The sequence below is a fragment of the Streptomyces sp. S465 genome, from assembly GCF_026898115.1.
Classification (GTDB): Bacteria; Actinomycetota; Actinomycetes; order Streptomycetales; family Streptomycetaceae; genus Streptomyces; species Streptomyces luomodiensis.
In genome coordinates, this window is the sequence record NZ_CP114036.1 from 5,963,214 (window position 1) to 6,019,079 (window position 55,866).

The following is a 55,866-nucleotide window of genomic DNA, read 5'->3' on the forward strand; positions in this document are numbered from 1 at the left end:
ACCGCCGCCGCGCCCGGGTCCTCCGGGGCCGCCACCCGCCAGGTGCGCAGCCACATCCCGCCCTGGCCGGGGGCCTGGGCGAGTTCGAAGGCCGCCGCCCCGGCCAGCGTCTGCACCCGCTGCCAGCGCAGCTCCGAGGTGGTCTCGGTGAGCGCGAGCAGGCGCGCGGCCGGCTGCCAGTCCTGCTGCGCCTGGACCTCCTCCAGCGTGTCGATCAGCTGCTGGTCGGGGCCGGGCAGCCGGACGTCCAGCCGCTCGCGCGGTACGAAGCCGTACTCCTGCGGGTCCGAGGCGCGCACCGCCCCCTGCACGGCCTCGCGGCCCCCGCGCAGCCGCCGTACGGCGGGTACGACGATCAGCCCGCCGATCATGACGATGGCGATGAGGAAGATCAGAAGCTCCATGAGGTGTCCCCGTGTGAAGTCCCGTGACGGCTTGTGGTCCAGCCTATGCGCCCCGTCGGCCGCCTGAGCCCTGGACGGGCACGCCGGGCGTTACGCTCGGCCCCATGAGCCACCAGCACCCCCAGGGTCACCCCCAGAGTTTCGAGACGCTCGCCATCCACGCGGGCCAGGAGGCGGACCCGCTCACCGGCGCCGTCGTGCCCCCGATCTACCAGGTCTCCACCTACAAGCAGGACGGGGTGGGGGGCTTGCGGGGCGGTTACGAGTACAGCCGTTCCGCGAACCCCACCCGCACCGCCCTGGAGGAGAACCTGGCGGCGCTGGAGGGCGGCCGCCGCGGCCTCGCCTTCGCCTCCGGCCTGGCCGCCGAGGACTGCCTGCTGCGCACGCTCCTGGTCCCCGGCGACCACGTCGTCATCCCGGACGACGCGTACGGCGGTACGTTCCGCCTGTTCTCCAAGGTCGCGGAGCGCTGGGGCGTGGAGTGGTCGGTCGCCGACACCTCCGACCCGGCGGCGGTACGGGCCGCGCTCCGCCCCCGGACGAAGGTGATCTGGGTGGAGACCCCGAGCAATCCGCTGCTCGGCATCACCGACATCGCCGCCGTCGCCGACGTCGCCCGCACCGCGGGGGCCCGGCTGGTGGTGGACAACACCTTCGCCAGCCCCTACCTCCAGCAGCCGCTCGCGCTCGGCGCCGACATCGTGGTGCACTCCACCACCAAGTACATGGGCGGACATTCGGACGTCGTCGGCGGTGCGCTGGTGGTCTCCGACAGCGCTCTCGGGGACGAACTCGCCTTCCACCAGAACGCGATGGGCGCCATCGCCGGGCCCTTCGACGCCTGGCTGGTGATGCGCGGCATCAAGACCCTCGCCGTCCGCATGGACCGGCACAGCGCGAACGCCACGCGGATCGCGGAGATGCTCGCCGCGCACCCCAAGGTGACCCAGGTCTACTACCCGGGGCTGCCGGAGCACGCGGGGCACGAGACCGCGGCCAAGCAGATGCGGGCCTTCGGCGGCATGGTGTCCTTCCGGGTCGCGGGCGGCGAGCAGGCGGCGGTCGAGGTGTGCGACCGGGCGCGGCTGTTCACGCTCGGGGAGTCCCTCGGCGGCGTCGAGTCGCTGATCGAGCACCCGGGACGGATGACGCACGCCTCGGCGGCGGGCTCGGCCCTGGAGGTGCCGGCCGATCTCGTACGGCTGTCGGTCGGTATCGAGGCGATCGACGATCTGCTGATGGATCTGACCCAGGCGCTGGGCTGAGGTCTGGGCCGGCTGGGCTGTCTGGTGTGGTTGGGCTGCGTGGTCCGTCTGGGGTGTCTGGCTGGCCTGGGCCGCGTGGTTCGCTTGGGCGGCCTGGTCCGTCTGGTCCGTCTGGTGTGCTTGGTCCGTCTGGCTCGCTTGGGTCACCTGGGCCGTCTGGACGGCCCGCCCGGGTCGCCTGACTCGCTTGGCCTGCATCGCTTGCTTGGTCCGCCTGGTCCGCCTGGTTCGCCGTTCGCTTGGTCCGGGGGCGCCTGGGGGCGTTCCCCGGCCGTCGGGGGTTCACCGCCCCGCGACCATCCCTTGAGCGTTCACCAACCCTCGAGGGGAGGGGTGGTGTCGGTGGGTGGCGCGGTCCACGGTTCGGCGATCGCCGCCCAGACGCCGAAGGCGACGGCCGCGGCGAGCAGCAGCAGCCAGCCGACGGTGCGCAGTACCCGGTGGCGGCGGAGGAGCCGCCGCCCCCGTTCGGCGGCCCGGTCCGCCAGGTCCGGTGGCAGCGCCGGATGCGGGCCTTCCAGCATCCGGCGGACCTCGTTCTCCTTGCGGTCCGGAAGGCTCATGGCGCGGCCCCGGCCGCGCCGGTGGCCGTCCGGCGGCCGTTGGACGGGGGCATTCCGGCGGATGGCGGTGTTCCGCCGGGCGGCGACGTTCCGCCGGGCGGCGGCGTTCCGGTCGTGCCACGTCGGGGTGGAGCGCTGCGCATCGCCGCCATCGCGCGGGTGCAGATCGCCCGGACCCGTTCGGCCGGGAGGCCGAGCGCGGCCGCCGTCTGTTCCTCCGCGACCCCCTCGTACAGCCGCAGCACCAGCACCAGCCGCTCCTGTGGGGTGAGCCGGGCCAGGATGCCGCCGCGCGGGCGGCGGTAGCGGTGGCCTCGGTGGGCGAAGAGGGCGGCCAGCGCCTGGCGGGTGTGGTCGTACGGATCCTCGCCGCGCAGCCGGTCCCAGCGGGCGTACGTGCGCGCGAGCGCGATGGTCAGCAGGCGCTCGGCGGCTTCGGTGTCCCCCGTCTGGTGAGCAGTGTGGCCGCGTGCAGCAGCCGGCCCCCCGCGCCCGCGACGAATGTGTCGAACTCCCGGGCCCGGCGGTCCTCCCGTGCTGCCCGCCGCTCTCGTACCACGCCCTCCGCCTCCCGTTCTTTTAGGACACGGCAGGCACGGGCGCCCGGTCAAGAGGTCTGCTCACGGTCTGCCCCGGGCTCCCCTTGGACAGGTCCCCCTTCGGGCGGGGCGTCCTCAGGTGGCGGGCGTCGCCTGAGGCACCGCGGTGACCGCGGCGGCGAGGGAGATGTTGAAACGGGTCAGCAGATCGCAGAAGACATCGCGCTCCTCCGCCGTCCACTCCTCGGTCACGCGGGCCATCAAGTCGCGCCGGGAGGAGCGCACTTCCTCCAGCCGGGCCTTGCCGCGCGGGGACAGCTGAAGCACGACCGCGCGGCCGTCCTCCGGGTGCGAGGTGCGCTTGACCATGCCGGAGTCGACCAGCGGGGCGACCTGGCGGGTCACGGTGGACGAGTCGATGCCCATGCTCCCCGCGAGCGCCTTGACCCCCATGGGGCCTTCTTGGTCGAGCCGGTTGAGCAGCAAATACGCGGCTCGGTCCATGGAGTTGCGGGCCTGGCCGACGCCGCCGAGCCGGGTCTGTTCCGCACGGCGGGCGAAGACGGCGACCTGGTGTTGGAGGGTATCCAGTACGCCTGTGTCGAGTTGAGTCGTCATGTCCGAATGGGAGGGCATGGCCTGGGGCTCACTTCATGCGGTGGTCTGTGGGATGGGGCACAGAGTACGCGGCCCAGGGCCCGTCCGTATGGGTGCTGCAAAAACCTGATGGCCGGCGATCCACAACCTGCCGTTCTGGAGCGTTTCCCGGCACCGGCCCGGCCCCCGTCGGTCCGCCAGGGCGAGCTGCCAGACTGGGGACCATGGCTGCACGACTCGGCGACGAGGAGGGCCCCGGCTCCGGCTCCGGCCCGGCCTCGCACCCCACCGCCCCCACCCCCGCTTCTGCTCCCGTCCCCACCTCCGAAGGATCGTCGGAGGCGGCGTCCGAGGGATCCGCGACGGTCACCCTCGACGATGTCCGCAGGGCACAGAAGACGCTGTCGGGGGTCTCCCGGCTCACCGTGCTGGAAGGCAGCCGCTATCTGTCCGGTCTGGTCGGCTCGCCGGTCCATGTGAAATGCGAGAACCTCCAGCGCACCGGGTCGTTCAAGCTGCGCGGCGCCTACGTGCGGATCTCGGGGCTCAGCTCCGGGGAGCGGGCGGCCGGGGTGGTCGCGGCGAGCGCCGGGAACCATGCGCAGGGCGTCGCCCTCGCGGCCTCACTGCTCGGGGTGCGCTCGACGGTCCTCATGCCCGAGGGCGCACCGCTGCCGAAGATCGCGGCCACTCGGGAGTACGGCGCCGAGGTGCTGCTGCGCGGCCAGATCGTGGACGAGACGATGCGGGCGGCGCGGGAGTACGCCGAGCGCACCGGCGCGATCTTCATCCACCCCTTCGACCACCCGGACATCATCGCGGGGCAGGGCACGGTGGGGCTGGAGATCCTGGAGCAGTGCCCTGAGGTGCGCACCGTGGTGGTGGGCATCGGCGGGGGCGGGCTGGCGGCCGGGGTCGCGGTGGCGGTGAAGGCGCTGCGGCCGGATGTGCGGGTGGTGGGGGTGCAGGCGGAGGGCGCCGCGGCGTATCCGCCGTCGCTGGCGGCCGGGCGGCCCGTCACCCTCGACGCACCCGTGACGATGGCGGACGGCATCAGGGTGGGGCGGCCGGGTGATGTGCCGTTCCAGATCATCGAAGAGCTCGTCGACGAGGTCCGTACGGTCACCGAGGACGAGCTGTCCAGCGCGCTGCTGCTCTGTCTGGAGCGGGCGAAGCTGGTGGTGGAGCCGGCGGGGGCGAGTCCGGTGGCCGCGCTGCTGTCGGCGCCGGGGTCCTTCGAGGGGCCGGTGGTCGCGGTGCTCTCGGGCGGCAATGTCGATCCGCTGCTGATGCAGCGCGTCCTGCGCCACGGCATGGCCGCGGCGGGACGCTATCTGTCGCTGCGGCTGCGGCTCACCGACCGGCCGGGGGCGCTGGCCACGCTGCTGGGGGTGCTGTCGACGCTGGACGCCAATGTGCTCGACGTCGGCCATGTACGCACCAATCCGCGGCTCGGGCTGAGCGAGGCCGAGGTGGAGCTGCACCTGGAGACGAAGGGGCCGGAGCACTGCGCGGAGGTCCGGGAGGCGTTGCGCGGGGCCGGGTACACGGTGATGGCCTGACGTGGTCCGCACCTACCGCTCGGCGACCGCCTGAGAGGTCCTGGAGCCATGGACTCCTGGTCCTGGAGCCATGGACTCCTGGTCCTGGAGTCCTGGAAAGGGGCCCGCGGAGAGCGGTGAGGGGCCCCGGCCGGACGGCCGGGGCCCCTCACCGGGCGCTCAGCCCTGGTACGGCTTCGCCTCCAGGATCCGCACCGAGGCGGTGCGGCCGTTGGGCAGCTCGTACTCCGCGTCCTGGCCGACCTTCTTGCCGTTCACACCCGTGCCCAGCGGGGACTGCGGCGAGTAGGTCTCGATGTCCGAGCTCGCGTACTCACGCGAAGCGAGCAGGAAGGTCAGGGTGTCGTCCGGATCGCCGTCGAACGCGATCGTGACCACCATGCCGGGGGCGACGACGCCGGTGTCCGCGGGTGCCTCGCCGACCTTCGCGTGCTCCAGGAGCTGCGTCAGCTGACGCACTCGGAGCTCCTGCTTGCCCTGCTCCTCCTTGGCGGCGTGGTAACCCCCGTTCTCCCGGAGGTCACCCTCCTCCCGGGCAGCCTCGATCTTCTTCGCGATCTCGACACGTGCGGGACCCGACAGGTACTCCAGCTCGGCCTTGAGCTGGTCGTACGCCTCCTGGGTCAGCCAGGTGACGTTCTCGCTGGTCTGGGTCACAGGTGCTCCTCGTCGGTGCTGGGAATACAAATGAACGCCCTACTCAGAAGGGTGCGCCTTCAAAGCCGGGCGAAACCACGAGCCTAACAATTCCGGCAGGAAACGGGGAGGAGGGAACTGGGCGCGATGGGCAGGAACCCGTCAGTGCTGGTCAGATCGGGTCAGTCGACCGACACGTCCCGCTCGATCACTCGATCACCGGACGGGCTCGCAGCCGACCAGCTCGGCGCTGGTCGCGCGGGCCGTGGTGCGTACGGTCACGACCTTGACCAGGTCGTCCTGGTGCCGGCCGAAGGTGAAGTCCTTACGGCCCACCTCGGTGTGGTACTGGTCCAGGGTACGCACCGTGCAGACACCCGTGCTGTCCTTGTCCTTGGTGACTTCCAGCCGGACCTCGACGGCGTCGTCGGCGACCACCTTGAACGCGGTCATCCGGCCGCTGACGTCCTGACCGGCGATGTAGTCGTACCCGAACCAGGCGATCAGGGCCAGCAGCCCGGCCCCCAGCACCGCGCCCACGATCTTCAGCGTGCGGTCGGCACGTGCGTCCGCGGAGCGGCCGTAGCGCCCCTCGGGCAGACCTTCGCGCACCGCGGCCATGGGCGTTCCTCCTGCTGGGGGAGAGATCGGAATTATTCGTCCCCGGTTTAGGTCACTATAGAAGCCGTCTTCCGCGACGAATCACTGAGGATCGAACTTGACTGAGCAGCTGCGTTTGATGGCCGTGCACGCGCACCCCGATGACGAGTCGAGCAAGGGCGCGGCCACCATGGCCAAGTACGTGTCCGAGGGGGTGGAGGTGCTGGTCGCCACCTGCACAGGCGGAGAGCGCGGCTCCATCCTCAACCCCAAGCTCCAGGGTGACCCCTACATCGAGGAGAACATCCACGAGGTCCGGGCCAAGGAGATGGACGAGGCGCGCGAGATCCTCGGCGTTCAGCAGGAGTGGCTGGGCTTCGTGGACTCCGGACTGCCCGAGGGCGATCCGCTGCCGCCCCTGCCCGAGGGTTGCTTCGCGCTCCAGGACGTGGACGCGGCGGCGGAGCCCCTGGTGAGGCTGATCCGCTCGTTCAAGCCGCAGGTGATCACCACCTATGACGAGAACGGCGGCTATCCGCACCCCGACCACATCATGACCCACAAGATCACGATGGTGGCCTTCGAGGCGGCCGGCGACCCGGAGAAGTACCCCGAGGCGGGGGAGCCCTGGCAGCCGCTGAAGCTCTACTACAACCAGGGCTTCAACCGGTCACGCACCGTAGCGCTGCACGAGGCGCTGCTGGCCCGCGGTCTGGACTCGCCGTACGGGGAGTGGCTGGAGCGCTGGAAGGACTCCGGGCGGCCCGAGCGCACCCTGACCACCTATGTGCCCTGCGCCGACTTCTTCGAGATCCGCGACAAGGCGCTGATCGCGCACCGTACGCAGATCGACCCCGACGGCGGCTGGTTCCGGGTGCCCATGGACGTCCAGAAGGAGGTCTGGCCCACCGAGGAGTACGAGCTCGCCAAGTCGCTGGTGGACACCTCCCTCCCCGAGGACGACCTCTTCGCGGGCATCCGCAACAATTGAACGCATGATGAGCGCCACCAGCACCCTCGCCATGACGCACCTCGTCCCGCTCGCCAAGGACCTGGACGAGAACAAGGTGACCCCGGGCGTCCTCGGTTTCATCGTCTTCGCCGTGATCGGCGCGGCGGTGTGGCTGCTGATGAAGTCCATGAACAAGCACATGAAGCGGGTGGACTTCGAGGAGGCGCCGGAGCCCGGCAAGGCACCGGCGACGACCTCCGCCGAATCCCCCAAGGGCGCGGAGCGCACGGCCTGACCCCGGGCCCGGCCTGACCGGCGCGTCCGGCCCGATCGCTGGCCGGCCTGATCGGCGGATCGCCCGTCCGTGGCCTCGACCCGTCCGCGGGTCCAGCCTGACCCTGACCAGCGGGCCTCCGGGCGGGCGGAGCCACACGGCCCGGAGCCTGGTGTGGGTGGAACCACACGGCCCGGCCCGGCCGGCGTGGCCGCCACACCCCGGTTCTCTCCGCGCGCTCTTCGTGCCCAGGCGCGAGGGGCCGGTCCGGCAGGACGGCCATGACCGTGCGTGAGTGGCGGCTCGGCACCTTGCCGAGCCGCCACTCACGCCACCCCTCTCCGGCTCGACACCGCCCGTGCTCCAGCACCAGCGCGAACGCCTCCGCGACCCCTCCAGCCGGGTTTCCCCGCCGCTCCCCCTCCGGCATCTCCCGCAGCAGCGGTGCTGGACGATGTGACCGCACCCGGCGACCTGCGTGACCTGTGGCCCCCGGCGCGGGCCGGGAGCGCGGTCCCCGCTGAGCGGATATGACCGGTCGCGCGACCTGCTCGGCGGCCCCGCCGGTCAGCGCGTAAGGAAGCTGCTGACCTGGGCCGCGAACCTGCTGTACGCGGCCTTCACGGCAGCCCGACGGCTGCGCAACAGGTCGTGAGACGGCCGCGAAGGCCGTCCGGCCGACGGGTCACTCGTCGGTGACCTTGTCCATCAACGCGCCGTACGCCAGTTGCAACGCGTCCGCTCCGGCGAGGGCGGCGAGCGTCCCCATGGCGGTCCGTGTCGCACGCGGCCAGAGCAACTGGCCGGCGGTCAGGGTGAAGGCCACCCAGACGCTCATGCAGAAGGGGCAGGTCAACAGTTCCCCGATGGTCTCCTTGCCGTCTTCGGACGTGGCCTCCTCGCGTAGCTCGGCCGGGCCCTGGGGGCCGAGGTACCTGGTGAAGGGAGCACGCAGCGGGCTGGTCACCGAGGCCCTGCTCAGGAGTCTGCTGAGCCGGAACGTGGCCAAGGCCGTCAGCGCGACGTCCCAGGGTTCGGGCCGCTCGGGCAACTCCCTTCCGCTGCGCCGGATCGCTACGGCCCATGCGGCCGTATACCCGCCGAATCCCGCCATGGCCGCGAGGTAACCGCCCAGCGGCCGCTCGTGACCGACCGAGTACTCCCGTCCGGTACGGCGGAGAAGCTTGCCCAGACGCGGTCCAAAGCGGCTGTCGGCTGCGGTGCCCATCACAGGTGCCCTTTTCCTGTCCCGATCCGTGCCTCAATGGTTGGTGGCGCACTCGTCCCGGCCCTGTCGGCGCAGCGCCGGTTACGCGTCCGGCGGTCCAGCGGTATGGCCCGACGCTCCAACGGGTTGAACCCCCTACGACCCTCCTGGCCGAAGCGGAGACCGATGCCGTGGCAAGTAGCCCCTCCGGCGCCCCGCAAACCGCTCGGGGGCGGTGCGTTCTGGCGGCGGTCTGCCGGGGCTCTTGACTGGAGCGCCAGGCGGTGCCAGGACGGGCAGGGAGATGTGCGGCGGCGCGGCAGGCCCGCCGACTGCAGCACCCGGGTGAGCCGACTGGCAACCGGGTGGAGCCCGCCACGGCCGGTGGGTCAGGGCGTCGGCACCGGGTACCCGTTGAGGCATGATCAAGCGCGCGCTGTGGCAGGGACTGGTCGCCGGCACCGCTGGAGGGGTCGTGATGACTCTCGGTGAGAAGATCGAGCAGGCCCTCACCAAGCGGCCCGACTCGCATGTGCCCGCACGGACCTTTCAGCGCGTGACCGGCCTGCCCGAACATTCTGGGAAGCAGCCTGTGCCGGTGAACTGGGCCATGCACGTCGGGCAGGCCGCTGTGCTCGGTGTGCTCCGTTCGGTCATGGCCCACGTCGGGCTGCGCGGCCCAGTGGCGTCGGCGAAGTTCGCCGTCGTGCGCCTCACCAACGACCAGATCCTCGAAAACGCCACCGGCGTCGGTGCCCCGCCCTCCACCTGGCCTCGCGGAGAACTGATCGTGGACGTGCTGCACAAGGCTGTCTACGCGTTCGCCACCGGCGCCATCGCCGACGCCCTCGCCGCACGAGGCGGCCCCGGGCCCGGACAACGCCACGCCGCCGTCCGCCCCGGCCGCCACGCCGACGTCGGGCCCCTGCCCCGCGACGACGTCTACGGCCGCTGACCCGGCCTGTCGAGGGAGCGGCCGACGATCACCGCACCATGCCGAGCGGCCTTGTTCGGTTGGTTCACGGACCGGTGCAACTTCTTACTCCTGGGTCAGGCCATGTGGAGCTGGGCCGGGCGGACCGGATCGTGCGACGATTCGAGATATGAACCGCCTGGCCAACTCACAGTCGCCGTACCTGCTTCAGCACGCCTCCAATCCGGTGGACTGGTGGCCGTGGGGGCAGGCGGCGTTCGACGAGGCGAAACGGCGTAACGTACCCGTTCTGTTGTCGGTTGGTTACTCGGCGTGTCACTGGTGCCATGTCATGGCGCATGAGTCGTTCGAGGACCAGGCGACCGCCGACTATCTCAACGCCCACTTCGTCTCCGTGAAGGTCGACCGCGAGGAGCGGCCGGACGTCGACGCGGTCTATATGGAGGCGGTGCAGGCCGCGACCGGCCAGGGCGGCTGGCCCATGACGGTCTTCCTGACCCCCGAGGCCCGGCCCTTCTACTTCGGCACCTATTTCCCGCCCCGGCCCCGGCCCGGTATGCCGTCCTTCCGGCAGGTGCTGGAGGGAGTGCGGGCCGCCTGGGCGGACCGCCACGACGAGGTGCAGGACGTCGCCGGGCGGATCGTCCAGGACCTGGCCCAGCGCACCGGTATCGCCCTGGGCTCCGACGCGCCCCAGCCGCCCGACGCGGAGGGGCTGCACACCGCGCTCATGACCCTGACCCGTGAATTCGACGCCGTGCGCGGCGGTTTCGGCGGCGCGCCGAAGTTCCCGCCGTCCATGGCGCTGGAGTTCCTGCTGCGCCACCACGCCCGCACCGGCTCCGAGGGCGCGCTCCAGATGGTGTCGGCCACCTGCGAGGCGATGGCCCGCGGCGGGATCTACGACCAGCTCGGCGGCGGTTTCGCCCGCTATTCCGTCGACGCCACCTGGACCGTGCCGCACTTCGAGAAGATGCTGTACGACAACGCGCTGCTGTGCCGGGCCTACGCCCATCTGTGGCGGGCCACCGGCTCGGACCTCGCGCGCCGTGTCGCCCTGGAGACGGCGGACTTCATGGTCCGCGAGCTGCGCACCGCACAGGGCGGCTTCGCCTCCGCGCTGGACGCCGACAGCGACGACGGCACCGGCCGGCACGTAGAGGGCGCGTACTACGTGTGGACGCCCGAGCAGCTGCGCGAGGTGCTGGGGGAGGCCGACGCGGAGTTCGCCGCCGGGTATTTCGGGGTGACCGTGGAGGGCACGTTCGAGCGGGGCGCCTCCGTGCTCCAGCTGCCCGACGGGGAGCGGCTCGCGGACGCTGCCCGGGTCGCCTCCGTACGGGAGCGGCTGCTGGCCGCCCGGGAGCGGCGGGCCCGCCCCGGCCGCGACGACAAGATCGTCGCCGCGTGGAACGGGCTGGCCGTCGCGGCCCTCGCCGAAACCGGTGCCTACTTCGACCGCCCCGACCTCGTGGACGCCGCGACCGAGGCCGCCGAGCTGCTGGTGCGCATCCACATGGACCCGCGCGGGCGGCTGGCCCGCACCTCGCTCGACGGCACCGCGGGCGGCCACGCGGGGGTGCTCGAGGACTACGGGGACGTGGCCGAGGGCTTCCTCGCCCTGTCCGCCGTCACCGGCGACGGTGCGTGGGTGGACTTCGCCGGGCTGCTCCTGGACACCGTGCTGAGCCGGTTCACCGCCGAGGACGGCACGCTGTTCGACACCGCCGATGACGCCGAGGCGCTCATCCGCCGCCCCCAGGACCCCACGGACAACGCCGCGCCGTCCGGCTGGACGGCCGCCGCCGGGGCCCTGCTGTCCTACGCCGCCATCGCCGGCAGCTCCCGCCACCGCGAGGCCGCCGAGCGCGCCCTCGTCGTGGTGCGGGCCCTCGGCCCCCGGGTGCCGCGCTTCATCGGCTGGGGCCTGGCGGTGGCCGAGGCCCGGCTCGACGGACCGCGTGAGGTGGCCGTGGTCGGCCCCGGCGACGATCCGGCGACCCGCGCCCTGCACCGCGCCGCGCTCCTGGCCACCGCCCCCGGGGCGGTCGTCGCGGTCGGCGAACCCGGCTCCGGCGAGGTCCCGCTGCTCCAGGACCGCCCCCTGCTGGAGGGCCGCCCGGCCGCGTACGTCTGCCGCGGCTTCACCTGCGACGCGCCCACGGCCGATGTCGAGGCACTGACGGCCAAGCTCGGGGGCTGACAAGGGGCTGACCGGGACCGGGGGAGGCGGGCGCCCGGGGCGCCCGCCCCCCGGGTCGGGACCCGGGACCGTCCCGGAGTGTCCGGGGCACAGCGCGCGGACGGCCGTGGCGGTGCCCCCGGTGGGCAGCGTCGTGGCGGCCCCGGGCGCTCCATGCGGCGAGGGCAGCGGGTCGGGTGCCGCGGCGGGCGCTTCATGCGGTGAGGGCAGCGGGTCGGGTGCTGCGGCGGGCGCTGGCCCGGGGCCGCCACCCAGACGGCTCTGGGGCACCCAGGCTTTAGGTGCGGCTCCGGGACGGGATGGCGGTCGCCCGGTGGTTCCGGGTGGCCCGGGGGTGGCCTTCGGGCCAGGCACTGGGTGGACCAGTGCAAGGCCGGAGACAGCGCCGAGCCCTATCCCGAAGTCACGCCCACACCCGGGTCGGCTCCGGGGTCGCCCGGGGGCGGCCTTCGGGCTAGGCACTGGGTGGACCAGCGGCAGGCCGGGGGCGGCGCCGAGGCCGGCCCCGAAGCCACACCCAAGTCGGCTCCGGGGCAGCCAGAAGTGGCTTCGGACCAGCGGAAGTGGCCCCGGGTCGGCCCCTGGCCGGTGGCCGGCCCGGGAGATGGCGGGCTCATCCGCTCATCGGGCGGCGGATCAGAGCGGTACGCCGCGGGAGAGCAGGTCGAGTGCGCGGTCGATGGCCGCCGCCATGTCGTGGGCGCTCGGTGCGCTCTCCTCGGGGCGGTGGTCCAGGCAGTGGAAAATCGCTTCCCGCAGGGCGCCGAGGGTGGCTCCCACCGCGACCCGCACCGCGAAGTCGTCCGGGGCCCGGCCGCTGCGCTCGGCCAGCGCCTCGCCCAGCAGCGTCCCGTTGTCGGCCGGGCCCCCGCTCATCCGAGCGCGCAGCGCCGGGACCTGCCGTACGAGGACCAGCCGCGCCAGCAGCTCCTCGCGTTCCGCTCCCGCCGAGGGGCCCAGCAGCCCTACGGCGGCGTGGCGCAGGGAGGCGGCCGGGGGTTCGTCCGGCGGGCGCTCGCGGATCGCCTCCGCCATGAGCGCGTCGTACTCGTCGGTGAGGACGATGTCCTCCTTGGCGGGGAAGTAGCGGGAGACGGTGCTGGGCGAGACGTCGGCGGCCGCCGCGATCCGGTCCACCGGAGTGGCCTCGTACCCCTGCTCCGCGAAGAGCCGGAGGGCGGCGCGCCGGATCGCCCGCCGGGTCTTGATCTTCTTCCGTTCGCGCAGTCCGGGCCCCGGCGCGTGCTTCGGCTTGCGCTCGGCCCTGCGCTCCGGCGCGCGCTCGGGCTTGCGCTCCGGCACGTGCTCGGGCTGGGACGTGGTGGTGGCCTTGGGCATCAGGCGTGCTGGTAGGCCACCAAGGAGATGCCGACGTAGTGCACGACGAAGGCGGCCAGCGTGAAGCTGTGGAACACCTCGTGGAAGCCGAACCAGCGGGGTGAGGGGTTGGGGCGCTTGGTGCCGTAGACCACCGCGCCCACGCTGTAGAGCAGCCCGCCGACGATGATCAGCGTCATCACGGCGATGCCGCCGGTGCGCAGGAAGTCGGGCAGGAAGAAGATGGCCGCCCAGCCCAACGCGATGTAGCACGGCGTGTACAGCCAGCGCGGGGCGCCGACCCAGAAGACCCGGAAGGCGATTCCGGCGAGGGCCCCGGCCCATACCAGCCACAGCAGCAGCTGCTTCTTGCCGTGTGGCAGGAGCAGCAGCGTGAAGGGCGTATAGGTGCCCGCGATGATCAGGAAGATATTGGCGTGGTCCAGCCGCCGCAGCACCGCGGTGGCGCGCGGCCCCCAATTGCCGCGGTGGTACAGCGCGCTGGTGCCGAACAGCGCGCATGCGGTGAGGGTGTAGACGGCGCAGGCCAGCCGCCCGCGCGGACTGTCGGCAAGGGCCGTCAGCACCACACCGGAGACCAGGGCCGCGGGAAACATGGCGGCGTGCAGCCAGCCGCGCAGCATCGGCTTCAGCGGGAGCGGTGGGGCCGCTTGCGGCCCTGGGGGGTTTTCAACAGCGGCGTCGGGGGCGGCGGCAGTCATGGCGTCATGCTACCTACGCCACCGTAAGTCACCGGTCAATACGAGTGGTGATGGTCACCAAGGCGCCCACTGGACAGATGGCCCACACCGTCGGATGATCAAATGAGCGCGGTCGGCACCGGATGAGCTGAGCATCCGGGTCGCAGCCCCCAAGGGGTAGCTGTCTCCATAAACGGATATGAGTGCACATATCCGTCCAAACCCTCAATCGATGACGCCGGAGCTTGTGCGGTTCCGGCGGGATGGAGCGATCGTGGCGCCCAGCAATGTGGCTTCCTCCCTCACCACCCCGAGCCCCACGAACCACCAGGAGCTCGTCTCCTGGGTCGGCGAGATCGCCGCCCTCACCCAGCCCGATGAAGTGGTGTGGTGCGATGGCTCGGAGGCGGAGTACGACCGCCTGTGCGCGGAGCTTGTCGAGAAGGGCACCTTCAAACGCCTTGACCCGATCAAGCGCCCCAACTCGTACTACGCCGCCTCCGATCCGAGCGATGTGGCGCGCGTCGAGGACCGCACCTTCATATGCTCCGAGCGGGAGGCGGACGCGGGCCCGACCAACCACTGGAAGGACCCCGGTGAGATGCGCGAGATCTTCTCCGGGGAACAGGGGCTCTTCCGGGGGGCGATGCGCGGCCGGACCATGTACGTGGTGCCCTTCTGCATGGGCCCGCTCGGTTCGCCGCTGTCCGCGCTCGGCGTGGAGATCACCGACTCCGCGTACGTCGCCGTGTCGATGCGCACGATGACCCGCATGGGCAGCGCCGTGCTCGAAGAGCTCGGTACGGACGGCGACTTCGTCAAGGCCGTCCACACCCTCGGCGCCCCGCTGGAGCCGGGCCAGGCCGACGTGCCCTGGCCGTGCAACTCGACCAAGTACATCTCGCACTTCCCGGAGGCGCGGGAGATCTGGTCGTACGGCTCCGGCTACGGCGGCAACGCCCTGCTCGGCAAGAAGTGCTACGCCCTGCGCATCGCGTCCGTGATGGCGCGCGACGAGGGCTGGCTCGCCGAGCACATGCTGATCCTCAAGCTCACCCCGCCGCCCAACAAGGCAGCGGACCAAAGGTCCTCGTTCGAGGGTGGTGGCGGGCGACGGGAGGGCGAAGCCAAGTACGTGGCCGCGGCGTTCCCGAGCGCCTGTGGCAAGACCAACCTCGCGATGCTGGAGCCGACCATCCCCGGCTGGACGGTCGAGACGATCGGCGACGACATCGCGTGGATGCGGTTCGGCGAGGACGGCAGGCTGTACGCGATCAACCCCGAGGCGGGCTTCTTCGGCGTCGCGCCCGGCACCGGTGAGCACACCAACGCCAACGCGATGAAGACCCTGTGGGGGAACTCGGTCTTCACCAACGTCGCGCTCACCGACGACGGCGATGTGTGGTGGGAGGGCATGACCGAGGAGCCGCCCGCCCATCTGACCGACTGGAAGGGCAACGACTGGACCCCGGCGAGCGAGACGCCCGCGGCCCACCCCAACGCCCGCTTCACCGTGCCGGCCGGCCAGTGCCCGATCATCGCGCCCGAGTGGGAGGACCCCAAGGGCGTGCCGATCTCGGCGATCCTCTTCGGTGGCCGCCGGGCCAGCGCGGTTCCGCTGGTCACCGAGTCCTTCGACTGGCAGCACGGGGTCTTCCTCGGCGCCAACGTGGCGAGCGAGAAGACCGCCGCGGCCGAGGGCAAGGTCGGCGAGCTGCGCCGCGACCCGTTCGCCATGCTGCCGTTCTGCGGCTACAACATGGGCGACTACATGGGCCACTGGGTGGAGGTCGGCAAGCAGGCCGACGCCGCCAAGCTGCCGAAGATCTACTACGTCAACTGGTTCCGCAAGGACGCCGACGGGCGGTTCGTGTGGCCGGGCTTCGGCGAGAACAGCCGGGTGCTGAAGTGGATCGTCGACCGCCTGGACGGCAAGGCCGACGGCGTGGAGACCCCGATCGGGGTGCTGCCGACGCGCGAGGCGCTGGACACCGACGGTCTGGACCTCGACGACGCCTCGCTCGACCTGCTGCTCACGGTCGACAAGGACGTCTGGCGCGAGGAGGCCGGGCTGGTCCCCGACCACCTGGGCACCTTCGGTGAGCACACGCCCAAGGAGATGTGGGACGAGTACCACGCGCTGGTGGAGCGCCTGGGCTGAGCCGGAACGGCCCGTGCCGTGGTCCGGGGCCCGCGCTCAGGCGCGGGCCCCGGACCTGTGCGGGTCTGTTCGGACGCTCGGACGCGGGCCCCGGAGACCCGCTCAGGCCGCGAGTCCCAGTGCCGTCGCATGCGCCGCCAGGCGCTCGGCGGCCAGGTCGGCGCCCGCCGCGTCCTCCCGTGACGTGGCCACGACCAGCGCCCAGCCAGCCAGGGTGTGGGCGCGCTGGTGGAGGGCGGCGATCCGGGTCGGATCGGCGCTGGTCACCGAGGGGGCGGCCCGGAACGGGGCGTGGCCGTCGCGGAGCCGTGCGACCTGGTCGGTGAGCCGCTGCGCGGCGTCGTCGAGACCGGAGTCCGGAGCGAGGGCGCGCAGCTCATCGGTCACGGTCAGCAGCGCGGTCAGATGTCCGGCGAGCCGGATCTGCAGCTCTTCCTCGCGGGAGCGGTGCGGAAGGTCGGGCTCGGGCGCGGCCATGGTGTGGACCGACTTCGTGCGGATCGGCTCGTACATGGATGGCCTCCAAAGCATTCTCAGGAGACCATCCTAACTTAGACGCTGTCTAAAGTTGAGCTGTAGCTAAAAGACTAGGAAGATCAGGGCTGGCCGTATCCGTCCAGGAAGTTCCCGATTCTGGTCACCGCGTCGGCCAGGTCCTTCTTGGCGGGCAGGGTGACGATGCGGAAGTGGTCCGGCTCCGGCCAGTTGAACCCCGTACCGTGCACGATCATGATCTTCTCGGCCCGCAGCAGGTCCAGGACCATCTGCCGGTCGTCCTTGATCTTGTAGACCTTGGGGTCGAGCTTGGGGAAGGCGTACAGCGCGCCCTTGGGCTTCACGCAGGTCACGCCCGGGATCTGGGTCAGCAGGTCGTACGCCGTGTCGCGCTGCTCGAGCAGCCGGCCGCCGGGGAGCACCAGGTCCTTGATCGACTGACGGCCGCCGAGCGCCGCGGCCACCGCGTGCTGGGCCGGCATGTTGGCACACAGCCGCATATTGGCCAGGATCGTCAGCCCCTCCAGATAGCTGGCCGCGTGCGCCTTGGGGCCGCAGACCGCCAGCCAGCCGCTGCGGTAGCCCGCCACCCGGTACGCCTTGGACAGCCCGTTGAAGGTGAGCGTCAGCAGATCGGGGGCGACCACGGCGGTCGGGGTGTGGGTGGCCCCGTCGTAGAGGATCTTGTCGTAGATCTCGTCCGAGCAGACGATCAGCTGATGGCGGCGGGCGATGTCGGTGAGGCCGCGCAGCGTCTCCTCGCCGTAGACGGCGCCCGTGGGGTTGTTGGGGTTGATGATGACGAGCGCCTTGGTGCGGTCGGTGACCTTGCGCTCGATGTCGGCGAGGTCCGGCAGCCAGTCCGACTGCTCGTCGCAGCGGTAGTGGACGGCGGTGCCGCCGGCGAGTGAGACCGCGGCGGTCCACAGCGGATAGTCGGGGGCGGGGACGAGGACCTCGTCACCGTCGTCGAGCAGCCCCTGCATCGCCATCTGGATCAGCTCGGAGACGCCGTTGCCGAGGAAGACGTCCTCGACGTCGAGATCGATGCCCTGGGTCTGGTAGTGCTGCATCACCGCGCGCCGCGCGGACAGCAGACCCTTGGCGTCGCCGTAGCCGTGGGCGTCGCCGAGGTTGCGGAGCATGTCCTCGAGGATCTCCGGCGGGCACTCGAAGCCGAAAGTGGCCGGATTTCCGGTGTTCAGCTTGAGGATGCGGTGTCCTGCCGCCTCCAGCCGCATCGCCTCCTCGAGCACCGGGCCACGGATTTCGTAGCAGACGTTGGCGAGCTTCGTGGACTGGATCACCTGCATGTCGGCCACCTTACGGCGGTGTATCGGAAGCCGCTCGGTGTTTTTCGCCACGTGGACGGTGTGCGGGAGCGCCGGGCGGCGGGCCGCGCGCCCCCGCGCGCCGCCCCTGGGTGGGGCGCGGGGTGTGGTCCCGTGCTCCGCCCCGCCCCCGGGACGGGGTCTGTGCGCCGCCCCCGGGCCGGGCTGCGCGCTCGGGTAACGAGTCGGTTTCCGCCGGTGGTTTCCGCGAACAAGGGTTGGCCCGAACGGGGGGTCTGGCTATCGTTCACGCACCTTGCCCAATCGTTCGGCTGAACGAATAATCCCCGAACGGGCAAGCGCTGAAGGCACACGGCAGACGAACGGGAAGGGCCGAGTTCCCCAGCCTGCTCACGCACTACCACTGCTATGTCGTCCCGGCGGGCAGCGCCCGCTCCATCGGCCGGACCGGCATCGGCACCGGCCCGTTCCGGCTCGCCTCCTTCACCGCTGCCGGGCCCGGCTGGGTCACCGCGTACCCGGGGTCTTCAACTCCCCCGGCATCGGCAAGCTGATGCTCTCCTCCTTGCATGGAACGCGGGCGAGCGGGACCAGACGTTCGCCCGGGGCCAGGCCGAGCGGTACGAGACCTGGTACGCGGAGGTCCAGGCCCTGGTGGAACGGGGCCGGGACGAGGGCGACTTCCGCTGCGACGACCCGGCCGACTTCACCCTGCGGTTCTCGGCGCTGGCGGACGGCCTCGCCCTGCGCCGCCTGCGGCAGGTGCCGACGCTGAGCGTGGCGGACGCCCGGCGGCACCTGCGGCGTTCCGTGGACGCGGAGCTGCGGGGCTGAGGCGGGGGTGCGCGTCCCCGGATGGCGCTAGGCGTTGTTCGGGGCCGTCGCCGAGGACCCCGCGTCGAGGCCGGTGAGGAACGCGGTGAGGACGCGGCGCAGCCGGGGTTCCACCTCGACGATGGCGTGGCCGAGGCGGGGGTCGGTCTCGTAGAGCTCCCGTAGGCGCGGGCCGGGGCTGGCCATCTGCCACAGGGCCCCGGCCAGGCTGGTCGCCGTGGCGACGAGGTCGACGGTCTGGAGCTCGGCCAGTCCGAGCAGCCGCCGCAGCTCGTCGCCGATCAGCTCGATCTCCTCGAACGTCACCAGTTTGAAGTCGCGCACCGAGTCGATCGACACATTGCGTTCGAGGTTCATGGGTGCCTGGGCCAGCAGGTCGCAGAACATCGGCCGGGCGGCCAGCGTGGCGGCGACGACCTCGGCGACCTCCGGGCCCGTGGCGTGCGTCCGGCGTTCGAGATCACCGCGCAGCTCGGCGGACCACTGCCGCCAGCCCTCCGCGGTGAGCCTGAGGAAGATCTGCTCCCGCGTCTCGAAGTAGCGCAGCAGGGCCGACTTGTGCATCCCCACGGCCCCGGCGATGTCGGTGAGGGTGACGTCCCGAACCCCGCGCTCGCGGGCGAGGGCACGGGCCGCGTCCAGGATCGCCTCTTCCCTCGCCTGCTTGGCCTGGGCACTGCGCGCACGTTGGAAGGCAGGCGTCGTCATGCCGGACATCATAGGAGCCCTTAACGGAACGGTGTTGCGTAAATAAGAGAACGGTGTTGTACTAACGATATGAGGTCACAGGTCATGGATTCGCAGGTCTGGTTCATCACTGGTTCGTCGCGCGGTCTCGGCCGCGCCCTGGCCACCGCCGCCCTCGGGGTCGGTGACCGCGTCGTGGCCACCGCCCGCCGCCCCGAGGCGCTCGCGGAGGAGTTCGGGGAGTACGGCGACCGCGTCCATCCCCTCGCGCTGGACGTCACCCGGCCCGAGGCGGCGCGCGAGGCCGTCGAGGCGGCGCGCGCCCGCTTCGGGCGCATCGACGTGCTCGTGAACAACGCGGGATACGCGAATGTGTCGCCCATCGAGACCTCGGACGACGAGGACTTCCGCGCCCAGTTCGAGACGAACTTCTGGGGCGTCTACCACGTCACGAAGGCCGCCCTCCCCGTCCTGCGGCAGCAGGGCGCCGGCACCGTCGTGCAGATTTCGTCGATCGGCGGGCGGGTCGGCGGCTCGCCGGGCATCGCCTCCTACCAGGCGGCCAAGTTCGCGGTGGACGGCTTCAGCCGGGTCCTCGCCGCGGAGACCGCGCCGCTGGGGGTGCGCGTCATGGTCGTCGAGCCGAGCGGCTTCGCCACCGACTGGGCCGGTTCCTCCATGACGGTCCACCCGATCCCCGACGCCTATGACGCGACCGTCGGGGAGATGAATCGGCGGGTGCGGCAGAGCACGGCCGGGGCGGCCGGGGACCCTCGGCGCGCCGCCGAGATCATCGTGCGGACGGTCCACCGCGGCGAGGTGCCGAGCCATCTCCTGCTGGGCGTGAACGCGGCGACCATGGCGCGGGACTACTCCCGGCGCCAGCTCGCCGAGGCGACCGCCTGGGAGAAGGTCAGCCGCTCGGCCGACTTCGACGAGCCGTACCCGGCGGAACTCCCGACCGAGGGCGCGGCCTAGGAGGTGCCCGAGGCTCGTGCCGCCCGCGGTGGGCTGCTCCCCTCCCTGACACCGGGGCTTCTGTCCCCGGTCCCGGGGTTCAGACGCGGAGCCCCCGCCGCGCGGCGGAGCCGCATACGGACGCTGCGGGTGGGACTCGGCGAGGCGTGACGACGGAGGCTGCCCGGGTCCGGGTTCACGTTCAGGTCCGGGCTCACCCTCAGGCGCGGCGGATCGCGCGCCCCGCCAGGACGTCCGTCCGCCGCCCGTCCTCGATGACGAAGCGGCCGTCGATCAGGACGTGCGGAATCCCCGTCGGCAGGGTGCGGGGGGAGTCGAACGTCGAGCCCGCGGCGACCGTGTCCGGGTCGAAGAGGACCAGGTCGGCGCGGTAGCCCTCGCGGATCCGGCCGCGGTCGGGGAGGCGGAGCCGGGCCGCGGGGCGGGCGGTGAGGTGGGCCACGCACTCCTCCAGGGAGAGGACGCCCAGCTCGCGGACGTAGCGGCCCAGGTAGTGGGGGAAGGTGCCGTACGCCCGGGGGTGGGGCTTGGCGCCGTGCAGGATGCCGTCGCTGCCGCCGGTGTGGACCGGGTGCTGCATGATGGCCTGGACGTTCTCCTCGTGCCCGACGTGCTGAAGGATCGTCGAGCCGAGGTGGTCGTCCAGGAGGAGGCGGCGCGCGGTGACCCAGGGGGCCTCGCCCCGCTCACGGGCGCTCGCGGCGACGGTCTTGCCGACGTAGCCGCTCAGGGCCGGGGTGCTCACCCCGGAGATCTCGATGGTGTCCCACTCCATCGGCACCCCGTGGCAGCCGTCCGCGCCCTCCTCCTCCATGACCCGCCGGATCCGCTCGGCCGTCGTCTCGTCCCGCAGCCGCGCGAGGGTCGCCTCGGGACCGCCTTCGGCCGCCCAGCTCGGCAGCATCGCGGCGAGCGTGGTGCAGCCGGGGAGATAGGGATAGGTGTCGAGCGTGATGTCGGCGCCCTCGGCGAGCGCGGCGTCCAGGAGGGCGAGCAGCTCGGGGGCGCGGCCCTTGTTGAGGCCGAAGTTCATGGTGGCGTGGGCGAGATGCAGGGCGCAGCCCGCCTCGCGGGTGAGGGTCACCATCTCCTCGTACGCGCGCAGGGCGCCCGCGCCGTAGGAGCGGTGGTGCGGGCAGTAGTAGCCGTCGTACGCGGCCACGACCCGGCACAGCTCGGTGAGTTCGGCGTCGGAGGCGTACATCCCCGGGGTGTAGGTGAGGCCGGAGGAGAGGCCGACGGCCCCCTGTTCCAGCCCCTCGGCCACCAGCCGCTTCATCGTCTCCAGCTCGGCGGGGGTGGCGTCGCGGTCCGCCCAGCCGACCGCGAGCATCCGTACGGTGCCCTGGGGGACGAGGTACGCGGCGTTGACCGCGATGCCCTGGCCGTCGAAGCCGTGGTCGAGACGGTCCAGGAACTCGCCGACGGTGCGCCAGGTGAAGTCGATGTCCGAGCCGTCGCCGTTCCAGCCGGTGATGGCGGTACGGATCTGGGCGAGGGTGCGGTCGTCGACGGGGGCGTAGGACAGACCGTCCTGGCCGATGACCTCGAGGGTGACGCCCTGGGCGGCCTTCGCGGAGTGGTCGGGATCGCGGAGCAGCGCGAGGTCGCTGTGCGCGTGCATGTCGATGAAACCGGGCGAGAGGACGAGGCCGTCCGCGTCCAGGACGCGTTTGCCTGCGGGGCGCGGCCCGCCCCCCTCCGGCACGATGCCGACGATCCGCCCGCCGTCCTCGCCGACGTCCACGCCGACGTCCGCCCGGTAGCGGGCTCGGCCGGTGCCGTCGACGACCTGCGCACCGCGGATGACCAGGTCCATATGGGTACGTCCTTCTGTGTCTGTGCGTATCGGTCCGCGCAACGCGCCTTGGGCGCACTGTTTTCCCCGCCCACCCGCCCTTTCACCGGGGGCGGTCGGGGATGTCGGGGGATAGGGGAGGGCTACCCGAGGCGCGCGCCCCGAGCCCTCCATCACCGCCCGACCGCCGGGTCGGGTCGGGCGACTGCCGGACTGGAGCCCGACAGTCGGGCTGGATGCCCGGCTGCCGGGGCTGGAGCTCGAATGCCGGTCGGTCGAGCGACTGCTGAGCCGGAGCCTGACAGCCGGGGCCGGAGTCCCACTGCCGGGGCGGAACCCGACTGCTGGGCTGGGGTCCGACTGCCGGGCCGGAGCCCGACAGTCGGGCTGGATGCCTGGCCGCCGGGCTGGATGCCCGGCTGCCGGGGCGGGTGGGACGGGGCGGGGGCCAGAGGTGGTCCGGGGTGGTCGCCAGGTGGCGGCGCCGGGTGGGGGCTTTGCCTCGGGGTGCGGGGCGCCGGGGTCCGGGAGCCCGCACCGGGAGTCCGGAGCGGGGCCCACACGGCGGAGGCGGTCAGAAGAAGGTGCGGATGTAGTCCGTGACCGTGCCGTCCGCCTCCGCCACCGGAATCAGCTGCCACTTGTCGAAGCTGGTGCACGGATGCGAGAGCCCCAGGCCCACCCAGTCGCCGACCTCCAGCTCCGTGCCGTCCGCGACGGTGACCCAGGCGTGCTGGTCGGAGAGGGCCGTGATGGTCAGGCCCGTGGCGGGGCGGGTCGAGCCGTCGCGGGCGGAGCGGATGAGCTGAGGTGCGGGCAGGTCGAGGTCGTACGCCGCGTCCCGCTTGCCCGCGTTGAGGAACGCCTGGCCGGGTTCGGGGCGGGAGACGACCTGGGCCCACAGGCGGAAGGCCGGGTGCAGCTCGCCCTCCTCCGGGACGCGGTTGAACGGGGTGATGTGCCGGTAGTGACCGTCGTCGTGGGAGACGTACGCCCCCGAGCGCAGCAGCTTGCAAACCGGCCGGGACAGCGGGGGCAGCTCCGCGAAGACGTCCGCCACCGCGTCGAACCACGCGCTGCCGCCCGCGCTCACCACGATCTCGTCCTGCGCGCCCAGCCCCGCGAAGCGGCCCGCCGCGTCGAAATCGGCGGCCAGCGCGGTGAGCCGGCGCAGCCATGCCCGTACCCGCTCGCCGTCCGCCCCCGGCACCTCGCCCTCGTAGCCGGCGACGCCGACCAGCCGCAGGGTCCCGGTGGCCGCGACCGCGTCGGCGACCGCCGCGCACTCCGCCTCCGTACGGACCCCCGTGCGCGCGCCCTCGCCCGCGCCCAGCTCGACCACCACGTCGACCGGCCGCCGTGCCCCCGCCTCCCGCAGCGCCGTGTCCATCAGCTCGACGCCGCGCACCGAGTCGACGTAGGCGATGAAGCGGAAACCGGGGTCGGCGTCGAGTTCGGCCGCGAGCCAGCGCAGGGCGGCGGCGTCGACGACCTCGTTGGCGAGGAAGATCCGCTGGATGCCGAAGGCCCGGTAGATCCGCACCTGGGTGGGGACGGCCGCGGTGATGCCCCAGGCCCCGTGATCGAGCTGGCGTTCGAAGAGCTGGGGGGCCAGGGAGGTTTTGCCGTGCGGGGCGAAGGCGAGCCCATGGGCGGCGGAGTAGCGCTCCATCGCGAGCAGATTGTGCTCCAGGGCCTCGGCCGACAGCGCCAGGACGGGTGTGGTGAAGCCGCCGGTGAACAGGGAGCGCCGCTCGGCGGCGAGTTCGCCGACCGTGCGTCCCTCGGCGTCCGGCGGCAGTCCCTTGAAGCGGTGGTCGACGCGCTCCCGCGCGAGGGCGGCGACGGCCGGGGCGCTGTGGTCGGTGGCCATGGAGGCGCCTCCATACGATTCCGTGTTGCAATCTCTGCAACGCTCATTGCGTATAACGCTTAGCGCTGTCTAACATCCCGCCCAGCACCGGGTCAACGGTGCGTGGTTCACCCCAGCCGTTCGTCCCCGAGGAGCGAGACCGACCGTGCCCCCTCTCTCCAGCGTCGAGGCAGTCGAGGCCGTCGATGTCGTCTGTCTGGGCGAGTCGATGGTGACCTTCCTGCCGTCCCGCGCGGGCCGGCTGGCGGACGTCCCCTCCTTCGCCCGGGGCATCGGCGGTGCCGAGTCCAATGTCGCCTGCGGACTCGCCCGCGCCGGGCACCGCGCGCGCTGGATCAGCCGGGTGGGCGCGGACGGCTTCGGCGAGCACCTCGTGCGGGAGATCGCGGCCACCGGCGTGGACACGACGTACGTCCAGCGCGATCCGTACCGTCCCACCGGCATCTACTTCCGTACGGCGGGCGAGCGCGCCGTCGGTTCCGAGCCGGTGGAGCCGGCGGAGCCGGTGGACGAGGCCGACCCCGTGGAACCGCTCGCCGAGGTGCTCTACTACCGGGCCGGATCGGCCGCCGCGGCCATGTCCCCGGCGCTCATCCCCCGGGAGTGGGCATGGTCCGGCCGGGTGCTCCACCTGACCGGTATCACCCCGGCCCTCTCCGGCGACTGCCGCGCGCTGATGCGCGAGCTGACCACCCGCGCCCCCGGCCGCCCCCTCGTCTCCTTCGACCTCAACTACCGGGTCTCGCTGTGGCGGACCGCGGACGCCGGCGCGAGTGAGAACAAGACCGTGAGTGGGACCGGGAGTGGGGCCGCGACCGGGACCCTGACCGGGACCCTGACCGGGACCGGGACCGGGGCCGCGACCGGGCCCGCGACCGTGACCGGGCCCGCGACCGGGGCCGTGACCGGGCCCGCGACCCGGACCGAGAACGCGGGCGCACTCGCGACCACGGGCGAACGCGCGGCCGCGGATCCCGGCGCCGAGCAGGCCCCCGCCGTCCTGCTCGGCCTCGCCCGCGGCTGCGATCTCGTCTTCGTCGGCGAGGACGAGGCCGAGGCGGTCTGGGGAGTGCGCGGCCCGGAGGCGATCCGGGCCGCGCTGCCCGAACCGCACACCCTGGTCGTCAAGCAGGGCAGCGCCGGGGCCACCGCCTACGCCCGCCGCCCGGACGGCACCGACGCCGTGACCTTCGAACCCGCCCCGCGTGTCGACGTCGTCGTCCCCGTCGGCGCGGGCGACGCCTTCGCCGCCGGCTTCCTCTCCGGCACCCTGCGCGGGCTGCCCGTCGCCGAACGGCTGCGCCACGGCCACCTCATGGCCGCCGCCGTCCTCACCGTCCCCGGCGACCTGGGCACCCCGCCGTCCCGTGAGCACGCCGACCACCTGGTGGCACTCGATGCCACGGAGTGGGGCACACTGCGATTCGGCCCCGGCTGGACGGATCTGCCGAGTCCCGCCGAAAAGTGGGCCGAGACCGCAGCGGTGGAGGTATCCGACCCATGAGCCAGACCGTCGACCGAGCGCTGAGCATCCTGCCGTTGCTGGCGGAGGGGCCGGCCAACCTGGAGCAGGTCGCCGCCCGGCTGGGGGTGCACAAGTCGACCGCGCTGCGGCTGCTGCGCACCCTGCACGAGCACGGCATGGTCTACCGTCAGCGGGACCAGCGCTACCGCCTCGGTGCCCGGCTCTTCGCGCTCGCGCAGGAGGCGGTGGAGAACCTCGACGTACGCGAGATCGCCCACCCCCATCTGGTGGCGCTCAACGAACGCTGCGGGCACACCGTCCATCTCGCGGTGTACGAGGAGAACGAGGTGCTCTACATCGACAAGGTGGAGAGCCGCTACCCGGTGCGGATGTACTCGCGGATCGGCAAGCCCGTCGCCATCACCGTCGCCGCGGTGGCCAAGCTGCTGCTGGCCGATCTGCCCGAGCCCGAGCGCCGGACGCTGGCCGAACGGCTCACCTACCCCGCGTACACGCCCCGTTCGACGCCGAACGCCGACGCGTTCCTCAAGGAGCTGGCGACCGTGCGCGAGCAGGGCTGGGCCACCGACCTGGGCGGCCACGAGGAATCGATCAACTGCGTCGGGGCGCCGATCCGGGGTGCGGACGGACGGGTCGTGGCCGCCTGCTCGGTGTCGGCGCCGAACGTCGTCATCAGCGCCGAGGAACTCCTCGCCCTGCTGCCGCTGGTGCGCCGCACGGCGGAGGAGATCAGCCGGGAATACTCGGGCGACGCCCCGGTGTCCCCCGCACCGCACGGCGCGATCACGGCGCCGGGCACCCCCACACCGCACGACCCATCGCACGGAACACCCGAGAAGAGAGCCGAGGAAACCTCCTCATGAGCGAGAAGCTCCAGAAGACCGCGATCACCCCGGCCACGCACACCACGCCGCCCGCCAAGTTCTCCCACGGCGTGAAGAAGGGGAACATCCTCCAGGTCGCCGGTCAGGTCGGGTTCGGCCCCGCGGTCCCGGGCCAGGCCCCCGCCCCCGTCGGCCCGACCCTGCGCGAGCAGACCCTGCAGACCCTGCGCAATGTGCAGGCCGTGCTGGAGGAGGGCGGCGCGAGCTGGGAGGACGCGGTGATGGTGCGCGTCTACCTCACCGACACCAGCCACTTCGCCGAGTTCAACGAGATCTACAACGAGTTCTTCGCCGATCTCAAGGAGGCCCCGGCCGCCCGTACGACGGTCTACGTCGGCCTTCCCGCCGGTCTGCTCGTCGAGATCGACGCCCTCGCCGTCCTGGGCTGACCCCGGATCACCCGACATCCCGGGGCGGGCGGGAGCGTCCCCCGCCCGCCCCGGCCGCCCTCCCGACGCGTCGGAAAGCACGAACCCTGATCACCCGTACCCAGGCTCCACCAGCGCGCGGCCCCCCGCCGTGCGGCGCTACCCCCTACCCATATTCCGGAGTCCCCCATGCTGCTCGCGGCCACCTCCGTCACCTCCGCCGCCGAGACGCCACCCCACACCGGTGGTCTGCTCGCGCTCATCCCCGGCACCGCCGGTCTGCTGACCGTCGCCGCCCTCGGTATCGCCCTTCTGCTCTACCTGATCATCAAGGTCCGGCTCCAGCCCTTCGTGGCGCTGCTCGGCGTCTCCATCGCGGTCGGTCTGGCCGCGGGGCTATCGGTCACCGAACTCTTCGGCACGGTGCAGAAGTCCGACGCGGTCTCGCTCATCGAATCCGGGATGGGCGGCATCCTCGGCCATATCGCCATCATCATCGGCCTGGGCACGATGCTCGGCGCGATCCTGGAGGTCTCCGGCGGCGCGGAGGCGCTCAGCGCCCGGCTGCTCGGCATCTTCGGAGAGAAGCGGGCGCCGCTCGCGATGGGACTGACCGGCCTGATCTTCGGCATACCCGTCTTCTTCGACGTCGGCATCTTCGTCCTCGCGCCGATCGTCTACGCGGCCGCCAAGCGCAGCGGCAAGTCGATCCTGCTCTACGCGATGCCGCTGCTGGCCGGCCTGTCCATGACCCACGCCTTCCTGCCGCCGCACCCGGGCCCGGTGGCCGCGGCCGGACTGCTCCACGTCGACCTGGGCTGGGTCATCCTGATGGGCATCGTGGTGGGCATCCCGTCGGTGCTGGCCGCGTGGGGCTACGCCGCCTGGATCGGCAAGCGCGTCTTCGTCCCCGTACCGCAGGACATGGTCGAGGCGGCCGAGGAGTCCAGGGAGGCGGTCGCGGCCCAGCAGCGCGCCTCCGGCGCCACTCCGGCCGAGCGGCCGGTCTCGGTGGCCACGGTCCTCACCATCATCGGCGCCCCGCTCGTCCTCATCCTCTGCGCGACCTTCTCCTCCATCGCGCTGGACCCGAGCACCGGCCGCTCGGTCATCGAGTTCTTCGGCCACCCCTTCGTGGCGCTGACGATCGCCCTGCTCCTCGCCTACTACCTGCTGGGTATCCGGCGCGGCTGGTCCCGCAAGTCCCTGGAGACCGTCTCCACCGCCTCCCTCAAGCCCGTCGGCAACATCCTCCTGGTCGTCGGCGCGGGCGGGGTCTTCGGCGCGGTCCTCAAGGGCAGCGGGGTCGCCCAGGCCCTCGCCGACGCCTTCGACAGCGCGGGCCTGCCGGTCATCGTGCTGGCCTGGCTGATCTCGGTGGTGCTCCGGGTCGCCCAGGGCTCGGCGACGGTCGCGATCGTCACGACGGCGGGCATCGTCACCCCGCTGCTCGCCGACGGCCACTACTCCCAGGCCCATCTGGCCCTGGTCATCATGGCCATCTCGGCGGGCTCGATCTTCGCCTCGCACGTCAACGACGGCGGCTTCTGGATGGTGGCCAAGTACTTCGGCATCTCCGAGAGCGACACGCTGAAGTCCTGGACGGTCCTGGAGACGGTGCTGTCGGTGGCCGGGTTCGTGGTGGCGGGCCTGCTGAGCGTCGTCATCTAGTACGTCGGGCCGGCACGTCGGGCCAGTACGTCGGGCCGGATCCAGTACGTCGGGCCGGATCGCGGGTCCGTGGCGTCTGCCGCGGACCCGCGCCGTGTTCAGGCCGCCACGTCACGCGGGTCACGTCTCTTTATGTTCTCCATACATTCAACTCACCACCCCCGCGAGCAGCACGATCACTTCCTAGGGTCCCTGAAGCACGTGAAGGAAGGGACCCATGGAAGAACTCCGCGCAATCCGGGCTCGCGGTATCACGAAGAGCTTCGGTGATGTCGTCGCCCTGGACGGCATCGACCTCGATGTGACGCAGGGGCAGATCCACGGCCTGGTCGGACCGAACGGCGCCGGAAAGACGACGTTGCTCGGCCTTCTGCTGGGGCTCGCGGTGGCCGACAGCGGTCGTCTGGAGGTCCTGGGTACACCGGTCGAGCGGGTGCTCGACGCTCCCGACGGTGTCGCCGGCTTCGTGGACGGCCCCGCCCTCTACCCCTCGCTCACCCCACGGCAGAACCTCACCGCGCTGGCCGCGCTGCGCGGCCACGACGCGCGCACGGCGGGGATCGACGACGTACTCGCCGAGGTCGGTCTCACCGACGTCGCCGACGACCGCACCCGCGGCTTCTCCCTCGGCATGCGCCAGCGGCTCGGGCTCGCCGCCGCCCTGCTGACCAGGCCCCGGCTGCTCGTGCTCGACGAACCGTCCAACGGCCTCGACCCCGCGGGCAAGCGGCATGTGCACGGTGTCCTGGGCCGGCTCGCGGCCGGCGGAACCGCCGTCGTGCTCTCCAGCCACAACATGGACGACCTCGAGGCGCTGTGCTCCGGGGTGACCATCCTCGCCGCCGGACGCGTCGTCTTCTCCGGCCCGCTGTCCGAACTGGCCACCGAGAACCGTGAACTCGACTACCGGCTGCTCACCTCCGACCGGCAGGCCGCCCGCCGGCTGGCGGACGACGCGCCGGGGATCGAGGTCGTCGACGACGCCGGGGTACGGCGGGACGCCGAACCGCTCGTCGTCCGCGCCCTGGTGCCCGCTCTCGACCACCTCGTGGCGCGGCTCGTGGAGAAGGGCGTCGCACTGCGCGAGCTCACCCCCGTCGTATCGCCGCTCGAAGCCGCGTTTCTCGCCCTCACCGAGCAGCAGGAGGCGGACAGATGACCGCGACCCTCACCCGGAGCCGGGAACAGGATGACGAGCAGGTGACCGGGGGCCGTCGCGTCCCCGTCACCCGCGCCTGCCGCTTCGAGCTGGTCAAGCTCCTCTCCCAGTGGCGGATCCGCCTGCTGGCCCTGGCCTGCTGGATCGCCCCCGCCCTCTTCGTCGTCGGGGTGGGCCAGCAGAGCACGCTTCCCGTCGACACCCTCTTCGGGCGCTGGATGCTCGCCTCCGGGTGGGCCGGGCCGCTGGTGATGCTCGGTTTCGCCGGGACCTGGGCGCTCCCGCTGCTGACCTCGGTCGTGGCCGGTGACGTGTTCGCCTCCGAGGACCGGCTCGGCACCTGGCGCCATCTGCTCGTGGCGGTCCGCTCGCCCCGGCGGATCTTCGTGGCGAAGGCGGTGGCCAGCCTCACCGTCCTGCTGCTGCTCGTGGCCGGGCTCGCGGTCTCCAGCACCGTCGGCGGTCTCCTCGCGGTCGGCAACCGGCCGCTGGTCGGTCTCGACGGCCATCTCCTGGCACCGTCGGACGCCGCCGTCTCGGTCCTGCTCTCCTGGGTCTGCGTCCTCGCTCCCACTCTGGCGCTCGCCGCACTCGGCCTCCTCGGGTCGGTCACGCTGGGACGGTCCCCGATGGGGCTGCTGGTACCCGTGCTGGTCTCGCTCGCGATGGCGGTCGCCCAGATGCTGCCGCTTCCGGTGGCCGTACGCGTCGCCCTGCCGAGCTACGCCTTCATCTCCTGGAACGGTCTGTTCACCGACCCCCGGCAACTCGGCCCGCTGCTGATCGGCGTCGTTGTCAGCCTGGTGTGGGCCGTGGTCGCGACGGCGCTGGCGTATGTGCTCTTCGTACGGCGCGATTTCACCAACCCGGCCCACGACGGTTCGGGCCGCCGCGCGATCGCCGTCGGGGTCCTGCCGCTGGTCGGGGTGGCCGCCGCGTCGTTCGCGGTCGTCGCCGCGACGACCTCGGCGACGGGCTCGGGGATCGAGCAGGACAAGGTGCAGCGCTCGCTCGCCACGGCGTTCGCGCACCTGTACCGCATGCAGACCGACCAGCTCAACCGGCCCGCCGTCACCGAGGCCCAGTTGAAGGCCACGGCGTCGTGCGGCAAGGGAAGCACCAGGGTCGCGGCGGAAGGTCCGGGCAACGACTGGCGCTGCGTCGTGACCTGGCATCTCCCCGGCGTCGAGGCCCCCGGACAGGCCATCTACCAACTCGACGTCACTCCGGACGGGCGGTTCATGGCCGATGGCGATGGACCGAAGGAAGTGAACGGCTACTTCCTGGTGCGGACGCCCGACGGGGACGCACCGAACCCGCTGTGGCAGTTCGACGGCAACGTCGAACTGCTCGACACCACCCCGAAGGGATAACACCCCATGCAGGTAACTCGCCGCCGCAAGCTCGCCGAGGAAGCCCGGATCAGCCTCATCAGCAGACGCATCGGCCGCCGGATACCGCTGTTGACGGCGGGCACCACCGCCGTCGCCCTCGTGGCCACCGGCACGGCGCTCGCGCAGACCCACCAGTTCGGCACGGACCAGGTCGGTCAGGTCACCGAGAACGGCCAGGTCGTCTCCAGCAACCAGTACATCGCCCCGTACGGCGACCGTCTCGTCATCAACCAGGGCAAGATCATGTCGTCCACGGTCAGCCCGGACGGCACGCACATGGCCGCCTCGGTCACCGACGGTGGCGCGGCCCTGGCCATCGTGGACCTGAAGAACTGGAAGACGCAGCAGCTCGTCAGCAACGCCGCGTCGTCGAACCCCCGCATCAGCAGCAACAACGTGGGCCAGGAGGGCCCGACGTACTCGCCCGACGGCAAGCAGCTGTGGCTGGGCCAGCCGGACGGCTACACCGTGTTCACCGTGAACGCGGACGGCGGCGTCTCCAGCCCGCGGACCGTCAGCATCCCGGCGCAGGGGTCCAAGCACGCCCTGGTGGGCGCGGCCGCGTTCTCGGCCGACGGCAAGACCGTGTACTCCGCGGTCAACGGCCAGAACCGGGTCGTCGCCATCGACGCCGCGACCGGGACCATCGAGCGGAGCTGGAACGTGGGCAACGCCCCGCGCGGCATGGTCGTCGTCGGGAAGAAGCTCTACGTGAGCAACGAGGGCGGCCGTCCGGCCAAGCCCGGCGAGCCCACCATCAACTCGTACGGCACCCATGTACTCGCCGACCAGAAGACCGCCGCCACCACCAGCGGCACGGTCAGCGTCATCGACCTGGCGCACCAGGACGCCGCGGTCGCCGGCATCGAGGTCGGTCTGCACCCGACCGCCGTGTACGCCAAGAACGGCGTGGTGTTCGTCACCAACACCGCCGACAACAACGTGTCGGTCATCGACACGGCGAAGGACAAGGTCGTCCAGACCATCTCCACCCAGCCCTGGGCCAAGGCCCGGGTGGGCTACGAGCCCACCGCGGTGAACCTCACCGACGACGGTCATCTGCTGGTGACCCTCGGCCGTGCCAACGCCGTGGCCGTCTACAAGTACACCTCCCCGCAGGAGCCGGTCTCTTACGTCGGTCTGCTCCCCACGGACTACTTCCCCTCGGAGATCACCACTTCCGGCAACCAGGTCTACGTCTCCAACACCCGTGGCGTCGACGCCCGCCGTAAGGCCACCGGCGCGCACCGCACCCACGACACGACGTCCAGCCTCCAGAAGTTCACGCTGCCCGACGACAGCGTGATCAAGTCCTACACCGGCAAGGTCTTCCAGCAGAACGGCTGGAACGGGGAGTCGCTCAAGAAGTCCGACGGCACCCCGGCCAAGCCGGTGCCGGTCCCGGTCAAGCTCGGCGACCCCTCGACGATCAAGCACGTCTTCCTGCTCGTCAAGGAGAACCGGACCTACGACCAGGTCTTCGGTGACATGCCGCAGGGCAACGGCGACCCGTCGCTGACCGAGTTCGGCGAGAACGTCACGCCGAACCAGCACGCCCTGGCCCGGCAGTTCGGCCTGTACGACAACACGTACGACATCGGCACCAACTCCGCCGAGGGCCACAACTGGCTGATGCAGGCCGACAACCCGGAGTACACCGAGTCCTCGGCCGGTGAGTACGCCCGCAGCTACGACACCGAGGACGACGCCCTCGGCCACCAGAAGACCGGCTTCATCTGGACCGGCGCGCAGGCGGCCGGCAAGTCCGTCCGGAACTTCGGCGAGTTCCAGCAGTTCCTGACCAAGCCGTCGGACGCCAGCTGGCAGAACCTGTACTGCGACAGCAAGAACATGGCGGCGACCGGTCAGGACACCGCCTACCCGCTGAACTCCACCTCGCCGATCCCGTCGCTCAACGACGTGTCGGTGCCCGGCTACCCGAAGTTCGACACCAGCGTCCCGGACATCTACCGGGCCCAGATCTGGAAGAAGGACTTCGAGAAGAACGGTCCGGCGAACCTGAACATGTTCTGGCTCTCCAGCGACCACACCGGTGGCCCGGTGAGCGCCGCCTCCCAGGTCGCGGACAACGACCTCGCCGTGGGCCAGATCGTCGACGAGATCTCGCACAGCAAGTACTGGAAGGACTCGGCGATCTTCGTCGTCGAGGACGACTCCCAGGCGGGTCTCGACCACGTCGACGGCCACCGTGCCCCGGTCCAGATCATCAGCCCCTGGGCCAAGCACGGCACCGTGGACAGCCACTACTACTCGCAGATCAACATGATGCGAACCATCGAGCAGATCCTCGGCATCCAGCCGATGAACCAGAAGGACACCGCGGCCACCCCGATGGCCCAGGCGTTCACCCAGAAGCCGGACTTCACCCCGTTCAAGGCGCTGCCCAACCGGACCTCGCTCACCGCCGGTGTGAAGACCCCGCCGTCCTGCGGCCTGGACACCCCCGCGGCCCAGAGCCCGAAGGCGGCGGCCGTGCCGTCGCCCTCGGTGCCGGCGGACATGAAGGACGTCGCCGCCCAGTGGAACCAGTGGAAGTCGAAGCAGCGCCTGACCGGCCCCCACGCCGTCCCGGACTACGCTCCCCCCGCCCAGATGAACCACCTCACGTGGTACGAGACGCACAACTGGGCGAAGCCGTACCCGGGTGAGAAGAAGATCTACGCTCCGCAGGACGTGCCGGGCGCCTACATCCCGTCGGCGGAGAACGACGGCTGACGCAAACTCACGGTTGTGTGGCCCCTGGTCGGCACCCTCGCCGGCCAGGGGCCCACCTGGATCAGGTGCTGGGAAGCTCCCCCTGCTTGACGGCGGAGACGAACGCCGACCACGCGGACGACTCGAACATCAGGACCGGACCGTCGGGGTTCTTGCTGTCGCGGACGGGGACGTCGGCGTGGCCCCGGGCGACCTCAAGGCATTCACCCTGATCGCCGCCGCTGTAGCTGGACTTGATCCACCCGTTGATCGCGGAGCCATGGGGGGTGGCGTGCTCACTACTGACCATCCGCGTGTTCCTCCGCTACCGCCCTGACGAGGGCCAGTGACTCCTGCTGCGACAATGCTTCGCTCAGGGCCAGAGCGTAGGCCGTTTGGCTGGCGTTCACCAGCGACGGATCATCCATCAAGTTGCCGGTGAGGAAGCCTTCGACGTACGCCACCGGGGCGGAATCCCCGAAACTCATGAGCGTGAGCAGACTCTGCTGGAGCGCGTGAGCCCCGGCGGCGTAGGGCAGCACGTGCAGCCGCAGGCGCCCCGCTGCGGCCATGTCCGCGATCTTGTGCAGTTGTTCGGCCATAACCTGAGGGCCACCGACACGGCGTCGCAGCACGGCTTCGTCGAGGAGCGTCCACACGACAGGATGCGACGGCCTGTCCAGAATCCGGGCCCGTTCCGTTCGGATGACGACGTCCCGGTCAAGCTCCTCGGGCGTGTGGTTGGGGCGGTACGCACTGAACAGGGCCCGTGCGTAGGCGGGCGTCTGAAGCAGGCCGGGGACAAGTGTGAGCGCGAACTGCTGAATCAGGGTGGCCTGCGGTTCCAGCTCGGCGACGGTCGCGAAGTGGTCGGTCCACTTCGACTCCAGGTCCTCCAGCCACCGCGCGAAGAAGCCGTCCGTCCCCAGCGCCTGATCGATCCGGGCCGCGTCATCCGGCTTCGGCAGCCGGCGCCCCGCCTCGAAGTGGCTGATCAGCGTGGGGGAGCACACCACCCGCTCACTCAGTGCCTCCTGCGTCAGCTCGGCCGCTATGCGGCGCAGCCTCAGCTCCTCCCCGTACTTCTCCCTGGGGGTGCGTGGCCTTCGGTCCCTCGTCATGGGCTGACCTCCCGAGTTGAAGGGTGCGTTGTCAGGCTCGCCCTCCTGGCAGCGTAGCCAGAACACCCTCCACTCTGTGAGGAAAGCGCCACACAGCGTGAAGAGACGCAGGACCCTCGCGACCGGGGTGCACCGGCCCGAGGGCGTGGCCCACCAGCGACATGGAGCTGATGAACATGAAGGAACCTAGCGGGTGGCTGTTCGCATGGGGGAGTGCACTTTTCCCTTACGGCCGTCCGGATGAGCGCGATGACCGGGCTGCGCCTGCTGCCGTGGACGGACCCCGAGGGCAAGCCGTGTTACCTGTCGTCGGACGACGGGAACAGCCCGCTGAACCGACGCGCGGACGCGGTCGAGGCCGTACAGGTGTCCATGGGCGCGAAACTCCTCCATCACGCCCGGCCGCTGCTGGACGACCCCAAGGCAGACGCGCGCGAACTGCGCTTCCTCGCGGACCGGCTGTGCGAGGCGCTCCGCGATGTGCTGCGGGTGGCTGAAAGCAGGGGCGCCCGCCTGCCTTCGTACGACGAAGGCGACGACCCGGACGAGGGGGCGTGAGGGGCGCCGCCCCGGCGGTCTCCCGCCGGGGCGGCGCCCGCGTGCCGTATGGCCTCGGCTCAGGCGCAGTACTGCGCCTCCTTGCCGATCGAGCGGTACATGCAGTCCGCGTTCTCCACGAGTTGGAGCACCGCGTCGCGGTTGCGGGCGGTTTCGCGGGCGATGACCTCGTCGGGCGGGTAGAAGCCGCCGGCGCCGGAGGAGGTCGGGTACATCTCGAAGGTGTAGGCGAAGACCTTCTGGTCGCCCCACAGCCAGTCGTCGATCGCGCCGTCGGTGATGTACAACTCGCTCGACTGCTCGGGGGTGTAGCCGTTGCTCGCCGCCATCTTCTTGCCGACCGCCGCGAAGGCGTCGTAGTCGTCCCGCGTCATGCCGGTCGTGGTTTCGTCGTACGTCCAGCCGAAGGGCCACAGCACCAGTTCGCTGTAGGTGTGGAAGTCGATCGCGGCCTTGAGCTGCTGCTTTCCGCCGACGATGCGGCTGCGGGCGAAGTCGGCGACGACCTTGACCTCGGGGGCGGACTCGGCGCGGGCGCCGCGGTAGGTCTCGGAGCCGGGGGAGCCGGAGGAGCCGCCGCAGCAGCCCCATTTGAAGGCCCAGTTGCGGTTGAGGTCGGTGCCGACGGACGAGGAGCCGGAGTTGGGCTGGCGGTTCTTGCGCCAGCTGCGGTAGGAGCCGGTGGCGATGTCGTACTCGCCGCCGTCGGGGTTCACATCCGGGACGATCCAGATCTCCCGGCCGTTGACCGCGCTGGTGATCCGGGAGTCGCTGCCGTAGCCCTCGGTGAACTGCCGCACCAGATAGAGGGCCATCTCGACGGTCAGGTGCTCACGCGCGTGCTGATGGGCGGTGAAGAGGACCTCGGGCTCGTTCTCGTCGGTGGCCACGTTGTCGCTGATCTTCAGGGCGACGATGTCGCGGCCCTCGTACGACTTTCCGATGACGCGCTTGCTGAGGATGGACGGATACTTGGCCACCGCCGCGTTGATCTCGGCGTTGGCCTCGGCGTAGTTGTGGTATTTCGCGTCGGCCGAGGGGAAGTCGAAGGGCTGCGCGGACCGGCCCTCGCCGCGGTCGGGCGGGCCCGGCAGCGCGGTGAGCCGGTGGCCGAGCGCGCGCAGCCGCGTGGCCTGTGCCGCGTCGGCGGTGACGACCAGGGAGCGGGCGTTCACCTCGTCGATGGAGACTCCGGTGGCGGCGACGGCGGAGCGGGCGGCCGGGGTGGCGGGGCCGGAGACCTCGTACTGCCGCACGGTCTCGTCGGCGGTTCCGGCCGCTGCGGGGGCGGTGCGGCCGGTGTCGGGCCGCGCGGCCGGATCGTCGGCCTGGGCTGCCACGGGGGCGGCGAGTGCGAGGGTGAGCAAGGCGGTGAGGGCGGTGGCCCGTCTACCGCTGATGCGGCGTCGCATGACATCTCCTGGGGGGTGAAGGGCGAGCGACTGCTGCGCCAGTGTTCGGCCATGCGCATGACATGCGCAAGGGTGGGAAATGGTCGAAGCCGAAGGCACCTCTCATCGGAGGCACCTCCCATCGAGGAAGGAACCCCCCGCATGCACAGATCTCTCGTCGGTGCGCTCTCGGCCCTGTTACTGGGCGGCGCGACCCTCGTGGGCGCGGGCGCGGCGCCCGCGACGGCCGCGTCCCCCGTGGCCGCGTCCCCCGCCAAGGCCCCGAAGGCCGTGAACTTCGCGGGCACGGTGGCGCTCAGCAACTGTTCCGGCTCCGTCGTCCGGATGCCGGGCTCGGCCGACACCGACCCCGCGCTCGTCCTGTCCAACGGCCACTGCCTGGAGAGCGGTTTCCCGGGCGCGGGAGAAGTGATCGTCGACCAGCCGTCGACCCGGAGCTTCACCCTGCTGACCGCCTCGGGCGGCAGTGCCGGCACCGTACGGGCCAGCAAGATCGCGTACGCGACGATGACCGACACCGACATCTCGCTGTACCAGCTGACGTCCACATACGCCCAGATCCAGTCGACGTACGGGATCAAGGCGCTCCAGCTGTCGGACAGCCACCCGACCCAGGGCTCCGCCATCAATGTGGTCTCCGGCTACTGGAAGAGGATCTACTCCTGCAATATCGACGGATTCGCCTATCGTCTCAAGGAAGGGGAGTGGACCTGGAAGGATTCGGTCCGCTACACCTCCGCCTGTAACACGATCGGCGGAACCTCGGGCTCTCCCGTGGTCGACCCGGCGTCCGGCAAGGTCGTGGCCGTGAACAACACGGGCAACGAGGACGGCGGCCGCTGCACCCTCAACAACCCCTGCGAGGTCGACGAGAGCGGAACGGTGACGGTGCGGCAGGGGATCAACTACGCCCAGGAGACCTACGGCATCCCGGCATGCGTGACCACCGGCAACAAGATCGACCTGAACCGGGCGGGGTGTGCGCTGCCCAAGCCCTGACGCCTGCCTGAACGTCCGAACCCCCGAACACCCGTACGCCGGTGCGCCCCGCATTCCGTGAGCGGGGCGCACCGGCGTACGTGGTGCCGAGGTGTCTGCTACAGGCCGTGGACGTGCTCGCCGACCGCCTTCGACCAGGCGTTCCCGTTCGCCGCGTCCCAGTTGGTGGACCAGGTCATCGCGCCGCGGATGCCGGGGTAGGTCTTGGACGGCTTGAAGCTGCCGCAGCCGGTGCCCTTGGCGAGGCAGTCGAGGGCGTCGTTGACGACGCCCGGCTCGACGTAGCCGGAGCCGGCGCCGCTGGTGGAGGCGGGGACGCCGATGCCGACCTGGGACGGGTCCAGGCCGTTCTCGAGCTGGATGCAGGCGAGGGCGGTGAGGAAGTCGACCGAGCCCTGGGAGTAGACCTGGCCGTCACAGCCCTGCATCGAGCCGCTGTTGTAGTACTGCATGTTGACCACCGTCAGGAAGTCCTTGATGCCCAGGGCGGTCTTGAAGTACTCGGTGTTCGCCGACTGCATGTCGATGGTCTGCGGCGCCATGGTGACCACGACGTCGCTCTTCTTGTCGTGGACGGCCTTGAGGGCCTTGGTCATGTAGGTGGAGTTGACGCCGTTCTCCAGGTCGATGTCGACGCCGTCGAACCCGTACTCGTCCATCAGGCCGGTGATGGAGGAGGCGAAGGCGTCCGCCGAGGCGTCGTCGCTGACCGAGATCGTGCCCTTCTCACCGCCGACGGAGATGATCACGGACTTCCCGGCCGCCTGCTTGGCCTTGATGTCGTCCTTGAACTGCTGCTCGTCGCCGTAGCCGGTGGCGGGGTCGAGGGTGAAGTCGACCGCTCCGGGGGTGCCGGTGGCGTCCGCGAAGGCGACCGCGATGATGTCGTAGTCGTCCGGCACGTCCGACAGCTTCTGGGTCGTCGCGCCGTTGTCGAAGTTCTGCCAGTAGCCGGTGACGGCGTGCTCGGGGACGGCGGCGGCGCCATGCCCGGCGGCGGGCTGCTCCTCGGACGCGTGGGCCGATCCGGCGGATATCAGCCCTCCGGCGGCGAGGGCGGCGACCGCGGCGGCGGAGAGCAACCGCTTGGTGATCTGTGCGCGTACCACGACAGCCTCCGTGTGTGGGGGGAGAGGTGTGGGGGTGGTGTTGCCAATGCGCGTTCAGGGGCCCCTGTGGCGTGCGTATAAGGTGGTCCAGACCAATGCCGTTGTCAACCCCACGCGTCATCTTCGCTACCCGTGAGGGTGAAAAATGCGGATGAGGGGGCCGGAGCGCTTGCGCCCCGGCCCCCTTTCCCCTTCTGCGACTGCCGCGCCTTCTGGGCCTTCTGATCCTTCTGCGATCCTTCCTCTCCCCTTCCGCTCGCTTTCCGCGGAAGGGGCCGCGTCACGCTACGGCAGTCCGTGGACCTTGGGGCCCACCGCGTTGGACCACGCGTTGCCCGCGGTCGCGTCCCAGTTGGTGGACCAGGTCATCGCGCCGCGCAGCGCCGGGTAGGTCCTGGACGGTTTGAAGGTGCCGCAGTTCGTGCCGCGGGCCAGGCAGTCCAGGGCGTTGTTCACGACCGTCGGCGAGACGTAGCCGCTGCCCGCGCCGCGCGTCGAGGCGGGGACGCCGAGGCCGACCTGGGACGGGGACAGTCCGCCCTCCAGCTGGATGCAGGCCAGGGCGGTGAGGAAGTCGACCGAGCCCTGGGAGTAGACCTTTCCGTCGCAGCCCAGCATGGAACCGCTGTTGTAGTACTGCGTGTTGACCACCGTCAGGATGTCCTTGATGTTCAGCGCCGTCTGGAAGTAGGCGTTGGACGTGGACTGCATGTCGAGCGTCTGCGGGGCCATGGTGATGACGAGCCCTGACCCGGCCTTCGCCGACAGCGCGCGCAGCGCCTGGGTCATATAGGTGGCGTTGAGGCCGTTCTCCAGGTCGATGTCGACGCCGTCGAAGCCGTACTCCTGCATCAGGGCGTAGACGGAGTTGGCGAAGTTGTTCGCGGATGCGGTGTCGTTGACGGACACCGTGCCGTTCTGGCCGCCGATCGAGATCACGACGGACTTCCCGGCCGCCTGCTTGGCCTTGATGTCGTCCTTGAACTGCTGCTCGCTGCCGTAGCCGACGGCGGGATCGAGATGGAAGTCGACCGCTCCCGGGGTGCCGGTGGCGTCCGCGAAGGCGACCGCGATGATGTCGTACTGGTCCTGGACGGCGGCCAGCTTCTGCACGGTCGCGCCGTTGTCGAAGTTCTGCCAGTAGCCGGTGACCGCGTGCTTCGGCACGGTGCCGCCACCGCCCCCGCCGCTTCCGGCCGAGGTCGTGCCCGTGACGGCGGACGACCTGGGCGACTCACCCGCCGCGTTGGTGGCGGTGACCTCGAACCGGTACGAGGTGGACGGCGACAGGCCGGTCACGGTCGCCGAGGTGCCGCTGACCGACTGCGCCTTGGAGCCGTCGCGGTAGACGTTGTAGCCGGTCGCGCCGGTGACCGGGGACCAGGACAGGGCGATGGAGGACGAGGTGACGGCGCCGGTGCTCAGCCCGCCCGGCGCGGCCGGCACGGGGTCGCCGGGGTCACCGGGGTCGCCGCCGGGGCCGGTCAGGGTGATGTCGTCGGCGTAGTAGGCGGGCTGGCCGTACCAGCCGTGGGTGTAGACGGTCACCGAGGTGGTGTTCGCGCCGGTGGTGAAGGACGTGCTGAGCTGCTGCCAGCCGGTGGCCGAGGGCGTCCAGGTCGAGACGTCGGTGGTGCCGGTGCCGCTCGCGCCGAGGTACACATAGCTGCCCTGCACCCAGGCGCTGAGCGTGTACGAGGAGTTGGGCTGGACGGCGACGGTCTGGGCGCAGCGGGCGTTGTCCGTGCCCGCCGGGGTGGCCTTGAGCGCGGCCGAGCCGCTGTGGACGGGGCTCGTGACGGTGGTGCCGGCGGCGGCCGAGCAGGTCCAGCCGCTGAGGCCGGATTCGAAACCGGGGTTCTGGGCGAGGTTGGCGGCGGCGGCGCTCGCGGCGCCGCCGCCGAGGGCGACAAGGCCGGTGGCACCCAGTGCGGCGGTGGCGAACGCGCTGGTCAGCCGGGCGAACCGGCGTCTGAGCCGGGTGCTGCGGGGGTGTGGGGCACGGTCCATGACTGCCTCCGTGGGGGAATCCGTTGGAAAGCCGGCGTAAAGGAGGAGCTTGCGGACGGTGGCCACCGTATGAACGTAAAGTGGTCCAGACCAATAGTCTTGTCAAGAGGATGCGCGCCCTCCGCAACCGGCCCGGGTGAGGAACCCAGAGGAACTGTTCTCTCGCGCGGCTTTCGTGGATAAAGTGACGATGCACCAGGACAGACGACGCACCAGGACAGGGGCAGTAAAGACCTGTGGCCGCCGCCGCTCGGCGCCGATGTGAGACGGGGTAGCCGACGTGCCCACCGCGATAGCAGTCACCGGCCGGGAGCTGGTGCTTCCGCCGCCCGACGGGCAGACCCCGTCGGCCGTAGTGCTCCGCCCGCCGGAGGCGCAGTCGCTCGACGACGCGGCCGCCGAGGTCGCGACCCTCCTGGACCAGCAGGGCTATCTCATCGTGCTCTACCCGGCCGCGACCCCCGCGGCCGTGGTCCGCCGGCTGCACACCGTGCGTGCCGTCCTGGAGAGCGACCGGATGGCGCTGCTGCCGCTCGAACTGCCGCCGCTGGCCGTGGCCGTGCTCGCCCGCCAGCTGCGCCAGCTGTCCCTATCGGACTTCAGCCCCGGCGTCCTGGCCTGCGCCGCCCGGCTGCTCTCCCACTACATCCACGCGGGCGCGCTCCTGGGCAGCGTCGCCCGGCTGGACCGGGTCCCGGTCAGCCTCACCTCGCACGTCAAGTCGTGGATGCCCGGCGCCCAGTTCGGGGTGCTCGCCCACCCCACCCCGCGGCTGGTCAGGGTCGGCGGCGCGGCCGAGCTGCCCGCCCCCGGCTACGCCACCGCCCTGACCGTCGCCCGGGGCCAGCTGACCAGCCATGGCCACGGGGACGGCGGCGCGGGCCACGACGACTGGGTCACCGGCGCCCTCGCCCCCGCCTGGGGCGTACGGGGGGTGGAGGAGGTGCCGCTGCCCGCCGAGTCGGCGCGCTGGTGGGGCACCCCGAAGCTGATCGAGTTCGCCGCGGCCATCCCCGACCTCTCGGTGCTCTACCAGCTCGTGGCCTCCGTCAGGAGAGAGGAGTGCCACTGGTGCGGTTTCGAACTCATCGGCGACCGCTGCGCCTTCTGTTCCTGCCCGGTGGCGCGCGGCGATGAGATCCCCGCCCTGCTCACGTCCCACCGTCCCGCCCTGACCAGCCGGTAACGTCCCCGAACGAGGTTGTGCGTCCCATGAATTCACGCCAGCGCCGCGGAGTCATCCTGCTGCTCCTGTCGGTCCTGTGCGCCGTCGGTGCCTTCGCCGGAGTGCTCGCCGTCATCGACGACGTGGAGTCGAAGGTCGGCCCCGAGACCACCGCGTACAAGCTCACCTCGGACGTCAAGCCGTACAAGGCCCTGGAGGCGGGGCAGTTCGAGAAGGTCTCGATGCCCGAGCGCTATGTGCCCTCCACCGCCGTCACCGATCTCGCCGAGCTACGCGGGAAGATCGCGGTGACCCAGCTGGCCAAGGGGTCGCTGCTGCAACGGGACATGATCGTGGACCGGCCCGCCCTGAAGCCCGGCGAACAGGAGATCGCCATCATGATCGACGCGGCCACCGGTGTCGCGGGCAAGATCACGCCGGGCGCGAAGGTCAACATCTACGCGACCTTCGAGGGCAGGACCCAGGACGAGGAACCGGTCTCCAAGCTGATCGTCGCGGGCGCCGAGGTGCTCGACCTCGGCAAGATCACCGCCCTGGAGCCGGACCAGGACGACAAGCGGCGGATCAACGAGGCCGTCCCGATCACCTTCGCGCTCGACACCAAGAACGCCCAGCGCGTGGCGTACGCCGAGTCCTTCGCCTCCCATGTGCGGCTCGCGCTGGTCGCCCCGGGCGAGGACGACTCCATAGACCCCGGCGACCGCACCTACACCCTCGACGGTGACAAGTGAGTGAGGAGGTGCCGCGGTGACGATCAGAATTCTGCCGGCCGTCGGCGACCCCGACGCCGCCCGCTCCCTCGGCGGGCTGCTCGGCCGGCTGCCCGGTGTCGAACCGTCGGAGCCGGTGGGCGACTCGACCGCGCTGCTCGACACCCTCGCCGCGCTGGCCGCCGCATCCCTGGAGGAGCTGCCGGAGGTCGTCCTCGTCCATGAGCGCATCGGCCCGGCCCCCGCGCTGGAGCTGATCCGCGAGATCGCGCTGCGCTTCCCGGCGGTGGGCGTGGTCCTGGTGACCGCCGACGCGGGGCCCGCGCTGTACTCGGCCGCCATGGACGCCGGCGCCCGCGGCATCGCCGGGATACCGCTGTCGTACGACGAACTGGCCGCCCGCGTCCAGGGCGCCGCCCAGTGGGCGACCGGCGTGCGCCGCCACCTCGGGGGCGGCGTCGACCAGCTCACCACCGGGCCCGGCGGCAAGCTGGTCGCGGTCGCGGGCGCCAAGGGCGGGGTCGGCACCACCGTGACCGCCGTGCAGCTCGCGCTCGCCGCGCGGGCCGCGGGCCGTAAGGTCGCGCTCGTCGACATGGACCTCCAGGCCGGGGACGTCGCCTCCTACCTCGACGTCCAGTTCCGGCGCTCGATCGCCGACCTGGCGCAGATCAGCGACATCTCGCCGCGCGTGCTCCAGGACGCGGTGTTCACCCACCAGACCGGGCTCGGGCTGCTGCTCGCGCCGGGCGAGGGGGAGCGCGGCGAAGAGGTGACCGACCGCACCGCCCGCCAGGTCATCGGCGCCCTGCGGTCGCGCTTCGAACTCGTGGTCGTCGACTGCGGTACGCAGATGACCTCCGCGGGCGCCGCCGCCGTGGAGACCGCGGACATCGCACTGCTGGTGACCACCCCGGACGTGGTCGCGGTGCGCGCCGCCAAGCGCATGGTGCGGCTCTGGGACCGGCTCCAGATCCGCAAGGCCGAGGAGACCGTGACCGTGGTCAACCGGCTCACCCGCAGCGCCGAGATCCAGCCCCAGCTGGTCCAGCGGGCCACGGGCACGACGGTGGCGCGCACGGCGATCCCGGCCGGCTACAAGGAGCTCCAGCCCGCCGTCGACTCCGGCCGGATGCACGACCTGGACGCCAAGTCGGCCGTCAAACAGGCGCTGTGGGGGCTGGCCGGCGAGCTGGGCCTGGCGGACGCCGCGCCCCCGGGCGGCGGCCGCCGCGCCGCGCACCGGGGCGGCCACGCGGCCGGGGGCGGCGAGCGCTCGCTGCCGGGGCTGCGGCGGCGCCACGCCATAGCGGCGGGCGGCGACGCGGCGGCGGAGGGCAGCGTGGGCGACGGCACCGACGCGCGGGGCGAGATCGCCCCCTCGCCCCCCACCAGCCGTTTCCTGCGCAAGCGCGGCGACCGCGGCCAGGTGACGGTCGAATTCCTCGGCGTCCTGCCGCTGGCGCTGACCGTGCTCGTGGTCATCTGGCAGCTGGTGCTGGTCGGCTACACGTACTCACTGGCCGGCAACTCGGCCGACAAGGGCGCCCGCGCGGGCGCCGCCAAGGGCGCGGGCGCCTGCCAGGAGGCGGCGAGCAAGGACATCCCCGGCTCCTGGAGCGCCGACATCGACTGCGCCGGCGGCGACGGCGCGGTCTACAAGGCCACGGTGAAACTCCACGTCCCGATCCTCTTCCCCGGCGCGGCCGACTTCCCCTGGACGGTCACCGGCACGGCGGGCGCGGCGGACGAAACCGATCTGGCGGGCGGAGGCGAGTGACACGATGACCCGTCACCACGAAGCCTCCGCGCCGACCTCCCGGCCGGGTGGCCGCCCTGGGGCGACCCCTCGGTCTGGGGCCGGTTTTGTGGCCTCGGCCGAGGGCCCTGTGGTCTCGGACGGCGGGGCCGTGGGTGAGGTGGCGGTACTTGGTGCGGCGGGTGGTGGGTCTGCGGCATTGGCCGACAGCCCGGCGGCCTCGGCGGCTGGGTTTGCGGCGCCAGCGTCGACTCCCCGGCCGGGTGGCCGTCCTGGGCCGATCCCTCGGTCTGGGGCCGGTTTCGTGGCCTCGGCCGAGGGCCCTGCGGTCTCGGACGGCGGGGCCGTGGGTGAGGTGGCGGTACTTGGTGCGGCGGGTGGTGGGTCCGCTGCCGCCGTCGCGGGGCGGTGGCGAGGCTCGGGCGTGGTGTTCCCCGGCGCTTCGCCGGTTGGTTCGGCACAGGCCGCCCGGCGGTGCCCTCCTGAGGCGGGGGCCGCGCCGCGAAGGCGCCGGGCGGCCCGCCGCACCTCCTCGCCCCGCGCCGTCGCGGCGCGGCGTCGCGTGATCGCCGCCCCGCTGCGGGGCCGTCTTACGGCCGCCGGTCCGGAAGCGGCAGCCTGGCGGCGGGGTTACCGGGCGGGGACCACGGTGCGAGCGGTCCGACGGTCCGCGGCTGCGGCCGGCGCGTGGTGGCGGCGGGGCCTGGGCGAGATGTTTCTCCCCGGGGGCCGCTCGACGCGGGCCGGGGCCGCCCGGCGGCGCCGTCCCGAGGCGGGGAACCCCCGGCGGAGGCGCGGGGCGGCCGGTCTCGCGTCCTCCCTTCGCGCCGTCGCGTCGCCGCACGTCGCGGCCGCCCACTCGCCGCGGGACCGTCCCACGACGGTCCGCCCGGAAGCGGTAGCCCGGCCGGGCGGCCGTGGCGCGGCGTTCGACCACACGGTGGTGGCCGATGCGGACGCCCGTCGGCCCGGCCGCCTGGGCGCGGGTGCCGGTGGGGGCCGCACGCGCGTGCGGGGGAGTGCCGGGGTGGCTCGGCGCCGCGTAGTCGTCGTCCCGCCGCTGCCCCGACGCCGTCGTACGGCCGAGCATCCTGCGGCCTCCGCTCCGCTTGGCGGGTGGGGTCTCGCCGACGCGGGCCGCGGCCGGGCGGGTCGAGGGGCGGCGGGGGGACGCGGGCGCGATCAGGGTTCGGCGTCCATCGAGTTTCTCGGCTTCCTGCCGGTCCTCATCCTCGTCGCGCTGGCCGCCGTGCAGCTCGGGATCGCCGCGTACGCCGCGCAGCAGGCCGGGACCGCCGCGCGGGCGGCGGCGCGGACGGCCTCGCTGGACGAGCCGCGGACCAGCCCGCAGGCCGCCGGGCTGGCGGCGATGAGCGGGTGGCTGGCCGACGGGGCCGGTATCAGCAGCGGCGGCTGCGGCGGCGGGGAGGCGCGGGCCACCGCGACCGTGGAGATCCCCTCCGTCATCCCCGGCTTCGACTTCGGCAGCGCCGAGAAGAGCGCCACGATGCCCTGCGCAGAGGGAGACGGCGCGGGGGCGGCCGCGATGGGAGGCGACCGATGAGCCTGCGGGCCCGTATCACCGCGCCGGAGGGGAACGGCGAGGGCGGCGGACGCCAGGACGGGCACCTGGTCTCCGTCTACCGCGCCAAGCTGCTCGAGGAGATCGACCTCGCGGAGATGTCCTCGCTCGCCGCCACCGAGCGCCGCTCCCGGCTGGAGCGCGTGCTCGGCCACATCATCAGCCGCGAGGGCCCGGTGCTGTCGACCAGCGAGCGCTCCCAGCTGATCCGCCGGGTGGTGGACGAGGCGCTCGGCCTCGGGGTGCTCGAACCCCTCCTGGAGGACGCCTCGATCACCGAGATCATGGTCAACGGCCCGGACCAGATCTTCGTGGAGCGCTCGGGCCGGGTGGAGCTGGTCCCCGTCCGCTTCGCCTCCGAAGAGCAGCTGATGCAGACCATCGAGCGCATCGTCTCCACGGTCAACCGCCGGGTGGACGAGTCGAATCCGATGGTCGACGCCCGGCTCCCGTCCGGTGAGCGGGTCAACGTGATCATCCCGCCGCTCGCCCTCACCGGCGCGACGCTCACCATCCGCCGCTTCCCGCGCGCCTACACCCTCCATGAGCTGATCGGCATGGGCACGCTGGACGAGCAGATGCTGATGCTGCTCGCGGCGCTGGTGCGGGCCAAGTTCAACGTCGTGGTCTCCGGCCCCACCGGCTCCGGCAAGACCACCCTGCTCAACGCCCTCTCCGGGCTGATCCCCGACGGGGAGCGCATCATCACCGTCGAGGACGCCGCCGAGCTCCAGCTCCAGCAGACCCATGTCATCCGGCTGGAGTCGCGGCCGCCCAACGTCGAGGGCAAGGGCCGGATCACCATCCGCGATCTGGTCCGCAACTCCCTCCGGATGCGCCCCGACCGCATCATCGTCGGCGAGGTGCGCGGCGGGGAGACCCTCGACATGCTCCAGGCCATGTCCACCGGCCACGACGGGTCGCTGGCCACCGTCCACGCCAACAGCGCGGAGGACGCGCTGATGCGGCTCCAGACGCTCGCCTCCATGTCGGACGTGGCGATCCCCTACGAGGCGCTGCGGGACCAGATCAACAGCGCCGTGGACTGCATCGTCCAGCTCGTCCGGCACGCCGACGGCTCGCGCCGGATCAGCGAGATCGCGCTGCTCGACAGCCACGGCCACGAGGCGTACCGCATCGCCACCGTCTGCCGCTTCGACGCCCAGCCCATGGGCGCGGACCGGGTGGTGCACGGCCGGTTCCGCTACTTCCCGCTGCCGGAGCGGGTCGCGGAGCGGCTGCGGATGGCGAGCGAATCGGTGCCGCCGGCCTTCGGCGTGGCCGCCTTCCCGGCCCAGCTGGCCACCCGCGCGGCCGGATCCGACCCGTACGACCGGCCGCCGCACGACCGACCCCCGTATCACCCCAGGGACCGGAGGTAGCAGGGCCCATGGACCATCTCGCGACGGCGGCCCTCGGCGCGACGCTGGTGTGCGGCGCGCTGGGCGTCGTGGGCGTGCACACCTACGTCCGCGGCAAGGAGCAGCAGCGCGCGCTGATCGACCGGCTCGCGGAGACCGGTCCGCTGCCGGGCGGGGCCCGCGGGCGCCGGTTCGCCCGGCTGGACCGGCGGCTGCGCGCCACCTCCGTCGGCCGGAAGCTGGAGCTGCGGCTGGCGGCCACGGGCCTGGAGATCACCCCGGGGGAGTTCTTCGTCTGGACGGCGGCGGCGGCGGCCGGGCTGTGGCTGCTCGCGGCGTCCTTCCTGGCGGCGTTCTTCGGCCCGATAGCCGCGGTGATCGCCGTCTGGGGAGCCTTCGCGTTCCTCAACTGGCAGCGGCAGAAGCGGATAGAGCGGTTCATCAACCAGCTGCCCGAGCTGTCGCGGATCCTGGCCAACGCCACCCAGGCCGGGCTGGCGCTGCGCACCGCGCTGGGCATGGCGGCGGACGAGATGGAGGCCCCGGCGGGCGAGGAGCTGGCCAAGGTCGCGGCCAAGCTGGCCGTGGGCCACTCGATCGACGACGCCCTGGAGGAGTTGGCGGAGCGGCTGCCGTCCCGGGAGCTGGTGGTGCTGGTCACCACGCTGGTGCTGTCCAACCGCGCGGGCGGGACCGTGGTCAGCTCCCTGCGCAATCTCACCCAGACGCTGGAGGAGCGCAAGGAGACCCGGCGGGAGGTGCGCACCCAGCTCTCCCAGGTGACCGTCACCGCGTATGTCGTACCGCTGCTGGGGATCGGCACGCTGCTGCTGATGAACCGGATCTCGGCGGGCTCACTGGACCGGATGACGTCCTCCTTCTGGGGCCAGGCCGCGGTGGTCGCGGCCTTCTGCCTGTACGGCATCGGCTTCTTCCTCATCCGCCGCATGTCCAGAATCGACGTCTGAACCAGAGCGAACCAGGTCTGACCGGGCAGGTCCGACCGGAACGAACCTGAACGAAGGGGACACAGGGACATGGCACTGCTGCTGGCGCTGGCGGCCGGCCTCGCGGTGGCGGGCATCGCCTACGGCATCGCGCTGTACCGCAGCGAGGCCAAGCTGCCCAGCGATCTGGCGGTGGCCCTGGAGGTCGGCTCCAGCCGGACGACCGCGGTCGGCTCGGCCGTCGACCGGCTGGGCATGCGCTACGCCCCCTTCGTGCTGCGGCTGATGGGCGAGAAGCGGGTGGCCCGGGTCCGCCGGCGGATCGATCTGGCGGGCAACCCGGGCGGTCTGACGGTGGACCGCTACGCGGCCCGGCGGGCGGTCTACGGGGCGCTGGGCTTCGGCGGGGCGCTGGTGATGCTGCTCAAGGGCCAGGTTCTGCTGGCGCTGCTGCTGGTGGCGTTCGGGCTGTTCTGGATCGAGGTGGGCATCTGGGCGGCGGTGCGGGAGCGCAAGGACGCGATCGAGCGGACCCTGCCGGACTTCCTGGACGTCCTCGCGGTCGTGGTGAGCGCCGGACTGAGTTTCCGTCAGGCCCTGGACCGGGTCGCGGAGAAGTACGAGGGTCCCTGGGCGGATGAACTTCGCATCACACTTCGGCAAATGGACATGGGTGTCAGCCGCCGCCAGGCGTTCGAGGAACTACGTCAGCGTAATGACTCGGAACAGGTCGCGCAGTTCGTCACCGCGCTCCAGCAGGGTGAGGAGCTGGGCGCTCCGATTGTCGAGACATTGATCGCCATTGCGAACGACATGCGCCGTACGGACGCACAGAACGCCCGGCGGCGCGCGGCCCGCGCGGTGCCGAAGGCGACCATGGTCATTACGACCTTCATGGTGCCCGGAACGATGGTGTTGCTCGTCGCGGGGTTCTTCATCGGGTCCGGCACCGACTTCGGCTCGGTGACCGGTGACTGACGGTCTCTTTTGGGTGAACTTCCTTCGCGATTGCAATTGAATGTGGGACAGTCGTCGCCGGTGAACTCCTCGCGCCGGGAGGGGGTGAGACGGATGCGCGGCCGCTGCCGGTCCCTGCGCTCACGGTTCGAACGTGGTGAACGGGGAAGGCAATGCTTCCTGGAGCACTGTTCCGAGACGGCTGTTTCGGCGTACTTTGCTCCTGTCGCGAGCGGCATGACGGGGGTTGAGTCGCCGGACCACGAAGGCACGGCAGCCCATGGAGGGGAACACAATGGGGAAGCGCGTCATGCGGAACGATCGGGGCCAGACCTCGATCGAATACCTGGGCATCATCGCCGTGGTGGTGGCCATCGTGCTGGTGCTGTCGACCACGGACTTCGGCAGCATGATCGCAAACGCCATCTCCAACAAGATCTCCCAGGTCGTCGGCATCTGATCAGCCCCGTGACAGCGCGGCGAGATCTCAGGAGCGACGCGGGGCAGGCATTCCCGATCTACATCACGGCGGTGGCGGGCCTCCTGTTCCTCGCGCTCGCCCTCTTCGCCGTCGGCCAGGCCGGAGCCACCCGCAACGGCGGACAGACCGCCGCCGACGCGGCGGCCCTCGCGGCCGCCCAGGACTACCGCGACCAGCTGCGGAAGGGGTTCCTGGAGGCGATCGCGAACGGCAGCGCATGGGAGGACCTGCTCAGCGGACGGGGACTGGGCGGCACCAGCGCCTGTGACGAGGCGCAGTGGTTCGCCGACCAGAACGGCGCGGACGTCACCGACTGCCAAGGGCCCGACTTCCTGCCGACGTCCTTCACCGTCACGGTCCGGACGCACAAGCCCGTGGGCAAGACCGTCATCCCCGGCACGGAGAACAAGCACGCCGAGGCGACGGCCAAGGCGGTCGTCACCCCGCGCTGCACGGCCGAGGAGCCCGCCCCGCCGACCAAGCTGCCCGACGAGGACGGCGGGGGCGGTAAGGACGACGGCGGTAAGGACGACGACGAGGGCGGCGACGGCGGTAAGGACGACGGCAAGGACGACAAGCCGCCCATCGACCTGCGCTGCGACGGAGTCGACCTGACCATCGACCCGACGCGTCTGGACCTCTTCCCCGACGCCAAAGACCTCTTCTCCGTGCACCTTGCCGACTGACGAGCGAACGAAGAGCAAAGGACAGCGAGCGATGAGCATGCGGCACACGACGAAGGCCCGGAGGGGGGCCGCCGCGACGGCGCTCGCCGCGGCCCTGGCCCTCGCCATGGCCGGGTGCGGCAGCGGCGACGGCGGCGAGAAACCCGACCACGGCGCCGGCCGGGCGTCGACCGCGGCCAAGGACGACGGCGGGAAGCAGGAGCCGGCGGTGGACACCTCCAAGACCATCGGCGAGATGAAGGGGCCCGGCGGGATCGTCGTCACCCTGCACTCCGCGGTGCGCGACGACGGCGGGTTCGTCACCGTGAACGGCACCGTCACCAACCGCGGCAGCCAGCTCTTCAACGCGATCGACTGGCGCTCGAAGGAGACCGAGGTGAAGTCCCAGTCGTCCGTCTCGGGCGCGTCCCTGATCGACGAGAAGGGCAAGAAGCGCTATCTCGTCCTGCGGGACACCGACGGCCAGTGCCTGTGCACCACAGGGCTCTCCGGGATCAAACCCAATGAGAGCCGCCCGCTGTTCGCGCAGTTCCCGGCCCCGCCGAAGAGCGTCACCGAGGTCGACTTCCAGATCCCGACCATGCCGTCCGTCGGCATCACGCTCTCCGGGTGAGCCGCGCCATGACACCGGATGCGACAGCCCGCACCCCGCGCCGCGGCCCCGTCCTCGCCGCGCTGGCCGCCACCGCGCTCTGGATCACCCTCGCCGTCCCGCCGCCGCCCGCCCACGCGGACAGCGGCCCCGGCGCGCCCGCCGACACCACCCCGCCGGTGAAGATCGACACCGAGGACGCCGATCTGCGGATGCCCGGGGGCGCCGAGCTGGCGCCCGGCCGGGTGCTGGACATCAAGTCCGTGGTCGAGACCGACGACGGCGACGAGCGGCGGGAGGACACCAACGCCAAGGTGAAGTTCGCCCTCCAGGCCGAGGTGCTGTTCGGCAAGGACAGCGCGAACCTCGGCGGCGAGGCGAAGGCCCGGATCAAGGAGATCGCCGCCGAGGCCGAGCGGCAGAACGCGAACACCGTGCGCGTCTTCGGCTTCACCGACAACCTGGGCTCGGCGTCCCATGGGATCGCTCTGTCGAAGGAGCGGGCCAACGCGGTGCAGCAGGCGCTCGCCGAGGAGCTCGACCCCTCGGTCGGCTACGAGATCCGGGGCTACGGCGAGCAGTACCCGATCGCGGACAACGGGAGCGAGGAGGGCCGCAAGCGCAACCGCCGGGTGGAGGTCAGCTTCCCCAGGACCGGCTGAGCGCCGGGACCAGCTGAGCGGCGGGACCGGCTGAGCGGCGGGACGGCTGAGCGCGGGACTGGCTGAGTGGCCTCCGCGGACACTGCGCCGACGCCGATGCCGCATCATGGGAATGTCCCCGCACCCTCCCCCGGAGTCCATCCTGACCACCGCCGTCGCCGAGACCCTTGCCGTCGTCCTGCTCCTCGGCGTACTGGCCTTCGCCGTGGTGCGCCCCCGGGGCTGGCCGGAGGCGGTCGCGGCCGTGCCCGCCGCCGGGATCGTGGTGGCCACCGGGGCGGTCTCGCCCGCCCGTGCCTGGGCGGAGACCCGGGGGCTGCTGCCCGTCGTGGGGTTCCTGGCCGCCGTGCTGCTGCTGGCCCGGATGTGCGCGGACGAGGGGCTCTTCGAGGCGGCCGGACAGGCCGTGGCGCGGGCCTGCGCGGGGCGTACGGACCGGCTGCTGGGCGGGGTGTTCGCCGTCGCGGCCGTCGTCACCGCCGTGCTGAGCCTGGACGCCACCGTCGTGCTGCTCACCCCCGTGGTGTTCGCCACGACGGCCCGGCTCGGGGCGCGGTCCCGGCCGCATGTGTACGCCTGCGCCCATCTGTCGAACTCGGCGTCCCTGCTCCTCCCGGTCTCCAACCTCACCAATCTGCTCGCCCTGGAGGCCGGCGGGGTCTCCTTCACCCGGTTCGCCGTGCTGATGGGGCCCGCCTGGCTGCTGACCATCGGCATCGAGTACCTGGTCTTCCGCCGTTTCTTCGCCGCCGACCTGGCCGCCGGGACCGCCGAGCCCCCGCCCGCCGACTGGCCCCGGGTGCCGGTGTTCGCGCTGACCGTGCTGCTGCTGACCCTCGCCGGGTTCGTCGGGACCTCGCTGGCGGGGCTCGACCCCCAGTGGGCGGCCTGGGCGGGTGCGCTGGTGCTCACCGTAAGGGCGCTGCGGCGCCGCCGGACGACCGTAAGGGGGGCCGTCGGCGCGGCCGGGCCGCTGTTCTGCCTGTTCGTGCTGGCGCTCGGGGTGGTGGTCGAGGCCGTGCTCGCGGGCGGTCTCCAGGACGCGCTGGCCCAGGTGCTGCCCAGTGGGTCGAGCCTGCCCGCGCTGCTCGGGATCGCGGCGGTCGCGGCGGTGCTGGCCAACCTCATCAACAATCTGCCCGCCGTGCTGGCTCTGCTGCCGATCGCCTCCGGGGCCGGCCCAGGGCCCGTGCTCGCCGTGCTGATCGGTGTGAACCTGGGGCCGAACCTCACCTACGTCGGCTCGCTGGCCACCCTGCTGTGGCGCCGCATCGTCCACCGATACGAGCCGGACACCGGCTCCGACCTGGGGGTCTTCACCCGCCTGGGGCTGCTGACCGCACCGGCGACGGTGGTGGCCGCGACGGGGGCCATGTGGGTGATGCTGAGGATCACCGGAAGCGGATGATGCCGCGGATCACCGGACGCTGAGGGGATCACGGCCGGAAAGCCGAAGGGCCGCCGTCGAGCGACGGCGGCCCCTCGAAATCCAGCTCAGGATTCGATCCAGTTGTGTGCCTGCGCGATCTCGATGACCCGCCTGCGCACCTGCTTGATCTGGTCGGCGGTCAGGCTGCCGCCCACCTCGACCAGCGCCTCGGTCAGCTCCTGCCGGAACTCGGCGACCGACAGCACATCGCACATGGTGTCGTCGCCGTCCGGCCCGGCGGAGGGCCGTACGACCGGCGCGGCACGCTCGACGATGCGCACCTCGGATGCCTTGGGCCCCTTGTCGCCGTACTCCGGAACGAACCGCACCTTGGACCCGGGCTGGAAGAGATGCTTCTCGTCCAGCAGGTCATTGGCGTGCATGAAGACGTCCTCGCCACCGTCGTCCGGTGCGATGAAGCCGTAGCCGCGGAACTCGTCGAAACGCAGAATCTTGCCCGTGGTCGTCACCGTGCTACCCCTACCCCTGATACCTCTACCTCGATGACCTCGACCGCGATCGAGGGTGTCCCAACCATGACACTGAGAGGTCAGCGTACAGAAGGAGGGGGCGGCGCAGAAGGGCCGGGGGCGATCGCGACCCGTACGCCCCTCCGCACACCCCAGCGCGCCAACGCGCCCGCCTCCGCCTCCAGGACATGGCGGGAGCGGAACCGGGGGCGGCCGAGCCGGCCGGGGCGCAGGGTGTGGACGTCGAGCACGGTGAGCCGCCGGTCCAGATAGGCGACGTCGATGGCGAACCGCATCCGGAAGGTGTGCACACCGCTCGCGGGGGTGAGGAGCAGCGCGCCGGTCAGGCCGTCCCGGCCGAGCAGACCGCGGGCACGGGCCCGGTAGGAGGAGGCGATGGTGAGCGGAATGTCCACCGCGCCCCCCGCGCCGCCCCCCGCAGCGCCTTCTGGGTCCCCCTCCGCGTCCGTTCCGGCGCCCTGCGCGCCGCCCCCGAGCACCCGCAGTGTCCCCGTACCGTCCCGCCAGCGGCCCACGCCCGCCCCCTCCAGCCGTTCGAGCCTTCGTGCCCTTCCCGTCCTTCCCGTCCTTCCCGCGCAGTGTTCCACCGGCCGGGCGCTTCCGTAGGCTCGGGCCGTGCAACCGCTGCTGATCGTGCTCGCCGCCGCGTACGGCGCGGCCGCCGGGCTGCTCTTACCCCGCCCGCTCTACCGGCTGGCCGTCGAGCCCGAGGAGTCCTGGCGCGGTGCCTGTCCCCGGGGGCACGCGCTCACCGGTCCGGTGCGCGGCTGGCTGGGCCTCGCCCGCTGCTCCGGCTGCCGGGACGGTGAGCGGGACTACGGGGCGGGTCCGGTGCCGGCGGCGGCGCTCACCGCGCTGGTGTGCGGATGCCTGGCGGCGGCTGTCGGGGCGCGTCCGGAGCTGGCGGTGTGGCTGCTGCTGGCGCCGCTCGGGGTGCTGCTCACGGCCGTGGACCTGGCGGTCAACCGGCTGCCGGACGTCCTCACCCTGCCGATGGCGGGCGGGTCCGCGGCTCTGCTCGGCGCGGCGGCGCTGCTGCCGCACAGCGCCGGGTCCTGGCCGCGCGCGCTGCTGGGCGGTGCGGTGCTGGGCGGGGGGTATCTGGTGCTGTTCCTGATCAGCCCGAGCGGGATGGGTTTCGGCGACGTCAAGCTGGCGCTGACGCTGGGGGTGGCCCTCGGCTGGTACGGCTGGGACGTGCTCTTCGTGGGCGCCTTCGCCGGGCTGCTGCTCGGCTGCTGCGGCGCCGTGGCCCTGGTGGTGACCCGGCGGGCCGGGCGCAAGACCGCCATGGCGTTCGGCCCCTTCATGATCCTCGGGGCGGGCGCCGGACTGGTGCTGGGGGCGCTCGGGGCCGGATGACACGGCGGCGCGCGGAGGGTTCGGCCCCGCCGATGCATGGACATCCCCTCACGAAGGGTTATGGTGGAAACCCCCCCTCGGGCCGGTCCGTACTCCCCCCCACGGACCGGCCCGCTCTCTGTACGGGCTTCTGGCGGGATTCCGGCGGGATTCCGGGGCTGAGCGAGTGGCACGTAGCCCGCACGGTCCGCTACGAAGCGTGACCGGCCGCAGCCCTTCGGTCGCCCCCGGTTCGCCAGCCCCTCCACCCCGCAGTAGGGTGTCGGGCTTGGGGCGGACTGCCATGGCGAGCCATGTGAAGCACTGAGGGGCTGGAAGACGTGAAGTTGCGCGACCTGGTGTACGGGCTCTACGCACGCCGGGTGGAAGGCCGCCTCGACCATGCCCAGGTGCCCAAGCACATCGGCGTCATCCTCGACGGCAACCGCCGCTGGGCCCGTGCGGCGGGCGGCACCACCGTGCAGGGGCACAAGGCGGGCGCCAGCAAGATCCAGGAGCTGCTCGGCTGGTGCAACGAGACGGACGTCGAGGTCGTCACGCTCTGGTTGCTCTCCACCGACAATCTGGACCGCCCCGAGGAGGAGCTGGTACCGCTCCTGAGCATCATCGAGGGCGCGGTGCGCGATCTGGCCGCCGACGGCCGCTGGCGGGTGCACCACGTCGGGAACCGCGACCTGCTGCCGTCCCGGACCCAGACGGTCCTCAAGGAGGCCGAGCGGGACACCGAGCACATCGACGGAATACTGGTCAACGTCGCCGTCGGCTACGGCGGGCGGCAGGAGATCGCCGACGCGGTGCGGTCGCTGCTGCTGGAGCACTCCGCCAAGGGCACCTCCTTCGACGAGCTCGCCGAGATCGTCGACATCGACCTCATCTCCGAACACCTGTACACCCGTGGGC

Annotated in this window: 52 protein-coding genes and 1 pseudogene (2 of these 53 running past the window's edge); 32 read left to right on the top strand and 21 right to left on the bottom strand. The window is 71.7% G+C overall.

The features are described from left to right. Positions 1-404: the 5' end (the start) of a hypothetical protein gene (locus N6H00_RS25230; protein ID WP_268974111.1), read on the bottom strand. Its footprint begins 694 nt before the window's first position; 404 of the gene's 1,098 nt are visible here — the first part of the coding sequence; its start codon is at positions 402-404; its stop codon lies beyond the left edge, outside the window. A gap of 104 nt (positions 405-508) precedes the next feature. On the opposite strand from N6H00_RS25230, the gene N6H00_RS25235 reads away from it, so the two are divergent. Then, positions 509-1,672 carry a cystathionine gamma-synthase gene (locus tag N6H00_RS25235; RefSeq protein WP_268974112.1) on the top strand — a complete coding sequence of 388 codons (1,164 nt, stop codon included), beginning with the start codon at positions 509-511 and terminating at the stop codon, positions 1,670-1,672. A 311-nt stretch (positions 1,673-1,983) separates the two neighbouring features. Here N6H00_RS25235 and N6H00_RS25240 read toward each other — a convergent pair whose 3' ends face one another. The 3 genes and pseudogenes from N6H00_RS25240 to N6H00_RS25250 all read right to left on the bottom strand — a co-directional run bounded on the left by N6H00_RS25240 (position 1,984) and on the right by N6H00_RS25250 (position 3,410). Continuing rightward, positions 1,984-2,235 carry a hypothetical protein gene (locus N6H00_RS25240; RefSeq protein WP_268974113.1) on the bottom strand — a complete coding sequence of 84 codons (252 nt, stop codon included), beginning with the start codon at positions 2,233-2,235 and terminating at the stop codon, positions 1,984-1,986. Next, a pseudogene (locus N6H00_RS25245) lies at positions 2,232-2,794 on the bottom strand (sigma factor-like helix-turn-helix DNA-binding protein). The gene N6H00_RS25240 and the pseudogene N6H00_RS25245 overlap by 4 nt, the downstream one beginning before the upstream one ends. A 115-nt stretch (positions 2,795-2,909) precedes the next feature. Beyond that, positions 2,910-3,410 carry a MarR family winged helix-turn-helix transcriptional regulator gene (locus N6H00_RS25250; protein WP_268974114.1) on the bottom strand — a complete coding sequence of 167 codons (501 nt, stop codon included), beginning with the start codon at positions 3,408-3,410 and terminating at the stop codon, positions 2,910-2,912. A 185-nt stretch (positions 3,411-3,595) separates the two neighbouring features. Between N6H00_RS25250 and ilvA the strand changes: the two genes are divergently transcribed. Then, positions 3,596-4,933, top strand: a complete 1,338-nt coding sequence (ilvA, locus tag N6H00_RS25255) for a threonine ammonia-lyase (protein WP_268974115.1) — start codon at positions 3,596-3,598, stop codon at positions 4,931-4,933. Between the two features lie 159 nt (positions 4,934-5,092). On the opposite strand, the gene greA is transcribed toward ilvA, so the two are convergent. Then, positions 5,093-5,590, bottom strand: a complete 498-nt coding sequence (gene greA / locus N6H00_RS25260) for a transcription elongation factor GreA (protein ID WP_268974116.1) — start codon at positions 5,588-5,590, stop codon at positions 5,093-5,095. Between the two features lie 195 nt (positions 5,591-5,785). Further along, on the bottom strand, positions 5,786-6,190 hold the full coding sequence (locus N6H00_RS25265) for a DUF4307 domain-containing protein (RefSeq protein ID WP_268974117.1): 405 nt from the start codon (positions 6,188-6,190) through the stop codon (positions 5,786-5,788). A gap of 97 nt (positions 6,191-6,287) precedes the next feature. On the opposite strand from N6H00_RS25265, the gene mca reads away from it, so the two are divergent. Further along, positions 6,288-7,160, top strand: a complete 873-nt coding sequence (mca, locus tag N6H00_RS25270) for a mycothiol conjugate amidase Mca (protein WP_268974118.1) — start codon at positions 6,288-6,290, stop codon at positions 7,158-7,160. Positions 7,161-7,167: 7 nt separating this feature from the next. Further along, positions 7,168-7,416, top strand: a complete 249-nt coding sequence (locus N6H00_RS25275; protein ID WP_268974119.1) for a hypothetical protein — start codon at positions 7,168-7,170, stop codon at positions 7,414-7,416. A gap of 664 nt (positions 7,417-8,080) precedes the next feature. Here N6H00_RS25275 and N6H00_RS25280 read toward each other — a convergent pair. Continuing rightward, entirely contained in the window at positions 8,081-8,623 is a 543-nt protein-coding gene (locus N6H00_RS25280) for a DUF1360 domain-containing protein (protein ID WP_268974120.1), read from the bottom strand. 400 nt (positions 8,624-9,023) lie between these two features. On the opposite strand from N6H00_RS25280, the gene N6H00_RS25285 reads away from it, so the two are divergent. Both N6H00_RS25285 and N6H00_RS25290 read left to right on the top strand, forming a co-directional pair. After that, positions 9,024-9,557 (top strand): hypothetical protein, encoded by a 534-nt coding sequence (locus N6H00_RS25285; protein ID WP_268974121.1) that lies wholly within the window; start codon positions 9,024-9,026, stop codon positions 9,555-9,557. 148 nt (positions 9,558-9,705) lie between these two features. Next, positions 9,706-11,739, top strand: coding sequence for a thioredoxin domain-containing protein (locus N6H00_RS25290; protein WP_268974122.1), 2,034 nt, complete (start codon positions 9,706-9,708; stop codon positions 11,737-11,739). Between the two features lie 636 nt (positions 11,740-12,375). Here the strand turns inward: N6H00_RS25290 and N6H00_RS25295 are convergent. Together N6H00_RS25295 and trhA are read right to left on the bottom strand one after the other, a co-directional pair. Next, on the bottom strand, positions 12,376-13,077 hold the full coding sequence (locus N6H00_RS25295) for a TetR family transcriptional regulator (RefSeq protein ID WP_268974123.1): 702 nt from the start codon (positions 13,075-13,077) through the stop codon (positions 12,376-12,378). Continuing rightward, entirely contained in the window at positions 13,077-13,778 is a 702-nt protein-coding gene (gene trhA / locus N6H00_RS25300; RefSeq protein WP_268974124.1) for a PAQR family membrane homeostasis protein TrhA, read from the bottom strand. Before trhA ends, N6H00_RS25295 begins: the two co-directional genes overlap by 1 nt. A gap of 253 nt (positions 13,779-14,031) precedes the next feature. On the opposite strand from trhA, the gene N6H00_RS25305 reads away from it, so the two are divergent. Next, entirely contained in the window at positions 14,032-15,918 is a 1,887-nt protein-coding gene (locus N6H00_RS25305; RefSeq protein ID WP_268974125.1) for a phosphoenolpyruvate carboxykinase (GTP), read from the top strand. Positions 15,919-16,020: 102 nt separating this feature from the next. Here N6H00_RS25305 and N6H00_RS25310 read toward each other — a convergent pair whose 3' ends face one another. Together N6H00_RS25310 and N6H00_RS25315 are read right to left on the bottom strand one after the other, a co-directional pair. Continuing rightward, the gene (locus tag N6H00_RS25310; protein ID WP_268974126.1) at positions 16,021-16,431 is read right to left on the bottom strand and encodes an SCO4983 family protein; all 411 of its coding nucleotides are present in this window, start codon (positions 16,429-16,431) and stop codon (positions 16,021-16,023) included. Between the two features lie 83 nt (positions 16,432-16,514). Beyond that, positions 16,515-17,726 (bottom strand): pyridoxal phosphate-dependent aminotransferase, encoded by a 1,212-nt coding sequence (locus N6H00_RS25315; protein ID WP_268974127.1) that lies wholly within the window; start codon positions 17,724-17,726, stop codon positions 16,515-16,517. A gap of 387 nt (positions 17,727-18,113) precedes the next feature. Between N6H00_RS25315 and N6H00_RS25320 the strand changes: the two genes are divergently transcribed. Then, positions 18,114-18,539, top strand: a complete 426-nt coding sequence (locus tag N6H00_RS25320; protein ID WP_268974128.1) for a TetR family transcriptional regulator C-terminal domain-containing protein — start codon at positions 18,114-18,116, stop codon at positions 18,537-18,539. A 27-nt stretch (positions 18,540-18,566) separates the two neighbouring features. Here N6H00_RS25320 and N6H00_RS25325 read toward each other — a convergent pair whose 3' ends face one another. Next, the gene (locus N6H00_RS25325) at positions 18,567-19,247 is read right to left on the bottom strand and encodes a TetR/AcrR family transcriptional regulator (protein WP_268974129.1); all 681 of its coding nucleotides are present in this window, start codon (positions 19,245-19,247) and stop codon (positions 18,567-18,569) included. A gap of 84 nt (positions 19,248-19,331) precedes the next feature. Here N6H00_RS25325 and N6H00_RS25330 point away from each other — a divergent pair, with 84 nt between their 5' ends. Continuing rightward, positions 19,332-20,204 (top strand): SDR family NAD(P)-dependent oxidoreductase, encoded by an 873-nt coding sequence (locus tag N6H00_RS25330; RefSeq protein ID WP_268974130.1) that lies wholly within the window; start codon positions 19,332-19,334, stop codon positions 20,202-20,204. Between the two features lie 199 nt (positions 20,205-20,403). Here the strand turns inward: N6H00_RS25330 and N6H00_RS25335 are convergent, their stop codons facing one another. Next, positions 20,404-22,023 carry an N-acyl-D-amino-acid deacylase family protein gene (locus N6H00_RS25335; protein WP_268974131.1) on the bottom strand — a complete coding sequence of 540 codons (1,620 nt, stop codon included), beginning with the start codon at positions 22,021-22,023 and terminating at the stop codon, positions 20,404-20,406. Between the two features lie 553 nt (positions 22,024-22,576). Then, on the bottom strand, positions 22,577-23,875 hold the full coding sequence (locus N6H00_RS25340) for an amino acid deaminase (RefSeq protein ID WP_268974132.1): 1,299 nt from the start codon (positions 23,873-23,875) through the stop codon (positions 22,577-22,579). Between the two features lie 208 nt (positions 23,876-24,083). Here N6H00_RS25340 and N6H00_RS25345 point away from each other — a divergent pair, with 208 nt between their 5' ends. The 7 genes from N6H00_RS25345 to N6H00_RS25375 all read left to right on the top strand — a co-directional run bounded on the left by N6H00_RS25345 (position 24,084) and on the right by N6H00_RS25375 (position 33,573). Further along, positions 24,084-25,379, top strand: coding sequence for a sugar kinase (locus N6H00_RS25345; protein WP_443073240.1), 1,296 nt, complete (start codon positions 24,084-24,086; stop codon positions 25,377-25,379). Then, a complete protein-coding gene (locus N6H00_RS25350; protein ID WP_268974134.1) occupies positions 25,376-26,224 on the top strand; it encodes an IclR family transcriptional regulator in 849 nt (282 codons plus the stop codon). Before N6H00_RS25345 ends, N6H00_RS25350 begins: the two co-directional genes overlap by 4 nt. Further along, positions 26,221-26,634 carry a RidA family protein gene (locus tag N6H00_RS25355; protein WP_268974135.1) on the top strand — a complete coding sequence of 138 codons (414 nt, stop codon included), beginning with the start codon at positions 26,221-26,223 and terminating at the stop codon, positions 26,632-26,634. The genes N6H00_RS25350 and N6H00_RS25355 overlap by 4 nt, the downstream gene beginning before the upstream one ends. A 168-nt stretch (positions 26,635-26,802) precedes the next feature. Then, positions 26,803-28,284 carry a GntP family permease gene (locus tag N6H00_RS25360; RefSeq protein ID WP_268974136.1) on the top strand — a complete coding sequence of 494 codons (1,482 nt, stop codon included), beginning with the start codon at positions 26,803-26,805 and terminating at the stop codon, positions 28,282-28,284. A 217-nt stretch (positions 28,285-28,501) separates the two neighbouring features. Beyond that, positions 28,502-29,443 (top strand): ABC transporter ATP-binding protein, encoded by a 942-nt coding sequence (locus tag N6H00_RS25365; protein ID WP_268974137.1) that lies wholly within the window; start codon positions 28,502-28,504, stop codon positions 29,441-29,443. Next, on the top strand, positions 29,440-30,816 hold the full coding sequence (locus N6H00_RS25370) for an ABC transporter permease (protein WP_268974138.1): 1,377 nt from the start codon (positions 29,440-29,442) through the stop codon (positions 30,814-30,816). Before N6H00_RS25365 ends, N6H00_RS25370 begins: the two co-directional genes overlap by 4 nt. 6 nt (positions 30,817-30,822) lie before the next feature. Further along, positions 30,823-33,573 (top strand): alkaline phosphatase family protein, encoded by a 2,751-nt coding sequence (locus tag N6H00_RS25375; RefSeq protein ID WP_268974139.1) that lies wholly within the window; start codon positions 30,823-30,825, stop codon positions 33,571-33,573. Between the two features lie 61 nt (positions 33,574-33,634). Here N6H00_RS25375 and N6H00_RS25380 read toward each other — a convergent pair whose 3' ends face one another. Further along, positions 33,635-33,862, bottom strand: coding sequence for a DUF397 domain-containing protein (locus N6H00_RS25380; RefSeq protein ID WP_268974140.1), 228 nt, complete (start codon positions 33,860-33,862; stop codon positions 33,635-33,637). Next, positions 33,852-34,673 carry a helix-turn-helix domain-containing protein gene (locus N6H00_RS25385; protein ID WP_268974141.1) on the bottom strand — a complete coding sequence of 274 codons (822 nt, stop codon included), beginning with the start codon at positions 34,671-34,673 and terminating at the stop codon, positions 33,852-33,854. The genes N6H00_RS25380 and N6H00_RS25385 overlap by 11 nt, the downstream gene beginning before the upstream one ends. 240 nt (positions 34,674-34,913) lie before the next feature. Between N6H00_RS25385 and N6H00_RS25390 the strand changes: the two genes are divergently transcribed. Further along, positions 34,914-35,231 carry a hypothetical protein gene (locus tag N6H00_RS25390; protein ID WP_268974142.1) on the top strand — a complete coding sequence of 106 codons (318 nt, stop codon included), beginning with the start codon at positions 34,914-34,916 and terminating at the stop codon, positions 35,229-35,231. Between the two features lie 59 nt (positions 35,232-35,290). Here the strand turns inward: N6H00_RS25390 and N6H00_RS25395 are convergent, their stop codons facing one another. After that, positions 35,291-36,643 carry a M14 family metallopeptidase gene (locus N6H00_RS25395; RefSeq protein WP_268974143.1) on the bottom strand — a complete coding sequence of 451 codons (1,353 nt, stop codon included), beginning with the start codon at positions 36,641-36,643 and terminating at the stop codon, positions 35,291-35,293. 141 nt (positions 36,644-36,784) lie between these two features. On the opposite strand from N6H00_RS25395, the gene N6H00_RS25400 reads away from it, so the two are divergent. After that, a complete protein-coding gene (locus N6H00_RS25400) occupies positions 36,785-37,642 on the top strand; it encodes a S1 family peptidase (RefSeq protein ID WP_268974144.1) in 858 nt (285 codons plus the stop codon). A 98-nt stretch (positions 37,643-37,740) separates the two neighbouring features. Here N6H00_RS25400 and N6H00_RS25405 read toward each other — a convergent pair whose 3' ends face one another. Then, positions 37,741-38,751, bottom strand: coding sequence for a chitinase (locus N6H00_RS25405; protein WP_268974145.1), 1,011 nt, complete (start codon positions 38,749-38,751; stop codon positions 37,741-37,743). Positions 38,752-39,036: 285 nt separating this feature from the next. Continuing rightward, a complete protein-coding gene (locus N6H00_RS25410) occupies positions 39,037-40,761 on the bottom strand; it encodes a chitinase (RefSeq protein WP_268974146.1) in 1,725 nt (574 codons plus the stop codon). Between the two features lie 280 nt (positions 40,762-41,041). On the opposite strand from N6H00_RS25410, the gene N6H00_RS25415 reads away from it, so the two are divergent. From N6H00_RS25415 to N6H00_RS25470, 12 genes are all read left to right on the top strand, one after another. Then, positions 41,042-41,947, top strand: a complete 906-nt coding sequence (locus N6H00_RS25415; RefSeq protein WP_268974147.1) for a hypothetical protein — start codon at positions 41,042-41,044, stop codon at positions 41,945-41,947. A 26-nt stretch (positions 41,948-41,973) separates the two neighbouring features. After that, positions 41,974-42,678, top strand: a complete 705-nt coding sequence (cpaB, locus tag N6H00_RS25420; RefSeq protein WP_268974148.1) for a Flp pilus assembly protein CpaB — start codon at positions 41,974-41,976, stop codon at positions 42,676-42,678. 16 nt (positions 42,679-42,694) lie between these two features. Next, positions 42,695-44,437, top strand: a complete 1,743-nt coding sequence (locus N6H00_RS25425) for an AAA family ATPase (protein ID WP_268974149.1) — start codon at positions 42,695-42,697, stop codon at positions 44,435-44,437. Between the two features lie 1,006 nt (positions 44,438-45,443). After that, entirely contained in the window at positions 45,444-45,980 is a 537-nt protein-coding gene (locus N6H00_RS25430; RefSeq protein ID WP_329618553.1) for a TadE/TadG family type IV pilus assembly protein, read from the top strand. Further along, positions 45,977-47,380 carry a CpaF family protein gene (locus tag N6H00_RS25435; RefSeq protein WP_268974150.1) on the top strand — a complete coding sequence of 468 codons (1,404 nt, stop codon included), beginning with the start codon at positions 45,977-45,979 and terminating at the stop codon, positions 47,378-47,380. Before N6H00_RS25430 ends, N6H00_RS25435 begins: the two co-directional genes overlap by 4 nt. Before the next feature lie 8 nt (positions 47,381-47,388). Continuing rightward, on the top strand, positions 47,389-48,327 hold the full coding sequence (locus tag N6H00_RS25440; RefSeq protein ID WP_268974151.1) for a type II secretion system F family protein: 939 nt from the start codon (positions 47,389-47,391) through the stop codon (positions 48,325-48,327). Between the two features lie 69 nt (positions 48,328-48,396). After that, a complete protein-coding gene (locus N6H00_RS25445) occupies positions 48,397-49,284 on the top strand; it encodes a DUF5936 domain-containing protein (protein WP_268974152.1) in 888 nt (295 codons plus the stop codon). A 289-nt stretch (positions 49,285-49,573) separates the two neighbouring features. Then, entirely contained in the window at positions 49,574-49,723 is a 150-nt protein-coding gene (locus N6H00_RS25450) for a hypothetical protein (protein ID WP_268977299.1), read from the top strand. Positions 49,724-49,731: 8 nt separating this feature from the next. Then, a complete protein-coding gene (locus N6H00_RS25455; RefSeq protein WP_268974153.1) occupies positions 49,732-50,430 on the top strand; it encodes a pilus assembly protein TadG-related protein in 699 nt (232 codons plus the stop codon). A gap of 31 nt (positions 50,431-50,461) precedes the next feature. Further along, positions 50,462-51,043, top strand: a complete 582-nt coding sequence (locus N6H00_RS25460) for a hypothetical protein (RefSeq protein WP_268974154.1) — start codon at positions 50,462-50,464, stop codon at positions 51,041-51,043. Positions 51,044-51,051: 8 nt separating this feature from the next. Then, a complete protein-coding gene (locus N6H00_RS25465; RefSeq protein ID WP_268977103.1) occupies positions 51,052-51,684 on the top strand; it encodes an OmpA family protein in 633 nt (210 codons plus the stop codon). Positions 51,685-51,790: 106 nt separating this feature from the next. Then, positions 51,791-53,092, top strand: coding sequence for an SLC13 family permease (locus N6H00_RS25470; RefSeq protein ID WP_268974155.1), 1,302 nt, complete (start codon positions 51,791-51,793; stop codon positions 53,090-53,092). Between the two features lie 86 nt (positions 53,093-53,178). On the opposite strand, the gene N6H00_RS25475 is transcribed toward N6H00_RS25470, so the two are convergent. Both N6H00_RS25475 and N6H00_RS25480 read right to left on the bottom strand, forming a co-directional pair. After that, positions 53,179-53,583 (bottom strand): cold shock domain-containing protein, encoded by a 405-nt coding sequence (locus tag N6H00_RS25475; RefSeq protein ID WP_256654799.1) that lies wholly within the window; start codon positions 53,581-53,583, stop codon positions 53,179-53,181. 80 nt (positions 53,584-53,663) lie between these two features. Beyond that, a complete protein-coding gene (locus N6H00_RS25480; RefSeq protein WP_268974156.1) occupies positions 53,664-54,119 on the bottom strand; it encodes a DUF192 domain-containing protein in 456 nt (151 codons plus the stop codon). Between the two features lie 100 nt (positions 54,120-54,219). Between N6H00_RS25480 and N6H00_RS25485 the strand changes: the two genes are divergently transcribed. Further along, complete coding sequence (locus N6H00_RS25485) at positions 54,220-54,966, top strand: prepilin peptidase (protein WP_268974157.1); 747 nt, start codon at positions 54,220-54,222, stop codon at positions 54,964-54,966. A gap of 320 nt (positions 54,967-55,286) precedes the next feature. Continuing rightward, positions 55,287-55,866 carry the 5' portion of an isoprenyl transferase gene (locus tag N6H00_RS25490; protein ID WP_268974158.1) on the top strand. 182 nt of this gene lie beyond the right edge of the window, so the window shows 580 of its 762 coding nt (coding positions 1-580); its start codon is at positions 55,287-55,289; its stop codon lies off the right edge, out of view.

Excerpts from the sequence above, each read along its gene's own strand:
- N6H00_RS25400 (WP_268974144.1), top strand. The coding sequence starts at position 36,785 with ATGCACAGATCTCTCGTCGGTGCGCTCTCGGCCCTGTTACTGGGCGGC.
- N6H00_RS25330 (WP_268974130.1), top strand. The coding sequence starts at position 19,332 with ATGGATTCGCAGGTCTGGTTCATCACTGGTTCGTCGCGCGGTCTCGGC.
- N6H00_RS25360 (WP_268974136.1), top strand. The coding sequence starts at position 26,803 with ATGCTGCTCGCGGCCACCTCCGTCACCTCCGCCGCCGAGACGCCACCC.
- cpaB (WP_268974148.1), top strand. The coding sequence starts at position 41,974 with ATGAATTCACGCCAGCGCCGCGGAGTCATCCTGCTGCTCCTGTCGGTC.
- trhA (WP_268974124.1), bottom strand. The coding sequence starts at position 13,778 with ATGACTGCCGCCGCCCCCGACGCCGCTGTTGAAAACCCCCCAGGGCCG.
- N6H00_RS25465 (WP_268977103.1), top strand. The coding sequence starts at position 51,052 with ATGACACCGGATGCGACAGCCCGCACCCCGCGCCGCGGCCCCGTCCTC.
- N6H00_RS25385 (WP_268974141.1), bottom strand. The coding sequence starts at position 34,673 with ATGACGAGGGACCGAAGGCCACGCACCCCCAGGGAGAAGTACGGGGAG.
- N6H00_RS25350 (WP_268974134.1), top strand. The coding sequence starts at position 25,376 with ATGAGCCAGACCGTCGACCGAGCGCTGAGCATCCTGCCGTTGCTGGCG.
- N6H00_RS25325 (WP_268974129.1), bottom strand. The coding sequence starts at position 19,247 with ATGACGACGCCTGCCTTCCAACGTGCGCGCAGTGCCCAGGCCAAGCAG.
- N6H00_RS25395 (WP_268974143.1), bottom strand. The coding sequence starts at position 36,643 with ATGCGACGCCGCATCAGCGGTAGACGGGCCACCGCCCTCACCGCCTTG.
- N6H00_RS25240 (WP_268974113.1), bottom strand. The coding sequence starts at position 2,235 with ATGAGCCTTCCGGACCGCAAGGAGAACGAGGTCCGCCGGATGCTGGAA.
- N6H00_RS25310 (WP_268974126.1), bottom strand. The coding sequence starts at position 16,431 with ATGTACGAGCCGATCCGCACGAAGTCGGTCCACACCATGGCCGCGCCC.
- N6H00_RS25355 (WP_268974135.1), top strand. The coding sequence starts at position 26,221 with ATGAGCGAGAAGCTCCAGAAGACCGCGATCACCCCGGCCACGCACACC.
- N6H00_RS25410 (WP_268974146.1), bottom strand. The coding sequence starts at position 40,761 with ATGGACCGTGCCCCACACCCCCGCAGCACCCGGCTCAGACGCCGGTTC.
- N6H00_RS25450 (WP_268977299.1), top strand. The coding sequence starts at position 49,574 with ATGCGGAACGATCGGGGCCAGACCTCGATCGAATACCTGGGCATCATC.
- N6H00_RS25435 (WP_268974150.1), top strand. The coding sequence starts at position 45,977 with ATGAGCCTGCGGGCCCGTATCACCGCGCCGGAGGGGAACGGCGAGGGC.
- N6H00_RS25315 (WP_268974127.1), bottom strand. The coding sequence starts at position 17,726 with ATGCAGGTGATCCAGTCCACGAAGCTCGCCAACGTCTGCTACGAAATC.
- N6H00_RS25250 (WP_268974114.1), bottom strand. The coding sequence starts at position 3,410 with ATGCCCTCCCATTCGGACATGACGACTCAACTCGACACAGGCGTACTG.
- N6H00_RS25335 (WP_268974131.1), bottom strand. The coding sequence starts at position 22,023 with ATGGACCTGGTCATCCGCGGTGCGCAGGTCGTCGACGGCACCGGCCGA.
- N6H00_RS25345 (WP_443073240.1), top strand. The coding sequence starts at position 24,084 with ATGGTGACCTTCCTGCCGTCCCGCGCGGGCCGGCTGGCGGACGTCCCC.
- N6H00_RS25265 (WP_268974117.1), bottom strand. The coding sequence starts at position 6,190 with ATGGCCGCGGTGCGCGAAGGTCTGCCCGAGGGGCGCTACGGCCGCTCC.
- N6H00_RS25460 (WP_268974154.1), top strand. The coding sequence starts at position 50,462 with ATGAGCATGCGGCACACGACGAAGGCCCGGAGGGGGGCCGCCGCGACG.
- N6H00_RS25290 (WP_268974122.1), top strand. The coding sequence starts at position 9,706 with ATGAACCGCCTGGCCAACTCACAGTCGCCGTACCTGCTTCAGCACGCC.
- N6H00_RS25445 (WP_268974152.1), top strand. The coding sequence starts at position 48,397 with ATGGCACTGCTGCTGGCGCTGGCGGCCGGCCTCGCGGTGGCGGGCATC.
- N6H00_RS25295 (WP_268974123.1), bottom strand. The coding sequence starts at position 13,077 with ATGCCCAAGGCCACCACCACGTCCCAGCCCGAGCACGTGCCGGAGCGC.
- N6H00_RS25275 (WP_268974119.1), top strand. The coding sequence starts at position 7,168 with ATGAGCGCCACCAGCACCCTCGCCATGACGCACCTCGTCCCGCTCGCC.
- N6H00_RS25235 (WP_268974112.1), top strand. The coding sequence starts at position 509 with ATGAGCCACCAGCACCCCCAGGGTCACCCCCAGAGTTTCGAGACGCTC.
- N6H00_RS25440 (WP_268974151.1), top strand. The coding sequence starts at position 47,389 with ATGGACCATCTCGCGACGGCGGCCCTCGGCGCGACGCTGGTGTGCGGC.
- N6H00_RS25365 (WP_268974137.1), top strand. The coding sequence starts at position 28,502 with ATGGAAGAACTCCGCGCAATCCGGGCTCGCGGTATCACGAAGAGCTTC.
- N6H00_RS25320 (WP_268974128.1), top strand. The coding sequence starts at position 18,114 with ATGTCGTCCCGGCGGGCAGCGCCCGCTCCATCGGCCGGACCGGCATCG.
- ilvA (WP_268974115.1), top strand. The coding sequence starts at position 3,596 with ATGGCTGCACGACTCGGCGACGAGGAGGGCCCCGGCTCCGGCTCCGGC.
- N6H00_RS25375 (WP_268974139.1), top strand. The coding sequence starts at position 30,823 with ATGCAGGTAACTCGCCGCCGCAAGCTCGCCGAGGAAGCCCGGATCAGC.
- N6H00_RS25340 (WP_268974132.1), bottom strand. The coding sequence starts at position 23,875 with ATGGCCACCGACCACAGCGCCCCGGCCGTCGCCGCCCTCGCGCGGGAG.
- N6H00_RS25470 (WP_268974155.1), top strand. The coding sequence starts at position 51,791 with ATGGGAATGTCCCCGCACCCTCCCCCGGAGTCCATCCTGACCACCGCC.
- N6H00_RS25370 (WP_268974138.1), top strand. The coding sequence starts at position 29,440 with ATGACCGCGACCCTCACCCGGAGCCGGGAACAGGATGACGAGCAGGTG.
- N6H00_RS25390 (WP_268974142.1), top strand. The coding sequence starts at position 34,914 with ATGAGCGCGATGACCGGGCTGCGCCTGCTGCCGTGGACGGACCCCGAG.
- N6H00_RS25280 (WP_268974120.1), bottom strand. The coding sequence starts at position 8,623 with ATGGGCACCGCAGCCGACAGCCGCTTTGGACCGCGTCTGGGCAAGCTT.
- N6H00_RS25380 (WP_268974140.1), bottom strand. The coding sequence starts at position 33,862 with ATGGTCAGTAGTGAGCACGCCACCCCCCATGGCTCCGCGATCAACGGG.
- N6H00_RS25285 (WP_268974121.1), top strand. The coding sequence starts at position 9,024 with ATGATCAAGCGCGCGCTGTGGCAGGGACTGGTCGCCGGCACCGCTGGA.